45 protein-coding genes (1 of these 45 running past the window's edge) are annotated in these 57,671 nt (G+C 51.3%); 20 read left to right on the top strand and 25 right to left on the bottom strand.

The features are described from left to right. A protein-coding gene (locus IEV97_RS00225) for an alpha-ketoacid dehydrogenase subunit alpha/beta (protein ID WP_188499511.1) crosses the window boundary here: on the bottom strand, positions 1 to 102 show its 5' end (the start). It extends 1,977 nt beyond the left edge of the window; 102 of the gene's 2,079 nt are visible here — the first part of the coding sequence; the start codon lies at positions 100 to 102; its stop codon lies beyond the left edge, outside the window. Positions 103 to 404: 302 nt separating this feature from the next. Between IEV97_RS00225 and hemF the strand changes: the two genes are divergently transcribed. From hemF to IEV97_RS00205, 4 genes are read left to right on the top strand one after another with little or no spacing between them, the layout of a single operon-like run. Next, positions 405 to 1,304: an oxygen-dependent coproporphyrinogen oxidase gene (gene hemF / locus IEV97_RS00220; RefSeq protein ID WP_188499510.1), complete on the top strand. Its 900-nt coding sequence runs from the start codon at positions 405 to 407 to the stop codon at positions 1,302 to 1,304. Positions 1,305 to 1,306: 2 nt separating this feature from the next. Next, the gene (locus IEV97_RS00215; RefSeq protein WP_188499509.1) at positions 1,307 to 1,894 is read left to right on the top strand and encodes a phosphatase PAP2 family protein; all 588 of its coding nucleotides are present in this window, start codon (positions 1,307 to 1,309) and stop codon (positions 1,892 to 1,894) included. 43 nt (positions 1,895 to 1,937) lie between these two features. Then, positions 1,938 to 4,310 carry a TonB-dependent receptor gene (locus tag IEV97_RS00210; RefSeq protein WP_188499508.1) on the top strand — a complete coding sequence of 791 codons (2,373 nt, stop codon included), beginning with the start codon at positions 1,938 to 1,940 and terminating at the stop codon, positions 4,308 to 4,310. 4 nt (positions 4,311 to 4,314) lie between these two features. Beyond that, positions 4,315 to 5,247, top strand: coding sequence for a DUF4249 family protein (locus IEV97_RS00205; protein ID WP_188499507.1), 933 nt, complete (start codon positions 4,315 to 4,317; stop codon positions 5,245 to 5,247). Positions 5,248 to 5,617: 370 nt separating this feature from the next. Here the strand turns inward: IEV97_RS00205 and IEV97_RS00200 are convergent, their stop codons facing one another. Continuing rightward, positions 5,618 to 6,205 (bottom strand): riboflavin synthase, encoded by a 588-nt coding sequence (locus IEV97_RS00200; RefSeq protein ID WP_188500350.1) that lies wholly within the window; start codon positions 6,203 to 6,205, stop codon positions 5,618 to 5,620. Positions 6,206 to 6,444: 239 nt separating this feature from the next. On the opposite strand from IEV97_RS00200, the gene IEV97_RS00195 reads away from it, so the two are divergent. The 3 genes from IEV97_RS00195 to IEV97_RS00185 all read left to right on the top strand — a co-directional run bounded on the left by IEV97_RS00195 (position 6,445) and on the right by IEV97_RS00185 (position 8,380). Then, positions 6,445 to 7,107: a protein-L-isoaspartate(D-aspartate) O-methyltransferase gene (locus IEV97_RS00195; RefSeq protein WP_188499506.1), complete on the top strand. Its 663-nt coding sequence runs from the start codon at positions 6,445 to 6,447 to the stop codon at positions 7,105 to 7,107. 85 nt (positions 7,108 to 7,192) lie between these two features. Continuing rightward, positions 7,193 to 7,723, top strand: coding sequence for an acyl-CoA thioesterase (locus IEV97_RS00190; protein ID WP_188499505.1), 531 nt, complete (start codon positions 7,193 to 7,195; stop codon positions 7,721 to 7,723). Between the two features lie 15 nt (positions 7,724 to 7,738). Further along, a complete protein-coding gene (locus IEV97_RS00185; protein WP_188499504.1) occupies positions 7,739 to 8,380 on the top strand; it encodes a hypothetical protein in 642 nt (213 codons plus the stop codon). Between the two features lie 246 nt (positions 8,381 to 8,626). On the opposite strand, the gene IEV97_RS00180 is transcribed toward IEV97_RS00185, so the two are convergent. The 3 genes from IEV97_RS00180 to alaS all read right to left on the bottom strand — a co-directional run bounded on the left by IEV97_RS00180 (position 8,627) and on the right by alaS (position 14,062). After that, a complete protein-coding gene (locus IEV97_RS00180) occupies positions 8,627 to 9,736 on the bottom strand; it encodes a TlpA disulfide reductase family protein (protein ID WP_188499503.1) in 1,110 nt (369 codons plus the stop codon). Positions 9,737 to 9,902: 166 nt separating this feature from the next. Further along, positions 9,903 to 11,360 (bottom strand): Asp-tRNA(Asn)/Glu-tRNA(Gln) amidotransferase subunit GatB, encoded by a 1,458-nt coding sequence (gatB, locus tag IEV97_RS00175; RefSeq protein WP_188499502.1) that lies wholly within the window; start codon positions 11,358 to 11,360, stop codon positions 9,903 to 9,905. A 65-nt stretch (positions 11,361 to 11,425) separates the two neighbouring features. After that, positions 11,426 to 14,062: an alanine--tRNA ligase gene (gene alaS, locus IEV97_RS00170; RefSeq protein ID WP_188499501.1), complete on the bottom strand. Its 2,637-nt coding sequence runs from the start codon at positions 14,060 to 14,062 to the stop codon at positions 11,426 to 11,428. Between the two features lie 203 nt (positions 14,063 to 14,265). Here alaS and IEV97_RS00165 point away from each other — a divergent pair, with 203 nt between their 5' ends. From IEV97_RS00165 to IEV97_RS00155, 3 genes are all read left to right on the top strand, one after another. Continuing rightward, on the top strand, positions 14,266 to 14,613 hold the full coding sequence (locus tag IEV97_RS00165; protein WP_116544776.1) for a MerR family transcriptional regulator: 348 nt from the start codon (positions 14,266 to 14,268) through the stop codon (positions 14,611 to 14,613). Positions 14,614 to 14,631: 18 nt separating this feature from the next. Continuing rightward, positions 14,632 to 15,753 carry a DNA-processing protein DprA gene (dprA, locus tag IEV97_RS00160; protein ID WP_188499500.1) on the top strand — a complete coding sequence of 374 codons (1,122 nt, stop codon included), beginning with the start codon at positions 14,632 to 14,634 and terminating at the stop codon, positions 15,751 to 15,753. 185 nt (positions 15,754 to 15,938) lie between these two features. Next, complete coding sequence (locus IEV97_RS00155; protein WP_188499499.1) at positions 15,939 to 16,730, top strand: aminotransferase class IV; 792 nt, start codon at positions 15,939 to 15,941, stop codon at positions 16,728 to 16,730. A gap of 38 nt (positions 16,731 to 16,768) precedes the next feature. Here IEV97_RS00155 and IEV97_RS00150 read toward each other — a convergent pair whose 3' ends face one another. Continuing rightward, positions 16,769 to 19,408 carry a SusC/RagA family TonB-linked outer membrane protein gene (locus tag IEV97_RS00150; RefSeq protein WP_188499498.1) on the bottom strand — a complete coding sequence of 880 codons (2,640 nt, stop codon included), beginning with the start codon at positions 19,406 to 19,408 and terminating at the stop codon, positions 16,769 to 16,771. 126 nt (positions 19,409 to 19,534) lie between these two features. Here IEV97_RS00150 and IEV97_RS00145 point away from each other — a divergent pair, with 126 nt between their 5' ends. Beyond that, a complete protein-coding gene (locus IEV97_RS00145) occupies positions 19,535 to 20,599 on the top strand; it encodes an oxidoreductase (protein ID WP_188499497.1) in 1,065 nt (354 codons plus the stop codon). 91 nt (positions 20,600 to 20,690) lie between these two features. Then, entirely contained in the window at positions 20,691 to 21,407 is a 717-nt protein-coding gene (locus IEV97_RS00140) for a 3-ketoacyl-ACP reductase (RefSeq protein WP_188499496.1), read from the top strand. Between the two features lie 60 nt (positions 21,408 to 21,467). Here the strand turns inward: IEV97_RS00140 and IEV97_RS00135 are convergent, their stop codons facing one another. Next, positions 21,468 to 22,262, bottom strand: a complete 795-nt coding sequence (locus tag IEV97_RS00135; protein WP_188499495.1) for a thymidylate synthase — start codon at positions 22,260 to 22,262, stop codon at positions 21,468 to 21,470. Positions 22,263 to 22,476: 214 nt separating this feature from the next. Between IEV97_RS00135 and IEV97_RS00130 the strand changes: the two genes are divergently transcribed. After that, positions 22,477 to 24,471, top strand: a complete 1,995-nt coding sequence (locus IEV97_RS00130; RefSeq protein WP_188499494.1) for a monovalent cation:proton antiporter family protein — start codon at positions 22,477 to 22,479, stop codon at positions 24,469 to 24,471. A gap of 43 nt (positions 24,472 to 24,514) precedes the next feature. Here the strand turns inward: IEV97_RS00130 and IEV97_RS00125 are convergent, their stop codons facing one another. Beyond that, complete coding sequence (locus IEV97_RS00125) at positions 24,515 to 25,123, bottom strand: DUF4136 domain-containing protein (RefSeq protein ID WP_188499493.1); 609 nt, start codon at positions 25,121 to 25,123, stop codon at positions 24,515 to 24,517. Between the two features lie 192 nt (positions 25,124 to 25,315). On the opposite strand from IEV97_RS00125, the gene IEV97_RS00120 reads away from it, so the two are divergent. The 3 genes from IEV97_RS00120 (at position 25,316) to IEV97_RS00110 (ending at position 29,281) form a co-directional block, all read left to right on the top strand. Further along, complete coding sequence (locus tag IEV97_RS00120; RefSeq protein WP_505801478.1) at positions 25,316 to 26,641, top strand: acetyl-CoA hydrolase/transferase family protein; 1,326 nt, start codon at positions 25,316 to 25,318, stop codon at positions 26,639 to 26,641. 59 nt (positions 26,642 to 26,700) lie between these two features. Then, positions 26,701 to 27,546 carry a DUF1206 domain-containing protein gene (locus IEV97_RS00115; protein ID WP_188499491.1) on the top strand — a complete coding sequence of 282 codons (846 nt, stop codon included), beginning with the start codon at positions 26,701 to 26,703 and terminating at the stop codon, positions 27,544 to 27,546. Positions 27,547 to 27,922: 376 nt separating this feature from the next. Next, positions 27,923 to 29,281, top strand: coding sequence for a sigma-54-dependent transcriptional regulator (locus tag IEV97_RS00110; RefSeq protein WP_188499490.1), 1,359 nt, complete (start codon positions 27,923 to 27,925; stop codon positions 29,279 to 29,281). 15 nt (positions 29,282 to 29,296) lie between these two features. On the opposite strand, the gene IEV97_RS00105 is transcribed toward IEV97_RS00110, so the two are convergent. After that, positions 29,297 to 30,394 carry a sensor histidine kinase gene (locus IEV97_RS00105; protein ID WP_188499489.1) on the bottom strand — a complete coding sequence of 366 codons (1,098 nt, stop codon included), beginning with the start codon at positions 30,392 to 30,394 and terminating at the stop codon, positions 29,297 to 29,299. Positions 30,395 to 30,867: 473 nt separating this feature from the next. Between IEV97_RS00105 and IEV97_RS00100 the strand changes: the two genes are divergently transcribed. The 3 genes from IEV97_RS00100 to alr all read left to right on the top strand — a co-directional run bounded on the left by IEV97_RS00100 (position 30,868) and on the right by alr (position 37,285). Further along, positions 30,868 to 34,830, top strand: coding sequence for a PAS domain-containing hybrid sensor histidine kinase/response regulator (locus IEV97_RS00100; RefSeq protein ID WP_188499488.1), 3,963 nt, complete (start codon positions 30,868 to 30,870; stop codon positions 34,828 to 34,830). A gap of 123 nt (positions 34,831 to 34,953) precedes the next feature. After that, the gene (locus tag IEV97_RS00095; RefSeq protein WP_229733719.1) at positions 34,954 to 36,126 is read left to right on the top strand and encodes an amidohydrolase; all 1,173 of its coding nucleotides are present in this window, start codon (positions 34,954 to 34,956) and stop codon (positions 36,124 to 36,126) included. 7 nt (positions 36,127 to 36,133) lie between these two features. Continuing rightward, a complete protein-coding gene (alr, locus tag IEV97_RS00090; protein WP_188499486.1) occupies positions 36,134 to 37,285 on the top strand; it encodes an alanine racemase in 1,152 nt (383 codons plus the stop codon). Between the two features lie 21 nt (positions 37,286 to 37,306). Here alr and IEV97_RS00085 read toward each other — a convergent pair whose 3' ends face one another. From IEV97_RS00085 to IEV97_RS00010, 16 genes are all read right to left on the bottom strand, one after another. Continuing rightward, a complete protein-coding gene (locus tag IEV97_RS00085) occupies positions 37,307 to 38,134 on the bottom strand; it encodes an ion transporter (protein WP_188499485.1) in 828 nt (275 codons plus the stop codon). A gap of 7 nt (positions 38,135 to 38,141) precedes the next feature. Continuing rightward, positions 38,142 to 39,530, bottom strand: a complete 1,389-nt coding sequence (locus IEV97_RS00080) for a TIGR00341 family protein (protein WP_188499484.1) — start codon at positions 39,528 to 39,530, stop codon at positions 38,142 to 38,144. Between the two features lie 53 nt (positions 39,531 to 39,583). Beyond that, positions 39,584 to 40,918: a DUF2254 domain-containing protein gene (locus IEV97_RS00075; protein ID WP_188499483.1), complete on the bottom strand. Its 1,335-nt coding sequence runs from the start codon at positions 40,916 to 40,918 to the stop codon at positions 39,584 to 39,586. 112 nt (positions 40,919 to 41,030) lie between these two features. Further along, positions 41,031 to 41,375, bottom strand: a complete 345-nt coding sequence (locus IEV97_RS00070; protein WP_188499482.1) for a Crp/Fnr family transcriptional regulator — start codon at positions 41,373 to 41,375, stop codon at positions 41,031 to 41,033. Between the two features lie 43 nt (positions 41,376 to 41,418). Beyond that, positions 41,419 to 42,321: a universal stress protein gene (locus IEV97_RS00065; RefSeq protein WP_188499481.1), complete on the bottom strand. Its 903-nt coding sequence runs from the start codon at positions 42,319 to 42,321 to the stop codon at positions 41,419 to 41,421. A 99-nt stretch (positions 42,322 to 42,420) separates the two neighbouring features. Continuing rightward, complete coding sequence (locus tag IEV97_RS00060; RefSeq protein WP_188499480.1) at positions 42,421 to 43,137, bottom strand: sulfite exporter TauE/SafE family protein; 717 nt, start codon at positions 43,135 to 43,137, stop codon at positions 42,421 to 42,423. Between the two features lie 4 nt (positions 43,138 to 43,141). Next, the gene (locus tag IEV97_RS00055; protein ID WP_188499479.1) at positions 43,142 to 43,609 is read right to left on the bottom strand and encodes a FixH family protein; all 468 of its coding nucleotides are present in this window, start codon (positions 43,607 to 43,609) and stop codon (positions 43,142 to 43,144) included. A gap of 41 nt (positions 43,610 to 43,650) precedes the next feature. Next, a complete protein-coding gene (gene ccoG, locus IEV97_RS00050) occupies positions 43,651 to 45,057 on the bottom strand; it encodes a cytochrome c oxidase accessory protein CcoG (RefSeq protein ID WP_188499478.1) in 1,407 nt (468 codons plus the stop codon). A gap of 217 nt (positions 45,058 to 45,274) precedes the next feature. After that, positions 45,275 to 46,471, bottom strand: a complete 1,197-nt coding sequence (locus IEV97_RS00045; protein WP_188499477.1) for a c-type cytochrome — start codon at positions 46,469 to 46,471, stop codon at positions 45,275 to 45,277. After that, on the bottom strand, positions 46,468 to 46,662 hold the full coding sequence (locus IEV97_RS00040; RefSeq protein ID WP_188499476.1) for a hypothetical protein: 195 nt from the start codon (positions 46,660 to 46,662) through the stop codon (positions 46,468 to 46,470). The genes IEV97_RS00045 and IEV97_RS00040 overlap by 4 nt, the downstream gene beginning before the upstream one ends. A 99-nt stretch (positions 46,663 to 46,761) precedes the next feature. Further along, on the bottom strand, positions 46,762 to 48,942 hold the full coding sequence (ccoN, locus tag IEV97_RS00035; protein WP_229733717.1) for a cytochrome-c oxidase, cbb3-type subunit I: 2,181 nt from the start codon (positions 48,940 to 48,942) through the stop codon (positions 46,762 to 46,764). A gap of 144 nt (positions 48,943 to 49,086) precedes the next feature. Beyond that, positions 49,087 to 49,272, bottom strand: a complete 186-nt coding sequence (gene ccoS / locus IEV97_RS00030; protein WP_188499475.1) for a cbb3-type cytochrome oxidase assembly protein CcoS — start codon at positions 49,270 to 49,272, stop codon at positions 49,087 to 49,089. A 140-nt stretch (positions 49,273 to 49,412) separates the two neighbouring features. Then, the gene (locus tag IEV97_RS00025) at positions 49,413 to 51,821 is read right to left on the bottom strand and encodes a heavy metal translocating P-type ATPase (protein WP_188499474.1); all 2,409 of its coding nucleotides are present in this window, start codon (positions 51,819 to 51,821) and stop codon (positions 49,413 to 49,415) included. A 318-nt stretch (positions 51,822 to 52,139) separates the two neighbouring features. Beyond that, a complete protein-coding gene (locus IEV97_RS00020; RefSeq protein WP_188499473.1) occupies positions 52,140 to 52,844 on the bottom strand; it encodes a Crp/Fnr family transcriptional regulator in 705 nt (234 codons plus the stop codon). 169 nt (positions 52,845 to 53,013) lie between these two features. Then, the gene (locus tag IEV97_RS00015; protein WP_188499472.1) at positions 53,014 to 53,547 is read right to left on the bottom strand and encodes a plastocyanin/azurin family copper-binding protein; all 534 of its coding nucleotides are present in this window, start codon (positions 53,545 to 53,547) and stop codon (positions 53,014 to 53,016) included. A 37-nt stretch (positions 53,548 to 53,584) separates the two neighbouring features. Continuing rightward, complete coding sequence (locus IEV97_RS00010) at positions 53,585 to 55,324, bottom strand: L,D-transpeptidase family protein (protein ID WP_188499471.1); 1,740 nt, start codon at positions 55,322 to 55,324, stop codon at positions 53,585 to 53,587. Positions 55,325 to 55,655: 331 nt separating this feature from the next. Here IEV97_RS00010 and IEV97_RS00005 point away from each other — a divergent pair, with 331 nt between their 5' ends. Continuing rightward, a complete protein-coding gene (locus IEV97_RS00005) occupies positions 55,656 to 57,554 on the top strand; it encodes a M1 family metallopeptidase (RefSeq protein WP_229733716.1) in 1,899 nt (632 codons plus the stop codon). Positions 57,555 to 57,671 lie beyond the last annotated feature (117 nt).

The following is a 57,671-nucleotide window of genomic DNA, read 5'->3' as shown; positions in this document are numbered from 1 at the left end:
TTCGTAGGTGTCTGCCATCGTTTTGGCAGTTATCATGAGTCGGTAGGCTTTCTTAAGAATTGCTGTATCGATCTTAAATGCCTCCATCAGTTCTTTTGACATAGGTTGCGCGTAGTTATTGCCCGAAGTTAAGCAAAAAAGCCCTTTTTCTGAAATCCTTACGAATGTTCGGTAGAGCGGGGTTTATTTGGTAATTTTGTGGGTACGTATCACGTATTTCGTATCACGTAGCACGACTTTTTTTTATTGTCGAGGACTTCGTGATAAAGGACAAAAGAATATGGACACCAAGGTATAGCCGTTCCCTATAAGTCTTTTGTACTGTTTTAAATACTCCTTTGTCCCAATAAAGTCGTGCTACGTGATACGTGTGTCGTGATACCAATAATCAAAAAGGAGAAAAAATGTTCAGAGAAGAAGTTAAAGCATTTATGCGCCAGTTCCAGCTGGACTTGGTGCGCGACCTTGAAAACTGCGATGGCGGTGCTACTTTCCAGAAAGACGAGTGGCAGCACGAACAGGGCGGCGGGGGTATTTCCCGCATCATCGAAAACGGCAACGTGCTCGAAAAAGGCGGCGTCAACTTCTCGGCCGTGCAAGGCGAGCTTTCCCCCCAATTCCTGAAAATGCTGCAGATGCCGGACCCGAAGTTCTTTGCGACGGGCGTTTCGGTGGTGATGCACCCGCACAGCCCGATGGTGCCGATCACGCACATGAACGTGCGCTATTTTGAGGCGGGCGACGGTACAGCCTGGTTCGGGGGCGGCATCGACCTGACGCCAATTTATGTGGATGTGAAGCAGGCGCGGGAGTTCCACCAGGCCATGAAGGAGGTATGCGACAAGCACCACCCATCCTACTACCCGGAGTTCAAGAAATGGGCCGACGATTACTTCTACAACAAGCACCGCAGAGAAACACGCGGCGTGGGCGGCATTTTCTTCGACCGTCTGATGGCCACTGATGAGATCAGTATGGCAGAGCGCTTCGCCTTTGTGCGCGACGTTGCCTATGCCTTTGCGCCCTTCTATACCAAGATCATTAATGAAAACCGAAATCTGCCTTTCGGGGAGCGTGAGAAACAGTGGCAACTGATCCGTCGGGGACGCTATGTGGAGTTCAACTTGGTATATGATCGCGGCACTAAGTTCGGTCTCGCCACAAACGGACGCATTGAGTCTATCCTGATGAGTCTGCCGCTGCATGCCTCCTGGGTATACAACCACCAACCGGAGGCGGGTGGACCGGAAGAGAAGACACTGGGCTATCTCAAAAAAGACATCGACTGGATCAACGTTCAATAAGCATGCTGGATCGATTGGAGAAGCTGGACCAGGAACTGTTCCTATACCTGAACGAGCAGCAGAGTCCGTTCTGGGACACGGTGATGGTCACGGTTTCCAACAAATACTTCTGGATTCCCTTTTACCTGTTGCTGATCGGCTACATTATCTGGCGCTACAAAATGCAGAGCATCCCAATGCTGCTGATGGCTGTGGCAGGTATAGGGTTGGCTGATTATGTAGCCTCTGGTATCTTCAAACCCTATTTTGCGCGTCTACGCCCCTGCCACGATCCGGAGCTTTCGGCCATGGTAAACCTGGTGCGCGGCTGCGGCGGAAAATTCGGCTTTCTCTCTTCCCATGCTTCCACAGGCTTTGCGCTGGCCGTCTTTTTTAACCTGATCCTCTCCGACCGTTACCTTATCTTCAAGATCGTACTGGTCATCTGGGCCGTGGTTGTTTCTTACAGCCGCATCTACCTGGGCGTGCATTATCCGGGCGACATTATTGGCGGGGCTTTGGTTGGCGCCGGTACAGCCATGCTGGCGGTGGTGGGCTACCGGTTGTGGCTCCGGAAATATACCCGCTTTCAGCACAAACCTTTGGCATAATCCGCTGTTTCTGTCGTATTGTTAGAACAGTTGATTACCGGACTTGCAACAACGATATTTCTTATACCTGTTTCTGCCGCTTTTACTCTTGTCCATGCTCCCCGCATGGGCGCAGGACAGCTTTGTGCTGCGCGGTCGGGTGCTCGATGCGAACACAGCCGAACCGCTGGCAGGCGCCTCCATCAGCCTGAAGGAACGCCCCTCCATTGGCACCGTTTCCGAGCCCGACGGCAGGTATAGCCTGAGTGCCCCGCCCGGCAGCTATACCTTGCTGATCCGCTACATTGGCTACCAGAACCAGGAAACGCAGCTGCAGCTTTTCCGCAACGAAACGCTCGACCTGCGACTCACACCAGCCACCTACAGCACACGGGAAGTGGAAGTGATTGGTACGCGTCTCAAACCTATCACCCAAACCGCCACGATGGGCGAACTCGACATCCCGATGAAGTCAGTGAAGACGCTGCCGGTGCTGTTTGGGGAAACGGACATCATGAAAACGGTACAGTTGATGCCGGGCATACAATCTGGTGGCGAGGGCAACACGGGCTTTTATGTGCGCGGCGGCGGGGCCGATCAGAACCTGATTCAGCTCGATCAGGCGGTGGTTTACAATCCCGGTCACCTGCTCAATTTCTTCTCCGTCTTCAACAGCGATGCCATCGGCAGTGCCACCATGATCAAAGGGAACATGCCGGCCAGGTATGGCGGACGCCTCTCTTCGGTGCTGGACGTGGAGTTGCGCGAAGGCAGCGCTGACAGTCTGCAGGCCGAGGGCGGTATTGGGCTTATCGCTTCCCGCCTGACAGTGCAGGGGCCATTGGTAAAAGACAAGGCTGCATTTATCTTTTCGGCCCGTCGCACCTATGTGGATGTCGTATTTGGTCCTTTCCTGCGAAACACCGAGCAGGGCGGCGTGCCCTTCTATTTCTATGATTTCAATGGGAAAGTCTCCTATACCCTGTCGCCCAAAGACAAACTATACCTGAGCGGTTATTATGGCAAGGATGTGGGCTCGCTCACGCTTTCTTCCGGCCGTTTCGTGGCCGATTTTCAGTGGGGAAACGCTGCGGCCACTGCCCGATGGAATCACCGGTTTTCGGACAGGCACTCCGTGGATGTTTCTGGTATTCTGAGCGACTATGCTTTTGACTTCACCTGGGATTTCGGCGATATCACCACAGGTGTAGAGACGGGCATTCGGGATTATACGGTTAAGACAGACTTTGCCTATACCCCCTCAGCCCAGCATCAGATAGAATATGGCCTGCAGTACACCCACCATACCCTGCGCCCCCGCACAGGCAGTGCCGAAACTGCCGAAGGCGATGTCTTCTCTACGGATCGGGTCCTTTCCAAAACGGCCCATCAGGCGGCCCTCTACCTGTCCGATGATTGGAACGTAACGGATCGGCTCTTGCTGAGTCTGGGTATACGGGGCAGTTATTTTGCGCAGACGGGGCCTTTTACACTCTATGAATTCGACCAAAACCAACGAGCCATTGATTCGGTGGCATATGCCGATGGAGCGCGCGTGAAAACCTTTCAGACACTGGAACCGCGATTTTCGGCACGCTATACCTTGAGCGCGAACTCGTCTGTGAAGGCCAGTTACACCCGATCGGCGCAGTACCTGCATCTGGTTTCCAACGCCTATACCACCCTGCCACTGGATGTCTGGGTGCCAAGCTCAGCGATCGTGGAGCCACAGCGGGCGACCCAATATGCTGTCGGGTACTTCCGAAGCTTCAGCCAGAACATGTACGAAGGCTCCTTGGAGTTCTATTACAAAACCATGGAAAACCAGTTGGAGTACCGGGAGGGTTTTGTGGCCGGTCCGAGCAACCGCGATCTGGAGTACGAGTTTGTGCGGGGCAATGGGGAGTCCTACGGGGCGGAGCTTTTCCTGCGCAAGAACTACGGCGACCTGCAGGGTTGGCTCGGCTATACCTTGTCGCGCACCGACCGCACCTTCCCCGACATCAACCAGGGCCGCACCTTCCCAGCCCGCTTCGACCGCCGGCACGATGTATCGTTAGTAGCCACCTATACCTACAATCCGCGCTGGACCTTCGGGGGAAGCTTCGTTTACGGCACGGGCCAGGCAACCACCATGCCCGAGCGGCGCTACCTGATCGAGGGGACGGTCAATTACCAGTACGGTGACCGCAACAGTTTCCGGATGGAGCCCTTTCACCGGCTGGATCTGTCCGCCACGCTGGAGGGAAAAGCCCGACAAAGGCTGCAGTCGAGCTGGACGTTTGCGATCTACAATGTGTACGGCCGCCGCAATCCGTTTCTGTACTTTATTGACAGCGAAGGGACACCCTACGGCACGGATACAAAAGTGCAGGCCAAGAAGGTGTCGCTGATTCCTTTCCCGCTGCCCTCTGTCACCTGGAACTTTAAATGGTAAAACGATGCGACTGAGATATTTTCTGCTTTTGCTACTGCTTTCATCCCTTGTCGCCTGCGAAGAGGACCTGACCATTGACATACCTGCCGGACAGGAACAATTGGTAGTGGAAGGGCATATAGAGCAGGGCGCTCCGCCAGTGGTGGTCCTTACGCGCAGCAGGCCTGTTTTCGCGGGCTTTTCTCCTGCCGATATCGAGGCCAGTTTTGTGCACGGAGCGCAGGTGGTTGTGAGCTCTGGCGGAAAAAGCTATACCTTAAAAGAAGTGCCCGCCGCCGCCTTTTGGCCGGGGTTAAGGCGGGTGGTTTCGGAGCAGTTCGCTATACCTGAGGCGCAGTTGACGGGCAACAGCAGTTTTATTTTCTATGTCTATACCTCCGAGGAATTGTTAGGCGAGGTAGGCAAAAGCTACCAGTTACGAATTAGTTATGAAGGGCGGGAATTGACTTCTTCTACTACCATCCCTAACCTGAACCCGCTGCAGGAGCTTTTTTTGCAACCCCACCCTGACCCTGAGCAGGACAGTCTGTTTATACTTTTTTACCGCTACCAGGATCCCGACACACTGGGAAATAGCGTGCGTTACTTTACAAAGCGCAACAGCGAACCCTTCTATCCCGGCTACTTTGCTTCCGTTTTCAATGATGAGCTGATCAATGGTGTGCGGAACCTGAGTTTCCCGCTGGACCGGGGCGAGTCTCTTGGTCAAGAGGTTGACCTGGACACTTACAGTTATTTCGGGAAGGGAGACACGATTGTGGTGCGCTGGGCTGCGGTTGACATCGAGCACTACCGCTTCTGGTATACCCTGGAGAACGAGCGCAACAACAACGGCAGTCCCATCGGCTCACCGAATACAACACGATCCAATATAAACGGCGGGTTGGGGGTTTGGGGTGGTTATGGGGTTACTTATCACCGGATTGTGGTGGAGTAAGGGTCAGGGTTTGATTAAAGTATAGGCAGGAAGTTCGTGCACGATTAACATCCCCTTGCCCCCTTCGAAGGGGGACTTTTCAGCCACTACCCATTCAAGGTATAAGCGTTGTAGTTTCTATCATATACCACACGCACCACTGGCAGGTGTAGCAAGACTAACTTGCACCGGAGCGATGAAACAGATCGCTTCGCCAGGTGCGCGAACGACGATTTTTTGTTTGAGCGGTCAGCGAGTTCAAAATCGTCTTGACTTTTTTGCTTACTTTTTGTGTCAAGACAAAAAGTGAGTGCCCGCCGCACAGGCGAAGCTATAGAACAATATCATTTGCTATACTTGAAAAGTTCTGTCACTCCTGTAAAAGCTTAAATCAAGCTTTCCCTAACAACCTCGCAACATACTTGCCAATAATATCAAACTCCAGGTTGACGGTACTGCCCGGCTTGACCTGGTGCAGGTTGGTATGCTCGTAGGTATAAGGAATGATCGCCACAGAAAACCGGTCTTCCTGCGAATTGACAACTGTCAGACTGATGCCGTTTACCGTCACAGATCCCTTCTCCACCGTTACATTGCCCAGGCTTGGGTCATAGCAGAATGTGAACACCCAGCTGCCGTTCTGGTCCTCCACGGATTCGCAAACCGCCACCTGGTCCACGTGCCCCTGCACGATATGCCCGTCGAAGCGGCCGTTGGCGCTCATGCAGCGCTCCAGATTCACCTTGTCGCCCACCTGCAGGCTGTTCAGGTTCGTTTTCTGAAGCGTTTCGTCGATGGCCGTTACGGTATAATCAGTTTCCGTGATGTTTACCACCGTCAGGCAGATGCCGTTGTGGGCCACACTCTGGTCGATCTGTAGCTCGTGCGTGAAAGGAGACGACAGGGTGAATTGCTTGTTGGTGCCCTCTTCCCGGATGACCTGCACCTGGCCCATGCCTTCAATTATACCTGTGAACATGTTTTTATGAATGGTTGTCTGCATACAAAATTAACCATGATTTCGCTCATATGCACGGGTGCTTCCTGTTATTCCGCTTGGAGGCAAGATTAAATTACGATCCGGTTAGGTAACTGTGGGCAGGTATGCTTATTTTCGCAATACACGAGTTTCAGGCCGAGTTCAGACAAGGTATAGCGGGATCCCTATACCTGAAATTGCTCAGCTTGATTTTTTAAATTTTACAGATTCAGAGGGAAATGCAGACAGATTTGTACAAGCACAAAGGCATGCGCCGCGCCTTGGTAAAACAGTTGAGAGACAAAGGTATACGCGATGAACGGGTGTTGGCGGCAATCGAAACGGTACCCCGGCATTTCTTTTTCGAAAAAGCTTTTCTTGAGCAAGCCTACCAAGACAAAGCCTTCCCGATTGGCGAGGGCCAGACCATTTCGCAGCCCTATACCGTGGCCTTCCAGACGGAGCTTTTGCGGTTGCAGCCAACTGATAAGGTGTTGGAGATCGGGACCGGATCTGGTTACCAGTGCTGTGTGCTGCTGCAGCTCACGCCCAAGGTATACACCATTGAATACAACAAGCCGCTCTACGACAAGGCAGTGAAGTTCTTCAGGACCTACGGATTATTCCCGCATACCTTCCACGGCGATGGCTCCCTGGGCCTTCCAGCGCACGCGCCTTTTGATAAGATCATCGTGACGGCCGGCGCGCCCGGTATACCAAAAACGCTGGTGAGTCAGCTGAACATCGGCGGCATTCTGGTCATACCTGTCGGGGGTGAAACGAGCCAGAAAATGCTACGCATTACCCGCACCAGCGAAAATGAATTTGCGCAGGAAGTCTTCACTGACTTCAAATTCGTGCCGTTGCTCGGTAAGTCCGGTTGGGACAAGCCTTCTTTTTAAGCATAAGTAGACTATCTTAATTTATACCCGGCTTTTTGTTTGGACCTTCGTCCCCTATCTTTGCGGCAGAATTTATAGAACTGACATGCGTAAACAGAAAAAAGTAAGCGAATCCTACGTGATCATGACCGAGTTGGTGTTGCCTAACGATACCAATACCCTGCACAACCTGATGGGTGGCAAAATGATGCACTGGATGGACATTGTGTCGGCCATTGCCGCCCAGCGCCACTCCAACCGCATTGTGGTAACGGCTTCGGTGGACAACGTGTCTTTTGCTGAAAGTATAAAACTGGGCAACGTGGTAACCCTCGAGGCCAAAGTGACCCGCGCTTTCTCTTCTTCTATGGAAGTGCACATCGTGGTGTATGCCGAAGACATTCCTTCCGGAAGAAAAGTGATGTCGAACCAGGCTTTCTTCACGTTTGTGGCTGTAGACCAATCCGGCAAAGCGATCGATGTGCCGGAGGCTATACCTGAAACAGAAGAAGAGATCAAGCTTTATGACGGTGCCCTGCGTCGTCGCCAACTGCGCCTGGTGCTGGCGGGCCGTATGAAGCCGAGTGAGGCTAACGAACTGCGCTCTATTTTTGATCTAAAGGAAGATCAGAAGTAATTTATACCTAATCCGATGACAGCACTGACGCCAGATCAACTTAACAGTGAGTTCCTCCGACATTTTATGCCGGAAACGCTATACTGGCTCCCTGAAGAGCAGGTAGCTGAAGTCAGTGCGCCTGCAGTAGAAGAGGCAGCTATACCTGTTGTGTCAGAAAAAGCAGAGCCAAAGGCTATACCTACTGGCCCGACAGCTCCTGTTCCAACAACTCCGCCAGCGGCTATACCTAAATTACTGAAAGTAGAGAAAGCGGAACTGCCGAAGTCCTTTGAGGTGATTGGCGAAAACCGGAAGGGCCTGGTTGTTTTGGTGACCCTGCCCGATCCGGAATTTAGGGCCCTACCGCAATCTGATTTCCTGATCAAGATACTGGCGGCGATCGGCTTTGGCCCTGCTGATGTTGCTTTTGTAAACAATGTGTCCGGTGCCACAACCAAGTTTGAGGCCCTCTGTGATACCCTGCAGACCAACTACATCCTCAGCTTCGCCAGTCGCCTTGACACCGACCTGCCACATGATAAATTCACGCTTTACAATCCGGTAGTGGTTGGCCGTGTGCCGGTTGTTTTTTCGCAGTCCTTGGCTGTGCTCGATGGTGACCAGGAGCAGAAAAAGCTGCTTTGGGGAGCGCTGCAACGCGTGTTCAAGAAGTAATCTCGGGGTATGGTTTTTCCGAGGAATAAGTTGCTTGAGGAAACTCGTTGTTGACGTGAGCGTCCCATTGAACAGCATCGACAAAAATACTCCACGTTGCAAATGGCAAGCGAGAAGCAGTAAACGAACTGCGCTATACCTTGAGCTCGTTCCTTGTGATTTTTAAACAGTATTATTCTTTATAAACAAGAAAAGCCCCTCCAGTGCGGAAGGGCTTTTCTTGTTTTGAGGTATGGCTATACCTTCTTACTGCACAAGCGAAGCGATTTTCGCTTCCAGTTCCTCGCCTCTCAATCCTTTGGCAATGATCTTACCTTCTTTGTCGAGCAAGATGGTTTGCGGGATGGCGTCTACCTGATAAAGTTGTGCCGCTGCACTTTCCCATCCTTTCAGATCCGAAACCTGTGGCCAGGTCAGCTTGTCATCGGCAATCGCCTTCAGCCATTTTTCACGCGACTGATCGAGCGACACACCAAAGATCTCGAAGCCCTGGTCTTTGTACTTGTTGTACATCTTCACCACGTTCGGGTTTTCTTTGCGGCATGGGGCGCACCAGCTGGCCCAGAAGTCGATCAGCACGTACTTGCCTCTGAGTGAGGACAGCGCTATTTCGCCACCTTCAGGCGTTGGAAGCTTAAAATCGGGTGCAACAGAGCCAACGGCCGTTGTGCGCATGCTGGCAAGGCGTTCCGTCAGTGTCTTCGTATACTTCGACTCCGGTATGTGCTGGGTATAGAGCGTCAGCATGCTATCGGCAAAAGCGAAATCCAACTGCGGGTTAACGAGGCTCAGCATACCAAAAGCCGATACAATGGAGTTAGGGTGCTTGGCAATGAAGTTTTTGACATCCTTTTGCAACGTAAGGTACTGCTGGCGATATCCTTCTGCTTCTTCTGTTTTACCTTCCGACATGGCACGGTTAAACTGCTCGCTCAGCGCCATTTCTTTCTGACGGTTTTCACTCACCATCTTGTTCAGCTGCTGAAAAAGCTCCGAGTCTTCGGAGTTCTCAAACTTGGCCGTATTGTTCAGGTCGCGGGCATCTGCTTCCACCTTTATGGCTTTGTTTTCCAGCACCATCATCATAGCATTCTGCTGATCAAGGCCGAGGCGATACAAGGTGGGCTCTTTCACCTCCCCCTGAAAAGTAAAGGTACCGTCCTGACTAATATCAGCTGTGTCGCGGGCAATAAACTGCTGCTCCCCCAATTCGAACAGAAAAATCTGACCCGGTGTGGCGTTCTGCAGTTTGCCTTCAATCGTGTAGGCACTGCTGTTCGTGGCCGTTTTATTCCCCTGACAACTGGCTATTAATGCAGCCGAGGCGGCCAGTACGACATAGTTTCTTAGGTTCATATTTTTATATTTTGACAGTTTGACAAAAGACTATTTGACAAAGGATCATGTATTCAGGTAGGTTTTCCTACAAAAATCTAAAGGCCTTTTATTTTGACATCTTCGGATGGAGCTTTAAGAAAGAGCATCCTTTGTCTTTTGTCAAAACTTCCTTTGTCTGATATAGTTAAGCGTTAAGTCCTTCCTGCAGCAATTGGTTTGCCACCTTCGGGTCGGCTTTGCCTTTGGTCTTTTTCATGATCTCGCCCATGAACATACCGACCAGCGATTTTTTACCGGCCTTGTACTCCTCCACTTTCTGCGGATTGGCGGCCAGCACTTCCGCCACAATGGCTTTAAGTGAGTCCGAATCAGACTCCTGCAGCAGGTTCTGCTCCTCGGCTACCTGGTGTGCAGGTATACCTGGGTTTTCCAGCATGTAAGGGAAGATCTTCTTGGCAGCTACCGAGTGGCTCACCTTGTTCTCGTCCACCAGGGCAATGATCTCGGCAATGGCGTGCGGCTGCAGCGGGAAGTCCTTGATGTGCAGTTGCAGCTCGTTCAGATAGGACTTTACCGGACCCGTCACCCAGTTAGCAGCGCCCTTGTAGTTATTGGTATGCTTGCAAAGCTCCTCGTAGTACAGCGCAATCTCTTTTGCATCAGTCAATACTCCTGCGTCATAGTCAGACAGGCCAAACTCCTCTGTGAAGCGCTTGTACAGCTCTTGCGGTAGGCTCGGCATGGTTTCTTTGATGCGCTCCAGCCACTCCTGTTCAATCACCAACGGCGGCAGGTCTGGCTCCGGGAAGTAACGGTAGTCGTTCAGCGTTTCCTTGGAGCGCATGGCCGTGGTCGTGCCGGTGTTGGCGTCGAAGTTGCGTGTTTCGGAATCGATCTTTCCGCCATTTTCTATCACCATGATCTGGCGCTCGATCTCGTGCTCGATGGCGCGCTGCACGTTGCGGAAGGAGTTCATGTTCTTCACCTCCACCTTGGTACCCCAAAGCGGCGAGTCTTTCAGCATCACCGAAATGTTGGCGTCGCAACGCAGCGAGCCTTCTTCCATGTTGCCATCGCAGATCTCGAGGTAGCGCACCAAGCGGCGGATTTCCGTCAGGTAGTTGTAGGCTTCCTCTGAGTCACGGATATCCGGCTCGGACACAATCTCGATCAACGGTACACCCGCACGGTTCAGGTCGATGAGTGTTTCCGTTTCGCCCGGCAAGTGCATGGATTTACCGGCATCTTCCTCCATGTGAATACGCGTGATGCCGATGCGCTTGTCATTGCCCTCAGCATCTTTTACATCCAGATAACCAGCCGTACAGACAGGCGTTTTGTCCTGCGTGATCTGGTAGCCTTTCGGAAGATCCGGATAGAAATAGTTTTTGCGGGCGTAGATGTTGTAGCGCGTGATGTCGCAGTTAGTCGCCAAACCCATTTTCACAGCCATCTCCACCACACGTTTGTTAATGCGCGGCAAAGTGCCCGGGTGACCCAGCGTGATCACGCTCAGGTTGGTATTCGGCATCACGCCATACTCTGTCGAGTCAGACGAATAGGCCTTGCTTTCCGTAAGCAGCTGGGCGTGCACCTCCAGACCGATGATCGCCTGGTATTTGTCTCTTATTGCTTTATCCATTTTACAAGTATAAATACTAAAAGCCTTACTTGTTTTGTCTCAAAGTTGGCTTCCAATACTTTATATTAAGCATTAATCAATGTTTTAACCAGTTCTTCTGCTTTCGCAGGTATAGCCTGCAGACCGGAAGTGTCCTTGCCTCCAGCCGTGGCATAGAATGGCTGTCCGCCGCCGCCGCCTTTGATCTCTTTCGCGAGTTCACGCACCATCTGGCTGGCGTTCAGCTTACGGTCCGAAACCAGGTTGTCTGACAGCATCACCGCAATCTGTGGCTTCCCGTCGATTTCAGCGGCCAGCACCAGCACCAGATTGTCCACGGCCTGACGCATGTCAAAAGCCAGTTTTTTCAGGTAATCGGCAGTGCTTACATCTACTTTCTCCGCTACGAAGTTCACACCGTCAATAGACTGTGCTTTCTGCACCAGGCTTTCTTTCAGGCTGGTCAGTTGCTTCAGTTCGAATTGCTCGAGTTGCTTTTGCAGGACTTTGTTGTCTTCCTGCAGTTTCTGCACGGCGCCCGAAATATTGCTGTGCGTACCGAGCACTTCGCGCACGGCGTTCAGCTCGTTCAACTGCTGCTGCATGTACTCTTCGGCCGATGCAGCGGTGGTTGCTTCGATACGACGCACACCAGCCGCTACAGAACTCTCAGAAAGAATCTTGAAATAGCCAATCTCACCAGTGTTGTACACGTGCGTACCGCCGCAAAGCTCTACCGAGTGGTCACGGTCGAAAGCGATCACGCGCACAGACTCGCCATACTTTTCTCCAAAGAGCGCCATGGCACCCATTTCTTTGGCTTGGGCAATTGGTACGTTACGCTGCTCTTCCAAAGGGATCGCCTGGCGCACCCGCTCGTTCACGATCGTCTCTACCTCGCGCAGTTGCTCGTCGGTTACCTTGGCAAAGTGAGAGAAGTCAAACCGCAGTACTTTTTCATTTACCAGAGAGCCTTTCTGTTGCACGTGCTCACCTAAAACTTTACGTAAAGCAGCGTGCAGTAAGTGCGTAGCAGAGTGGTTCTTACGAATCAGGTTGCGGCGCTCAAAGTCTACTTCACTCCTAAATGTGGCTTCGATGTTCTGCGGCAGCTGCGAGGTGATATGCAGGATCAGGTCATTCTCCTTCTTCGTATCCAGCACCTCAATTTGCTCGGTGGCCGAAATCAGGTAACCGGTGTCACCTACCTGTCCGCCGCTCTCGGCATAGAACGGCGTGCGGTCCAGCACAACGTGGTACTCGCTTTTGTTTTTGGTCTTCACCTGTCGGTAGCGCACGATGTGTGAATCTGCCACGTCATGCTCGTAACCCAAAAACTCTGTCTCCACATCCGGTTGAATGATCACCCAGTCGCTTTGCTCCTGTGCTGAAGCATTGCGGGAACGGTTTTTCTGCTGCTCCATCTCCACACTGAAGCCAGACTCGTCCACTTTCAGGCCTTTTTCACGGGCGATCAGGGCAGTCAGGTCCAGCGGGAAGCCAAAGGTATCGTACAGTTCGAAGGCGGTCTTGCCGTCGATGGTATTGTTATTCTCTTTGAATTTAGACTCCAGTGCATCCAGGCGCTTCAGACCGTTTTCGAGAGTGCGCAAGAAAGCGTTCTCCTCTTCCTCGATCACGCGCTGCACGAAGCTCAACTGTTGTTTCAGCTCCGGGAATACGTTTTCCATCTGGTCGGCCAGCACGGCTGCCAGTTTGTATAGGAAAGGCTTTTTGAAATCCAGGAAGGTGAAGCTATACCTGACCGCACGGCGCAGGATACGACGGATTACATAACCGGCCTTGTTGTTGGATGGCAGCTGTCCGTCCGATATCGCAAAAGCAATGGCCCGGATGTGGTCGGCCATCACGCGGATGGCAATGCCTATTTGCTCGTTTTCTCCATAAACAACACCGGCTTCTTTGGCGATGAACTGGATCAGCGGCTGGAAAACGTCGGTATCGTAGTTAGAACGTTTGCCCTGAATGGCCATACACAGACGCTCGAAGCCCATACCTGTATCGACGTGCTGCGCAGGCAGTTTTACCAGCGAGCCATCGGCCAGTCGGTTGAACTCCATGAATACGTTGTTCCAGATTTCGACAACTTGCGGATGGTCAGCGTTGACGAGTGTCTTGCCGTCCACCTGCGCACGCTCCTCGTCGGTGCGCAAGTCCACGTGAATCTCCGAGCACGGACCGCAAGGACCAGTGTCGCCCATCTCCCAGAAGTTGTCCTTCTTATTGCCCATCAGAATGCGGTCTTCCGCAATCATAGACTTCCAGATATCAAACGCCTCCTGGTCCATCGGCAGGTTCTCGGAGTCATCACCCTGGAAAACCGACACATACAGTCTGGCTTTCGGCAGTTGGTATACCTCTGTCAAAAGCTCCCAGGACCAGGCCAGTGCCTCTTTCTTGAAATAGTCGCCGAAAGACCAGTTGCCCAGCATCTCGAACATGGTATGGTGGTAGGTATCGTAGCCTACTTCCTCCAGGTCGTTGTGCTTGCCCGATACGCGAAGGCATTTCTGGGTGTCGGCAATGCGCTTGGACGGGGCGGGTTTGTTGCCCAGGAAGTAGTCCTTGAAGGGCGCCATACCTGAGTTGATAAACATCAGGGTGGGGTCATCTTTCACCACAAGGGGTGCTGACGGCACGATCTGATGCTGCCGTTGTGCAAAGAAGTCAAGAAACTTTTGTCTAATCTCAGCTGAGTTCATCTATGATTATTAAGCCTTTAGATACAATCTGCTATACTTGTTGTTTAATAACAAAAAATATAGAATTTTTGCCTTATAGAAACAGCCCTTTCGGGCAATGCTTACACGGGCCTGCATTAGGGCAAAAGTAGCAATTTTAGCCGTAATTCTGCGTGCCATACCCGAAAATTAGTGCTGCTGCCCTATACCTTGAAACCGACACTATGCCTTATAAAGAAAAAGAAATCGAAAAGCAGTACTACACCATCGGTGAAGTAGCTGCCCAATTTGACGTCGCCCCTTCCCTGATCCGCTTCTGGGAGACTGAGTTTGACCAGCTCAAGCCGAAGAAAAACAAGAAAGGCAACCGCCAGTACACTGCCAAGGACATTGAAGAATTGCGAGCGGTTTACCACCTGGTAAAAGAGCGCGGCTTCACGATACAGGGCGCCAAAGAAGTGCTGAAGAACAAGTCGGTGCAGACAAAGGACAAGATCGAGATCATCAATTCGCTGGAGAAAGTGCGTTCTTTCCTGGTGGGAATCAAGGAACAGCTGAACACCAAAAGCTAAGCCTGCGTACCTTGGTGCATGTCACAGGAAGCCCAGTTTGAAGTAGCCCTTTCGTTTTTGCCCCACGTTGGCGACCAGCTGACGAAGGTGCTGGTAAGCTATTGCGGCTCTGCCAAAGCCGTGTTTGACACGCCTGTTGCCAAGCTGTTGAAGGTGCCGGGCGTGGGTGAACGTGTAGCGAAGAGCATTCGCGACAACGGTCGTCAGGCCTTATTGGAAGCGGAAGATGTGCTAAAAAAGGCTGCAGACAAGCATGTGCAATTGCTGTTCTATACCTCACCGAAGTACCCGAACCGGCTGAAGCAACTGCCCGACGCCCCGCCCCTCCTCTATTTTAGGGGAAATACGGACTTAAACCATCGACGCATCATCAGCATTGTAGGTACCCGTAAACCAACCAGTTATGGGCAGGCTGTGACCGAGCGGATTGTTGATGAACTGAAGCCTTATAATGTGATGGTCGTGAGCGGTCTGGCCTACGGCATTGACATTGCTGCGCACCGGGCCGCACTGCAGGCCGGACTTCCGACCATCGGCGTGATGGCCTCCGGGCCCGACACTATTTACCCGGGCGTGCACAAGAAGTACGCCGAGAAAATGCTTGAACAAGGCGGCGTAATCACGGAGAACACCTTCGGCACCAAACCCGACGCACCCCGCTTTCCGGCCCGTAACCGCATCATCGCCGGTATGTCGGACTGCACCATCGTCATCGAAGCAGCATTCAAGAGCGGCACGCTGATCACTGCCGACATTGCCCACAGCTATGACAAGGAAGTGATGGCGGTGCCGGGCAACATTAACTCGCCTATGTCGGAGGGCACCAACTGGCTGATCAAATCGCACAAAGCCGCTTTGCTGACCTCGACCCAAGACCTGATCGAGCTGCTGAACTGGGATGTGGAGGACAATCTGGCCGCAAAACGTGCTAAGTCTATACCTGCGCTCGACCCAGCCGACTTCACACCGGAGGAAATGCAGGTGCTGCAGGTGCTGATCCAATCCGGCGAAGAGCAAATGGATAACCTGGGCTGGAAATCGCAGGTTCCCGTTAATCAGCTAGCCTCCGTGCTGTTAGGGCTGGAATTTAAAGGGATGGTCAAGGCCATGCCAGGGAAACGGTTTGCATTGATCCGATAGAACTAATTGAATGCGAGAATAATAATGTGATCCCATTTGTCATTCTGTAAGAATCTTTGTTGCCAGCTCCGAAATCCTTAGCTGCTTGCTGCTAAGTTCTTTGCAAGATGACAACAGGTATGAAGTTTCTAAATTTTAACTTTCTAACTTTCTAACTCAATTTGCTCCTCTACAACAACCACTTCTTGCCGCTGCAAGATCTGAAGCTACCGATCACGAACCGGGCCTTTCAATACAGTGATGGTTTTTTTGAGACGATCATGGTAGTGGATGGTCAGATCCGTTTTTGGCGGGATCATCAGGATCGGATACGGGAAGCCGCCGCTGCGCTGCAGTTGGCTATACCTACGTATTTCTGGGATGGGGAACTGGAGGAGAATCTGTTGCAATTGGTCAAGCAGCGCAAGGCTATTGAGTATGGTCGCATCAAATTGAAGGTATGGCGTGCCGGGGAGGGTTTGTATACTCCGCTGTCAAATGATATAGAGTGGCTGGCGAATGCAGAAGTTGCCCACCCTATACCTGATTCAGGTATACAGATCGGTATTTGTCAGTCAGTGAGAACTTTGTTTTCCCCCCTCTCCCATTTCAAAGGACCTCAAGCACCGCTCTATGTGTTGGCTGGTATGGAGAAGAAAGCCAGTGGTTTTGATGATATGCTGCTGCTGGATGCAAAAGGCAACGTCGCGGAGCTGATCTCTTCCAATATTTTCTGGCTGAAGGATGGTGCGCTCTATACCCCCGCTTTGGAGACAGGCTGTGTGAATGGGATTCTGCGCCGCAATATCCTGCGTTGGTGCCTTCAGCAAGGTATAGCAGTACGTCAGGTGCTGGCTATACCGGAAGAGTTGGTTCAAGCTGATTGCGTGTTCGGGACCAATATAACAGGTATACGAGGTATAGAGAAACTGGAGGATTCTTGCCTGCGGATCAATCATGATTGGTTGCAGGGTATGAAAGCAGGCTTACAGGTATAGAAAAGGCTTCCTATACCTTGGGGCAGCCTTTTCACCTCTCATATACTCAGATTTAATCCTAACGAGAACGTGCGCGGTTGTGGATAGAGACCTCTGTCTATACCATTGGCCACTTCCGGGTCCTGTCCATTATACTTGGTTAATACAAAAGCATTCTGTACAGTGACATTGACTTTCATGTCAACTTTACTGCCTAGCAATTTCCCAACATTGTAGCCCAGTTGCAAATATTCCAGGCGCAAAAAAGAGGCATCCTCTAGAAAATGGCTGGACTCCCGATGTGGGCTTATAAAGCCAGTCTCAAGGTAACTGCGGTTCGCGTTGGAAACGTACCAATCATCATAATTAGCATTCAGCCAGCTGCGCTGAGCATTAGCTTGATGGAATACCTCATGCCCTGCAGCACCTCGCATTAGAAAAGATATTTCCCAATTTCTGTAACCGCCGCTAGAACTCAGGTCGAAGTAGGTGTTGGGTAGGTTCGTTCCCATCGGCTTTCTTTCGAAATAGCCAAGTTTGTTTTTTTCATATTCTCCCTGAATTGGTTTCCCGTCTTTATCATATAATTGATTCAAAAGATTGAATACCTGTGCAGGTTCTCCAACGGCTAACCTGAGGCCATAATCATTTTCAGAGAAAGTATACACTTGTAATTCTCCCAGACTTGTTAACCGGTTTTTCACAACAGTGGCATGCATGCCCAGCTTTAAGTAGGCGCCCTCTTTCTGAATAACAGTATAATGCATTGCCATTTCTAATCCGGACACGCTTAGGCTTCCCAAACTTACAAACCTCACTGAGCCACTTCCAACTGGAGGTCTGTAAGGTATAAGCAGGTCACTTGACTTATTTTGAAAGTAACCGAGGGTTCCCGTAAGTCTGTTCTGCATTAGTCCGAACTCAAGTCCTAGACTCTTTACTAATGTCTTCTCTGTATCAACTTCAACTCGAGAACCAATAAATCCATAGTCAAATGGGTTGCCTTGCACGGGTGCCCACACCACCGTCCTGAACCTGTTGGGCTCATCCAGCCGGCTGAAACTACCCACATCAGCCCTGATCTTCAGATGAGAGATGAATTCCGCGTTAGTCAGAAATGCCTCTTTCCTGAGGTCCCAGCCTATACCTACTGCAATTGACTGTTGCCGGAATGCATCCTCCTTAGAATTCAAATCAGACAGGTTTCGGAAAGAACCCTTTAAGGTATAGCGGTCATGCAAGGTATAGCCAAGGCTGCCATAGTAGCTCAGGTTCTCATGCGTAGCCCCGTAGTTTCTGCCTCTTGAGTGAATTAGGTCGTCTCTATTATTTTCTGTTGATTTTGATACGGTTTCCCGGGTTGTTTTCAGTGCACCCGCAATTAGGCTCAGCTTGCTGCTTAAGCCGGGTATAGCTTGGTCCAGCGCAAAGAATGCTTCTGAATGCACGATCTTTGATTCCAGGTCATGTGTAATGAAATTAATCGGACTGTACGCGCGGGAAGCCATGTCAGCGGAAATGTTACTTCTGTAATCACCCTCGGACTTGAAGTATGCATACCTGTAATTGGCTGTCAGAGCAGGTAGAAAGTGAAGCTTGTACTTTACGTGTGCCTGTCCAGAAAGTGTTCTGATGCTCTCTAGGTTCTCCTTCTGCTCCAGTAGACTCAGCGGGTTGACATTGTAATTTAAGACATAGCCATCTGGACGCATATGGGTGAAATAGCCACCGTACATGTTATCAGCATATACGGGCTGAGTAGGGTCAAAAGCCATGGCGGCAGGTATGGCCCGCTCATCTGCCAGCCGCAATTCCTGGCGGGTGTTATGCAGAGAAAGATTGAAAGTCAGATGCTTCTGAAAAAGGCTGGGTTGGAGATTGACGGCCAGCGTGTTGCGCTTATACCCGGAGGTTTTCAGAATTCCGTCTTGCTTTAGCTGTCCAACAGACACCCGATACGGTACTGGCCCCATTGCGCCACTCACATTTAGATTGTTGGCCAATCCGAAACCCGTACGGTAGATCTCATCTTGCCAGTCGGTATTGTATTCGCCCAGGAGATGCTGCTGGTTAGGATATCGCTCTCGAATCAGACTTCTGAATTCATCCGCAGAAAAAATATCAGCCCTTTTGCGCAGGCTTGAAACTGCGCCTGTCGCATTGTATTGCAGCCGGATTTTGTCGCCCGCGTTTCCTGATTTCGTTGTGATCACCAGGACTCCGTTTGCAGCGGCACCTCCATAAAGGGCGGTTGCAGAGGCATCTTTCAGCAGCGAAACCGCGGCAATATCATCGGGATTCAGCCAGCTCAGGTTGCTTGCATGAAGCGAGTGGCTGAAAGCATCGAGCAAAACACCATCAATCACCACCAGGGGGCTGTTGTTTCCAAATAAAGAAGTACCCGACCGCAGCACCATCTCTGCTCCTGCACCGGGTGCACCTCCGCCGGGCACCACCCGCAAGCCCGCAAACCTGCCGATGATAGCCGGTTCCACAGAGCTGACAAGCCCTTTGTTAAAATCTGCTGCACTTAATTCGTAAGGCTTGTATGTGACCTGCACCGTATCGGCGGCAAACCTGGTAGAGTCGGCAAATGGCTGATTCTGGCCTAAACTAGCAACAGAGGTTGTAATGAATAAGCCAAAAGCGACACAGCTATACCTTAAAAATTTAATTGGTTGGGGTAAAATTTGTTTCAAATTGCAGGTATGGTTGGTGGAAGAAAGGACTAAATATAGGAGATTCTTTATTATTATGCAGCAAATGAATTAGCTTGACGTAAGCATTTGAAGGCGGCAAATGATGAAATTTTATAATTACCTCTAATGACGAGTAAACCAATTAACATAGCCCTTCTAGGCTTCGGCACTGCCGGACGGGTTTTTCATGCACCGATCGCTTCCGCTGTGGAGGGCTTGAAACTCAGCAAAATCAAGGCTAACCGACCCGAAAGCATTGCGCTTGCCAGACAGTTATACCCCGATGCAGCAGTTGTATCCGAAACCACGAGCGTTTTGGAGGACGAAGCCATTGACCTGGTGATCGTAGCTACTACCAACGACACACATTACAGCCTGGCCAAAGCAGCGTTAGAAGCGGGCAAGCATGTGGTGGTCGAGAAGCCCTTTACCGTTACTTCGGAGGAGGCGAACGAACTGATTGAGTTGGGAAGACAAAAAGGGAAATTGCTGACCGTTTATCAGAACCGCCGCTGGGACAGTGATTTTAAAACGGTGAAGAAGCTTATTGAGAGTGCAATGCTGGGGCGCTTGGTGGAGTACGAGGCCCATTTCGATCGGTTCAGGCCTATACCTGCTGCGGAGACCTGGAAAGAGAAAGAACTGCCGGGTTCGGGCATTCTCTATGATCTTGGTGCGCACCTCATCGACCAGGCACTCGTGCTTTTCGGGACCCCGCACGAAATATACGCCGATTTGCGCACGCAACGGAGTGGCGGGAAAATAACCGATAGCTTTGACCTGACGCTCTACTATGCCAATGGTCTGAAAGCGATTTTGAAAGCAGGTATGCTGGTGAAGCAGCCGGGACCCCACTTCATCCTGTCAGGTGATAAAGGATCTTTTGTGAAGTACGGGCTGGATGTGCAGGAAGCGGCCCTGAAAGCGGGTCTCTCACCTACAGGGGCCAATTGGGGCGTTGAGCCTGAAGAGATCTGGGGCAAACTGGATACAGAAGTGCAGGGACAAAGGATCGTGGGCAAGGTTCAGAGTGAAGCGGGCGATTACCGCGCTTTTTATGATAATGTGCGGGATGCCATCTTAGGTATAGCGGAGCTCGAGGTGAAACCAGAACAGGCCCGAAATACCATCCGCATCATCGAGCTGGCCATGCAGAGCAGCAAAGAAAAGAGAGCAGTGGCTTACCATTGAGTCCTTCTTTTGGTCTTACCTCTTTCAAATGCGTAAACTTTCATGCGCTTCTGTTGTATATTTGTAGCTACAAACATTAATTGCTTACAACATGGAATCATTAAAAGGAAAAAGTGCCCTGATTACGGGCGCTGGCAAAGGTATAGGCAAGGCCATCGCGATCGCTCTGGCCAAAGAGGGTGTCAACGTGGGCTTGCTGGCTCGCACCAAGGCACAATTGGAAGAGGTTGCCATTGAGCTGAAAGCACATGGTGTAAAAGCGGCGGTTGCGCCAGCTGATGTGACGGATATAAACTCAGTAAACGAAGCGGTGAAGCAGATTGGCGCCGAGCTCGGCCCGATTGATATCCTGATCAATAACGCAGGTATAGGTAAGTTTGGCAAGTTCCTGGAACTGGAGCCGGCTGAGTGGGAAAACATCATCCGGGTGAACCTGATGGGTGCATACTACGTGACCCGCGCGGTGTTGCCGGAAATGATCGAGCGTCAGACAGGTGACATCATCAACATCTCCTCTACGGCTGGACAAAGAGGCGCTGCGGTGACCAGTGCTTATAGTGCCTCCAAGTTTGCGCTTATTGGCCTTTCGGAGTCGCTCATGCAGGAGGTGCGCAAGCACAATATCCGCGTGAGCACCCTCACACCTAGCACCGTGGCCACCGACATGGCTATCGATCTGAAGCTGACGGATGGTAATCCGGATCGCGTGATGCAGCCTGAGGACTTTGCCGAGTTGATCGTGGCACAGCTCAAACTAAACCGGCGCGTGTTCATTAAGGAAGCCGGCATCTGGTCTACCAACCCCTAACGAAAAATGCCCGAAGCTATACTTCGGGCATTTTGGTTTATAGGCTTATACCTTAATAACTTATACAGCAACAGGCGCCTTTATACCTGGGTGCGAAACATAATTCTCTAGTTTGAAGTCTTCGAATGTAAAGTCGAAAATATCCTTCACGTCAGGGTTCAAACGCATGGTAGGCAGTGTGTGCGGTTCACGTGTCAGTTGCAGCTCTGCCTGCTCCAGGTGATTCAGGTATAGGTGTGTATCGCCACCCGTCCAGATAAATTCTCCCGGTTCCAGACCGGTCACCTGCGCCATCATCAGCACCAGCAAGGCGTACGAGGCAATATTGAAGGGTACGCCCAGGAACACATCGGCGGATCGCTGGTATAACTGGCAGCTCAGTTTGCCCTCGGCTACATAAAACTGGTAGAAGGCATGGCAAGGCGGCAGCTTCATGTTTTCGATTTCGGCCACGTTCCAGGCACTCACAATAATGCGTCTTGAGTCAGGGTTGTGTTTGAGTTGATTCACCACCTGGGTGATCTGGTCAATATGGCGGCCATCGGGTGTGGGCCAGCTGCGCCACTGCGAACCGTATACCGGACCCAGATTTCCATTTTCATCCGCCCACTCGTCCCAGATCGTCACGCCGTTTTCCTTGAGGTAGGCGATGTTGGTGTCCCCTTTCAAAAACCACAGCAGTTCGTGGATGATGGACTTCAGGTGTACCTTTTTGGTCGTCACCAGCGGAAAGCCTTCTGACAGATCGAAACGCATCTGGTAACCAAATACGCTCAGGGTACCGGTGCCGGTACGGTCTTCTTTTTTCACGCCCTTGTCAAGGATGTGTTGCATGAGGTCCAGGTACTGCTTCATAAGGGATTGTAATCTGAATGGTTTTGAACCTTAAATATAGTGCAAAAATTATCCGGCAAAAAACCTGCTGCCTGTTTTATGGAAACATTTATTTATTGTGCCTGCCCTTCTTTTGTTGTATGCTATTCCTCTTAAATCTTTTATTATTTTTCACCAAAATTCAACTTAGAATACTCAAACTCGAATAACAAAAACCTTTAGGATATAAAATCGAATGGAAGTTCCTTTCCTGTCTGATGTCGTTATTATCCTGGGACTGGCCGTAGTTGTGATTTTGCTGTTTCAGCGCTTCAGGTTACCTACCATCCTGGGCTTCCTCATAACTGGTGTGATCGCCGGTCCCTATGGCATGAGCCTGGTCAAAGATGTACACGACATCGAGATACTGGCCGAAATCGGGGTGATACTGCTCCTGTTTATCATCGGAATGGAGTTTTCGCTGCGCAACCTGGCCCTGATCAAGCGTACCGTACTGCTGGGTGGCGCTACCCAGGTACTTGTTACAATAGTGCTGGTCGGCCTTGTCCTGATGATGTTCGACTTTTCGGCAGCCGAAGGTTTCTTTGTCGGTTTCCTGATTTCGCTCAGCAGTACCGCCATAGTGCTAAAACTGTTGCAAGACAATGGGGAGATCAGCACCCCGCACGGTAAAATAGCACTCGGTATTCTGATTTTTCAGGATATTGTGGTCGTGCCCATGATGCTGGTGGTGCCGCTCATGGCGGGCGGGGCTGAGAACATCGTGGTCGAGTTACTGCTCATGGTGCTGAAAGGCGCCTTTGTCATTGTCTTTGTATTGATCAGCGCCCGCTACCTGGTACCTAAGCTCCTGTTTGTAGTGGCACGGACGAAGAGCAGAGAGCTCTTCATTCTTAGTATTGTCGTCATCTGTTTTGCGGTGGCCTGGCTGACACAGAGCATCGGCCTGTCTTTGGCGCTGGGCGCTTTTCTGGCCGGCTTAATTATCTCCGAGTCACAGTACAGCTACCAGGCCACCAGTAACGTCCTTCCATTTCGCGAGATTTTCACCAGCTTCTTCTTCGTTTCGATCGGGATGCTTCTTGATATTGGTTTCATGCTGCAGCACCTGCCGCTGATCCTGTTGCTGACTGCCTGCACTTTTCTCCTGAAGGCAGTGATCGCGGCCCTGGCTGCCCGAATTTTGCAATACCCGTTACGAACGTCCATACTGGTCGGGCTTTCCCTTTTTCAGGTGGGTGAGTTCGCTTTCATTCTTTCCAAAACAGGTATAAAGAGTGGTCTGCTTTCGCTGGAAGTATACCAGTACTTTCTCTCCGTATCGCTGCTCACCATCTCGATCACACCTTTTGTGATCGGTTCTTTCCATACCATTGCCAATAAACTGAGTGCTCTTTGGGTGTCTGACAACAACCATTTACCCAATGCTCCGGCCAACTTTGAGCCATTGGACGATATGCACCGTCTGGAAGACCATATCGTCATTGTGGGCTACGGCATAAATGGGCGCAATGTGGCCAAAGCGGCACGCCATGCCAGCATACCTTACGTGATCGTGGAGCTCAATGCAGTGACTGTAAGAGAGGAACAGTCGCGAGGAGAAAACATCATTTTCGGTGACGCGGTGCACGGTGTCATTTTGTCGCACGTAAACATACACAAGGCACGGGTGGTGGTCATCGCCATTTCAGACCAGGAGGCGACCAACCGAATCATCTCCAGCATCAGAGAGGTAAGCGATAAAGTTCACATTATCGTCAGGACCCGCTTTGTGAAGGAAATGGAAGAGAGTTACCGACTAGGAGCCGATGAGGTGATACCCGAGGAGTTTGAGACGTCGATAGAGATTTTCACGCGCGTGCTTTCCAAATACCTGATGCCACGCGATGAGATCGATAATTTTACTTTCAGTATCCGGGCTGACAACTATGAGATGCTCCGCAGCATGACGGGCAGCAAAACCAAGGGCGGCAATATTTCGGCAGACTTGCCTGATATAGAAGTGGCTGCCTTTCGAATCTTTACAAAAGATGACACGCTGGTAGGTAAATCGCTGGTAGAAGCCGATGTGCGCAATCGCTTCGGCATAACAGTGGTAGCTATCAAGCGGGAGGGCGCAACATTGCTTGAGATCAACGCGCAGACACGATTGAAGCGGGGCGATGTAGTTTATGTGGTTGGCAAACCCTCCGACGTAATGCGCTTCAATAATCTCGTCAGGGCTGATTGAGTATAAAAAAAAGAAACCCCGCTTTTCAGGCGGAGTCTTCTTATTAAGGCTGTGTAGCGTTCGGCATCCGGTTTACGATCCGCTGTACCTGGCTTTTCACGGTGCCATGGCCTGCGCCGAAGTCCTTGATCGCTCCTTCGGTCCAGCCGCGCCAGAGCAGCTGTTTGGTTTTCGGGTCGATCACGTCTAAAATCAGGGTACCCTGCTTGAAAAGATCCACCGCGCGGTAACCGGGCAGCTCCGCGTTGCCATAGTTATACCTGTAGCCACTCATATAGGCGTAGCTATACCCGAAGCCTGGCCCATAAAGCTCCGGTTTGTCCATGGCGTCCGGCACCGACACGCTCACATCATAGGCAACCAGCATATCCGGGTTCACAGTAGTTTTGGTGAAGCCTTTGCGCTCCAGTTCTTCTTCTATCGCTTTGAGCAGGTGCTTGTGCAGGTCGGCATCAAAGCCCGGGCCGTAGGCTGGCTGCGCGGCCGGTGTAGGCTGATACCAGGCATATGTGTTTTTTTTGCCTAGAACCCCTTCTGATGAACTGATCGTGTTGGTGTGGTCGATGCCCGAAGTGGCCACGCATGAACTGAGGAAAATAGCGCACAGAAAGAGGTATAGCGCTGAAGACAGTTGATTTTTAAAGCTTTTCATAGATGCAGTTGGTGTATTGTCGGCGGAGGCAGGGGGCTTCTCTCCTCCCCTCCTTACGCGTGCTTATTTTTAAGGGTGACATTTATCATCGCTTGCTGTCAAATTTATATATTCTTTTGCGAATAAATAAATAGTCTGCCCCGATTTCGGAGGCATTTCAAACCGAGTGTATGACAAGCCGTAAGTTAAGCGATACGCCCAAAGCTTACACTCAAAAACCAAGAAACCATGAATCAAGCCCAATTGAAGTACACCTCAGCCGAAGACGCCCTTTCTGTTATCAAATCCGGAGATCGTGTGTTTGTGCATGGCAGTGCTGCCACACCACAGTATCTGCTGCATAAACTGGCCGAGCGCGCTGACGAACTTCGAAATGTGGAGCTGGTGAGTATCTCCACTTTTGGCGACATGCCCTGCGCCGATGAACGCTGCAGCGACGCTTTCTATATCAATTCCCTTTTCGTATCCGCCAACGTGCGCGAGGCGGTCAATAGCGGCCGCGGCGACTATGTGCCTATTTTCCTGAGTGAAATCCCGAACCTGTTTCGTTCCGGCATCATGCCGCTCGATGTGGCGATTGTGCATGTGTCGCCTCCCGACCGCCACGGTTTCTGCTCGCTGGGAGTCTCTGTGGACATTGCCCGCCAGGCGGTTATCAGCGCGAAGCACGTCATCGCGCAGGTAAACCCCCAGATGCCCCGCACTCACGGCGATGCCCTGATCAATATCCGTCGTTTTGATGCGCTGGTGGAGGTGAACGAGCCGCTTCCGGAAGTGGATTATGGACCGCGCATCACCCAAACAGAGGAAACCATCGGACGCTACATCGCCGAGATGGTAGAGGACGGCGCCACCCTGCAAATGGGCATAGGCGGTATACCGGATGCCACGCTCAGAAGCCTGACCAATCACAAAGGTCTTGGTATTCACACGGAAATGTTCTCTAACGGGGTACTGCCGCTGGTGGAGAAAGGGATCATAACGAACGAGTTCAAGAAGAAGCACCGGGGCCGGATCGCGACGGGCTTTATCGTAGGCAACCGCGAGCTGTATGATTTCGTGGATGATAACCCGCTGATCATGATGCTCAGCTCCGACTATGTGAACGATGTGACCGTCATCCGCTCCAACCCGAAAGTGACCGCCATCAACAGCGCCATCGAGATTGACCTGACCGGTCAGGTAGTGTCAGATTCCATTGGCACGTACCAGTTCTCAGGTATAGGCGGCCAGATGGACTTTATCCGGGGTGCAGCCCTCTCCGATGGTGGGAAGCCGATCATTGCACTGCCGTCCGTAACGAATAAAGGTATATCGCGGATCACGCCCTACATCAACCAGGGTGCGGGCGTGGTGACAACGCGCGCCCACGTGCATTATGTGGTGACCGAATACGGAGTTGCCTACCTGTACGGGAAGAACCTGCGGCAGCGCGCCAAGGCTTTGATCGAGATTGCGCACCCGGACCACCGGGCCCGACTCGAGGAAGAGGCACATAAGCGGTTCAAAAACTTATAGCCAAGATACCAAACTTTAGCTGCGGGTTTTCGTGTATGGGAAGGTTAAATACTCACTATATGGATATTTCTATTTCACCTTCCCGTATACCTACCCCCCGTCCGGAATGGGTCGTGCGCTTTGCCCGCGTAGGCCTGATCGCTAAAGGAATCGTGTATTGCCTGGTTGGGGCGCTCGCCTTTATGGCGGCCTTCGAGCTGGGCGGTCAGAGCACAGAAGAGGCCGGCAAGACCGGTGTATTTCAGTTCATCCTGGAGCAGCCCTATGGCAAAGTGCTATTGGGCATTGTGACGGCAGGTATGCTGTGCTATACCTTGTGGCGCTTCATACAGGCCTTCCGCGATACCGAGGAGAAAGGCACTGATGCAAAAGGTATAGGAAAGCGCATCGGCTACGCCTTTAGCGGTGCCGTTTACGGTGTGCTTGCCTTTACAGCTGCGCAGCTTCTTTTAGGCAACGGTGGAGGAGGAAATGGCTCAGACTCGCGTCAGACGCTGGCGCGTGAGCTCTTGTCTCAGCCTTTCGGGCAGTGGTTGCTGGGCGCTGTGGCGGTTGGCACCATGATCATGGGAATTTATCAGTTTTACCGCGCCTATTCCGGCAAGTACATGAGCAAAGTGCAGGCGCAGCAGCTGAAGCCGGAACTCCGCACCTCGCTCGTGCGGGCCGGCATGGTAGGTTACATAGCCCGTGGCGTAGTCTGGCTGATCATCGGCTATCTGCTCCTGCGTGCCGCCCTGACCTCGAATTCCCGTGAGGCAGGCAGTAGTTCTGAGGCCTTCCAATTCATGGAGGAGGCGTCCTATGGTTCCTACCTGCTGGGAATACTGGCTTTAGGTCTCATCTGCTACGGCGTTTTCATGTTTGTGCGCGCCAAGTGTGAAGTGATCAGCACGAAGGTATAGGCCGCTTCAACTTCCTGATGTGCCTTCTATACCTGTGATTAGGTGTGCCAACAGCTTCCCGTTGATACGCTTGTAGTCTGTTGGCTATACCTGTCAGGGCGTCAACTTGTGATGCGTCTCCCCTGCCGGATGCGTTTTCAAAACTAACTACCTTAACTAGGATTCCGATCCCACTTTCCTTGTTTCGAATTGAAGTAGCTATGAGAACAGACGCGTATATCTACTTAGGTTAAAGTACTGAACCGTGGCGAATTATAACATTATTTTGAAATATTAATTAAGCCCTGCCCGTAAACCAAAATTGGGCCGGGAACTGTTATCTGGATATAACTTTTCAGTTATATTTGACCCGAACTTTGCAATTACCCGACGCCTGATGACAAACGGTTCTTTTAAAATATTTATACTGGATGATGACGTCTGGTATAGCGAACTGCTCGAATACCACCTTTCCCTGAATCCGGACTACGAAATCCGTAAGTTTCATTCTGCCAACGATTGCCTTGCCAACATGCACCTGCGCCCCAATGTGGTGACGCTAGACTATTCGCTTCCAGACAAAAACGGCTCCGAGGTACTCAAGCGCATCAAAGAACAGAACCCGGATGTGCAGGTGGTGGTGATTTCAGGTCAGGAAGATGTGGCAACGGCCGTGGATCTGCTCAAACTGGGTGCCTATGACTATATCGTAAAGGACGAAGACACTCCGGAGCGGCTCTGGAACACGATCAACAAGATACGGGAGAATGTGTCCCTGCGCGAGGAGATAGACCACCTCAAAGAGGAGATCGGGCAGAAGTACGACTTCAGCAAAGTGATCATTGGCAACAGCGATGCCATCAAAAAGGTGTTCAACCTGATGGATAAAGCCACCAAAACCAACATCACCGTTTCCATTCACGGCGAGACAGGTACAGGCAAAGAATTGGTGGCCAAAGCGATCCATTACAACAGCACCCGCAAAAAAGCCCCCTATGTGGCGGTAAACGTGGCGGCTATACCTCGTGAACTGATCGAGAGCGAATTGTTCGGGCATGAAAAAGGTGCCTTTACCGGAGCCGTCTCACGCCGCCTGGGCAAGTTTGAAGAAGCAAACAAGGGCACCATCTTTCTGGACGAGATCGGCGAACTGGACATAAGTCTGCAGTCTAAACTATTGCGCGTGCTCCAGGAAAAGGAAATTACGCGGGTAGGCGGCAATGCCGTGGTTCCTGTGGATGTGCGCATCATCGTGGCCACGCATAAAAACTTGGCTGAGGAAGTAAAAAAAGGGCGTTTCAGAGAGGACTTGTATTATCGCCTGTTGGGTTTGCCTATCCAGTTGCCTCCCCTGCGCGAAAGAGGCAGCGACATTCTGGTGCTGGCGAAGTTTTTTATTGATGCCTTTGCCAAAGAGAACGGCCTCGGACGAAAACATTTGTCACCGGCTGCGCAGCAGAAGCTCCTCTCCTATGCTTTTCCGGGTAACGTGCGCGAACTGAAGGCGCTGGCGGAACTGGCCGTCGTGCTGGCGGATGAGGATACGATACAGGAGCAGGATATTAATTTTTCCGCCAGTCACAATGAAAAGGACTTTCTGGCCGAAGAGCGCAGCTTAAAGGAATATACGACTGCCATCATCCAGCGCTTCCTCGACCGGTATGATTACAACGTGCTGCTGGTAGCTGACAAACTCGACATCGGCAAATCCACGATCTACCGCATGATCCAGAGCCACGAGCTGACGGTGAAGTAAGGTATAGCTACAGGATTAATTCGTAGGCAGTATGATCGTGAACGTGGCCCCTTTATCGACCTCACTTTCGACTCTGATCTGCCCGCCCATCAACCTGACTTGCTGGTTCACGATGTACAAACCCAGTCCGTTTCCCTCCGCTACCTTTGGGGCAAATCGCCGGTGCATCTGAAACATCTCCGGACCGATCTTGACCAGGTCCATACCGATGCCGTTGTCAGCTACTTGGATGGTGATGAGCTCATGCTGCATGCTTGCCGATAACCTGATGACTGGTTTGCGGTTCGGGTTGCGGTACTTCAGCGCATTGGAGATCAGATTGCGGAGGATGCTGTTGAAATAGGCCTTAATGGTATGCATCCGGGTATTTTCTGCAATGTCGATCTCCAGGACCGCCCCCGCCTGCCTGATCTCTTCCTGAAAGAAGTTGACCAAACGCTTTAATGTTTTGTTGACGTCAATCTCTTCCTTGCTTTCCTTGCCAGTCGACTGCAACGCGATCAGTTCGTTGAGATCGCGCAGCATCACATCAACAGACTCTACGGTATGCAGTAAGTAGCGCTTCACCTCGTTTTCTTTGCTTTCAGAGAGCTTTTTTTGCAGGAGCCGAGCAAAGCCGAGTGCGTTGGCAACGGGCTTGCGCATATCATGGGCCAGTATTTTCCTGAATATCTCCAACTCGTCGTTGTGAACCTTCAATAGCGCTGTGTACTGTTCAAGCTCTGTCTCTTTCCGTTTCTTGTCGGTGATGTCTTTGGCAATACCGAAAATTGCCAGGAGGCGGGTGTCGTTTTTGAGCGGGAAATTGGTGACATCCAGGTGCGCGATACCGCTTTTGGTGACAATGGCGGTTTCGTAGCGCTGTGGAATGTCCTGCTTCGATTCCAGAAAGCGCTCCCTTGTAAAGGCTCTGTTACTTTCCTCAATGAGTGGCTCAAAACTCCGGCCGATCAGTGTGTCCCGATCAAGCCCGGTCATTCGGCACAATTCTTCGTTTACCATCATGAATTTCCCCTCCAGATCCAGTAGAAAGATGGCATCCGGATGATTGAGAAAGAGCGTCTGGGTAAGTTTTTCGAACTGAAACAATTCTAGTTCTTTGTTTACATCCATTGGAAATGGGCTATCTGCAGTAGTTAAGGGGCGCCTTCTTTAATGTACGTCTGCTATCAGGAATTGTCGTATTTTAGATGGTTCGTCTGCACTTTTTCTCATCAGTGCGCTTTCGGATCCAAGTTTTCGGATTCCCAGTGTTATGCTCTGTGTGTGTCTCATAGCATCCCTGATTTTGTATGGCATTGAATTAAAATTTAGCGCATCTGCTCGGCAGGTCGCCATGGGTTTTACTGTATGATAACATAAGGTGTTAGTTCCAAAAAAGTATCATACGCATAACAAAGCTGGGTCAATAGATGTTTAGATTCGGAGCGCCTGTAGATCCAGGTAGGTATACATGTTGCGAAGTCTTGTGAAAGAAAATATTCGATTTCGCATAAAATTATCTGCCTCATTGGATTGTTAACTCACTGAAAAGAGATAATTTGCAAGGAAATCCGCTTCTCTTTTACTCGGGTTTTATTGATTGCATGATGGAAACTTCATACGAGCTGCAGGTACTGCAACAGGAGCTCGAAAAAGAAAGAAAAGCACGCCAGGAGGCCGAGCAAAAGGCCGAAACACTTGCCTGCGAGCTACAGCTACTCCGAACAAATCAGTCTGATACGACGGCAGAGCTTGTGCAGAACGTCATGCACATGGTGCCGAGCATCATCTACATCTACGATCTGGATCAAAACAAAAGCATCTACCTGAACAACTGCATTAAAACAATTCTGGGATATTCGCAGCAGGAACTGGATGCGATGGATGGGCACTTTTTTATGTCAGTTGTAGATGACGCAGACAAGCCCCTCCTGCTGCAGCATACCTCCGGCATGTTAAGTGCCCAGGATGGCGAGATACGGAAAATCACATATAGTGTGCGTGCCAGTGATGGTTCCAACAGAATCCTGTTTTGCAGAGAGGCCGTCTATAAACGCAATGCCGATGGCAGCGTAAGTCAGATCATCGGTTCGGCTGAAGACGTTACCAGGCTGCGCCAGAAGAACCAGGAGCTAGCAGAGCAGAAGGAGTTTTACGAGGCCATCCTGAATAATCTCCCCTCCGACGTGGCCGTTTACGACAGCAAGCTTCGCTACATTTTCGTTAACCCGGCCGCCGTGTCAGATCCTCACCTGCGGGAATGGATCATTAACAAAACGAATGAGGAGTACTGCGCCTACCGCAATGTGCCGCTGCACCGCATCGAAAACCGCGGCAAGTATTTGACGAAGGCCTTAGTGGAGCGCCGCCAGGTATCGTTTGAGGAAAAGCTCGTTGATAAACAGGGCCATGCCAGTTACCATATTCGCAAGCTGAACCCGGTGCTCGACGAACAGGGCGAAGTAAGGCTCGTGATCGGGCATGGCCTCAATATTACCGACCTGCACCACGCACAGCAGGAGATCAGCAACAGAGAAGCCAAAATACGGGCTATCCTGGATGCCATACCTGACCTGATGTTCATCATCGATAAACAGGGCGTATACCTGGAGATGCACAACGAGCACTCTCAGCACGAAGTGATAGAAGCCTCTGAGGTAATAGGCAAAACACTCTTCGACACGCTCCCATTACCCCTGAGCCAGAAAGCCTTTAACCTCATACAGGATGTGCTGGCAAAGGGCCAGATGCAGTCGATCGATTATGAATTAAATGAGCGCTACTTCGAAGGAAGAATTGTAAAGTACAATGACGAGGAGGTGCTCACCATAGTGCGCGACGTAACCGAAGAGCGCATGGCTGCATTTGAGGTTAAAGAGAAAAATGACTTTATCAGACTGGTGCTCAACACAAGTCCTTCGCTCATTTATGTGAAGGACGGGGAAGGCAACTTCAAACTTGCCAACCAGGAGTTTGCTGCCCTGTTCGGCCTTACACCAGATGATGTGATAGAGCAGAACAACCGCGATCTGCATGAGGTGGAGCAGGAACTGCATCATTTCAACCGTATCGATCAGTTAGTGATTGAGACAGGTCAGGAGCTACGCGTGCAGGAGAAGTTTACCCTTCCCGATGGCCGTGTGGAGTGGTTCAACACCATTAAAAAGCCACTCATCACAAAAGACGGGGAAGTACATGTGCTCGGTATTTCCGACAATGTGACGGAGCAATACAACGCTAACAAAAGACTGGAGGAAAGTGAGGAACTGCACAGGCTGCTGTCAGAAAACTCACGCGATCTGGTGTGTCTGTATGATGAGGAGGGCCATTACACCTATGTGTCGAATGCCGCGGAAGAAATGCTCGGCTACAAGCCCGAGGAGCTGATCGGTGTTTTTGCCTCTGATCTAATTCACCCCGAGGATATCCTCAAGGTACAGGGCATGGGCCAGCAGGTTTCCCTGAAACAGCGAAACAACATCACGGTGCAGCACCGCCAAAGGCACCGTGATGGCTATTATATCTGGGTGGAAACCAGTATTAAGCCCATTACAGACAGTGCCGGCAAGGTCATCAAGTTTCAGTCCTCCTCGCGCGATATCACGGAGCGTCGCCTGGCTGATGAAGCGCTCAGGAAGAGTGAAAAGAAATACCGCGACCTGATCAAGTACAGTCAGGCTTATATGTGCACGCACGATATGGAGGGTGTTATTCTCTCTGTCAACCCATACCTGATTGAAATGCTGGGCTATAAAGAAGAGGAGATTCTGGGCAAATCCCTGAAGCAGTTCTTCCCGCTACTGCACCGCCAGAATTTCCCGGATTACCTGAAGCAGTTTGAGAACCAGACCGTGGTAAAAGGGGTGCTGAGCGTGCTGCGCAAAGACAAGGAAGAGCGATTCCTCAGCTACCAGAATTATAAGGTAAGTGAAGATGGACAGGAGCCGTATGTGATTGGTTTTGCGCAGGATGTGAGCGACCGCATCCAGACCGAGCGCGAACTTAAAAACGCGAAAGAGGCGGCAGAAGAATCAGCCCGAGTGAAGGAGAACTTCCTGGCCAACATGAGCCACGAGATCAGAACACCACTCAACGGTATACTGGGCATGAGTGGCCTGCTGCACAAAACCCAGCTGGACGAAACGCAACTCAATTATCTCAAGATCATCAATCAGTCGGCTGACAACCTGCTGGTAGTCATCAACGATATTCTGGACGTGGCGAAGATAGAAGCCGGCAAACTGGAGCTCGAATCCATACCGTTCAGAATCGAAGAAACGGTGCAAACTGCTTTCCAGACATTGAAGTACAAGGCTGAAGAAAAGGAGATTGCCTTTCAGTTGGGCGAACTGGACCTGCCGCATACCCTGCTGCAGGGTGATCCGTACCGCCTAAACCAGATCCTGCTGAACCTGCTAAACAATGCCATCAAGTTTACAGAAGAAGGAAGCGTTGTCCTGAACGGCAGAACACTGGAAGAAACGCCTACTACCCTCACCATCGAGATTTCGGTGGTGGATACAGGTATAGGCGTGCCGGTCGATAAAAAAGATATTATTTTCGAAGGCTTCACGCAGGCTTACTCCAGTATTACGCGCAAATATGGAGGCACCGGACTCGGGCTCAGCATCTGCAAAAACCTGGTGGAGCGTCAGGGAGGCGATATCTGGGTGGAAAACAATCCGGAGGGAGGAAGCATTTTCCACTTTATGATCACCTACCCAAAAAGCGATGAAGTGTATTTGATCGAAAATGAATCTGTTGCCGTTGATTTCAGCAGCCTGGGCGCCGTGAAGGTGTTGCTGGCTGAGGACAATGAAGTAAACGTCTTCCTGGCGCAGGCGATCATGGAGGAATGGGGCTTTCAGCTGGACGTAGCCTACAACGGCCTCGAAGCTGTCGAAATGGTGAAGCAATCGGACTATGATCTCGTCTTGATGGACATCCAGATGCCGGAACTGAGCGGAATAGATGCGACGATGCAGATCAGGGCTATGAGCGACCCGCAAAAAGCTTCTATTCCGATCATTGCCCTGACCGCAAACGCCCTGAAAGGTGATGCCGAAAAATACCTGAGCGCAGGTATGAATGATTATCTCTCGAAGCCTTTTGAAGCGGAAGTTCTGTATACCAAAATCTCCAGCCTGGTACCTAAGAAGCAAAGCGATGGCGTGGAAATGGACAGGACTACAGCAAATCAGGCGCAGGAACAGAAAGTAGTGGCCGCTCCGCTTTATAGCATGGAGGTCATTCAGAAAATGTCGCACAACAACGAGGCATTTATGAACCGTGCCCGCCAGCTTTTTGCTGACACCATACCTGTTACCGTGCGCGAAATGCAAAAAGCCATGGAGCTGGGAGACTGGAAAATGGTCAGCGCCATGGCGCATAAGGTAAAGTCCACCATCGACACCATGAAGATCGAGTCCATAAAAGAAGTGGTGCGCTTTGTAGAGCTGAATGCCAGACAGGAGACCAACCTGGAGGAAGTGCGCAACGGCGTCCATAAGTTAGGGCAAGTGCTGCTACAGGTAGTAGATGAGATTTGTGCTGAGTTCACTTCGTAAATATCCGTTTGTATAAGAGGACAGCCTGCCCTGCTGACATAAAGATGTTGCGGGGCAGGCATTTTTGTAAAGTTTTAGTTCAATCAACCGTAAGCCTTATTGACAGCTATGCTAACTCCATCTATGTCCCCTTCCCTATCCACTGTTTCTATACCTGATCCGGATGCGATCATCGCGCTGCGCCAACAATTGCACCAGCACCCCGAACTCTCCGGGCATGAGTATGAGACAAGCCATACCCTTCAGAACTTTCTGCAGCGGTATCAGCCTGCTGAAATTGTGAAAGAGCTGGGCGGCACCGGCTTCGCGGCCATCTTCCATGGGAAAGAGTCAACCGTCGGGCCTACCGTGCTGTTCCGCGCAGAACTGGATGCCCTCCCGATAGTGGAGCAAAACGAACTGCCCTATACCTCCATTCAGAAAGGTGTCAGCCATAAGTGCGGTCACGACGGGCACATAGCCACTTTAGTCGGACTTGCCAGTATGTTGCACCATTATCCTTTGGCGCATGGCCGGGTGGTTTTGCTGTTTCAGCCCGCAGAGGAAACCGGCGCTGGTGCCTGGGCAGTGCTCCAAACACCTGCCTTCCAGGAGATAGCGCCTGATCATGTGTTTGCGCTGCACAATCTTCCCGGTTTGCCAATGGGGCAGGTTGTAGTACGCCCCGATATTTTCGCGGCGGCTTCAGTCGGTTTTGAAGTGAAGCTTTATGGCAGAGAGTCGCATGCAGCGGAGCCGGAGAATGGCCTGAACCCGGGCGAAGGTATGAGCGAACTGATACAGGCCTTTAATGCCCTGGTGCGTGATCAGCAAAACTTTCATGACCTGACACTGCTGACCGTTGTGCATGCGCGCCTGGGTGAAATGTCCTTTGGCACCAACCCCGGTTTCGCAACGGTGATGGCCACGCTCCGTGCATTTGAACAGGAAGATTTCAACCAGTTGAAGGCGCTTGCCATAGAGGCTGTTAAGTTGGTTTCGCTCAAGTACGGTTTGAAGTATGAGTTAGATTGGTTGGAAGAATTTCCTGCCACACGCAATAACGCTGAAGCAGTAAAGTTAGTAGAACAGGCAGTGCGGTATCTGAGCATGGAGGTGAAAGAGGCAGCTGCGCCAATGCGCTGGTCCGAGGACTTCGGGCACTTCACCAACAACTTCAATGGTGCCCTGTTTGGATTGGGATCCGGTACGGACCAACCGCAGCTACATCACGCCGACTACGACTTCCCTGACGAACTTATACCTGTAGGGGCCGCTTTGTTTTACCGCATCGCAGCATCTATTCTAAACCCCTAGCCATTTCATGTTTTACAGCTCCTCTATCGAAATAAGCCGTTCCGCTTTAGCACATAATATCCGGTTTCTTAAAGCGCAACTCAAACCAGGCACCCGTTTTTCTTCGGTGATAAAAGGGAACGCTTATGGGCACGGCATAGAGGAGTTCGGGCAGTTGGCCTATACCTGCGGAGTTGATCATTTCTCGGTCTTCAGTGCTGACGAAGCCCATCGCCTGCACCAGGTACTGGCAAACAAGGCCACCATCATGATCATGGGTTACCTTGACGACGACGAGCTGTCCTGGGCCTTAGCCCACGATATTGAGTTCTATGTTTTCTCAATCGAACGGCTGGAGCAGGCAGCAAAGGTCGCCCGTTCTTTACAGAAACCAGCCCGGGTCCATCTAGATCTGGAAACAGGTATGAACCGCATTGGGTTAGAAGCAAAAGAGGTAGCATACGCCACCGAGCTGATTCTGAACCAACCCGGTGCGTTTGAGGTGATGGGCGTTTCCACACACTTTGCAGGCGCTGAGAGCAGCGAAAACCATGACCGGGTAACTGCCCAGTTAGACCGCTACCGCCGGACCGTGCGCTCGCTGCAGCAAAAAGGACTCCAGATTAAATCGCTGCACACGGCCTGTTCAGCCGCTGTGATGGCATACCCTGAAACACACCTGGATATGGTGCGTGTTGGGATCATGCAGTATGGTTTCTGGCCGAGCCCGGAGATTTACCAGCGCTATATGGGCGTGAGTACCGATCGCACCGATCCGTTGAAGCGGCTGATCAACTGGAAGAGCCACGTGATGAGCCTGAAGCTTGTACCGGCGGGTGAGTTTATTGGGTATGGCAAAAGCTTTCAGGCCAGCAGTGACATGCTGATCGCCGCTATACCTGTGGGGTATGCCTGGGGGTATAGCCGAAGCCTGAGCAACCAGGGCCAGGTACTGGTCAGATCGCACCGGGCGCCGGTGGTGGGCATCGTGAACATGAATGTGCTGATGGTGGACGTGACAGGTATACCGGATGTTTCGCTCAAAGATGAGGTGATACTGCTTGGCAAACAGGGAAACGAACATATCACGGTAGCCTCCTTCTCCGAACTCAGCACGCAGCTTAACTACGAGCTGCTGACGAGACTCCCGATGAACATTCCCAGGATTATCGTCGACTGATTGCCACGCTCCTTTTTGTTACTATGTATTTCCTCTTAGTGGATAGGCGCAGTTATCGCAGTATTTGGCGTCGGAACTGTGCCCTTCCTTGTGGCAGTTCGGGCAGACACGAGACGTGGCATCCAGCTTATCAGCCCTGGACAGCTCCACTGATACGATGCCGGTAGGTACTGCAATGATGCCATAACCCATGATCATCAGGCAACTGGCCAGCAACTGGCCCAACGGTGTGGTAGGTGTAATGTCGCCAAAACCCACTGTCGTGAGTGTCACGATGGCCCAGTAAATGCTGATGGGAATGCTGGTATAGCCGCTTTGTCTACCCTCAATAACATACATCAGGGTGCCCACAACAATCACCATCATCACCACCACACCCAAAAACACGGTGATCTTGGTAAGGCTGGCACTCAAGGCTTTGGATAGCACCTTGCCTTCATTAACAAATCGGGTGAGGCGGAATATCCTGGCAATACGAAGCAAGCGAAAAACCCGGATCACCAGAAGGTATTGGGAGCCCACCACAAATAAGCTTAAGTAAGTCGGAATGATAGCCAGAAAGTCAATTATCCCAAAAAAAGAGAATACGTACTTGAGTGGTTTCTGGGAACTGTAGATGCGAAGGAAATATTCTATTGTGAAAAGGATAGTAAAAGTCCACTCAAGTGCCTGAAATAGGTGCAGGTGATCCCTTCTCAGAGAAACAACACTCTCCAGCGAAACCACAACGACACTGGCCACGATAATGATGAGCAGGAGGATGTCGAAGGTCCTGCCTGCCGGTGTTTCAGCTTCAAAAATGATGCTATAGAGCTTATGTTTCAAAGAGCCATTTTTCTGACTTGCCATACTATATTTATAAGGAAGATGAAACTCTCACTGAATCGCGGCGGAAGCGGCTGGCCATGTATTGCTTTATACGTTGCTCGTATTCTGGTATCTTGGCCGGGTCCACGAACACAGCATTTTTACTTTTGGCCGGATTGGCAGCCTGGGGCTTTTTCCATCCGATCACAACCAGCATAACTGTATCCAGCTTCGCTTTGTTTTCAGCAACCGAAACGATCTCTCCTACTTCCACTTTCTCTATTTCGGGGAAAATCAACTTGAGTTCACGGCTGGCACTGACGGGCGTGTAGGAGTTGGCAAGTCGCATCATACTATCGGCACGCTGGCTTTGCAGCTTCTGGATCTCGATCGTTCTCAGAAAGTCCTGCGTCAGGTTGTTGGTCAGATCAGAGGCCATGCGGCGCACATCCTCAGCGGACACATCGAGCTGCACCAGCTTTACCTGGTGTTTGGGAAGCGAGTTGTTGGCGAGCAGTGTGTTGTAGTGCGCGATGAGGGTGTCATTCACAGGATTTCCGACGCTGTAGATCTTGATCGTACTGAGCGTATCGGTATCAGTCACCTCCCACTTTATGATTTCATTGTTCCGGTTAGCGAAGTCGCGCACGACCAGGTTCTCGATTTTCTTTTTGGTCTGTACGCTCTGGTAAATGTTGTAGAGGAAATAGGCGCTCGGCGAAACCACGATGAATAGCACGAGCGCCATGATACGCGCCACACGCCGTTCAGTGAATTTGTCAACGTAATGCTTGGTGTCAAACTTCAGGTACTTTACGATCAGGAAAGTGGCCAGACTGATAAAGACCGCGTTGATAAAGAAGAGGTAGAATCCACCGAAGAAAAAATCAAAACGCCCCAGTGCGAGTCCGTAGCCCGCCGTGCACAGCGGTGGCATCAGCGCGGTGGCAATGGCCACGCCAGGTATAGCGTTCGACTTGTCTGACCTTGAAATAGAGACGATACCGGCCACACCACCGAAAAAAGCCACCATCACGTCCAGCAAGGTAGGTTTGGTTCGGGCCAGCAGTTCGTTCGTGGGCTCACCCAACGGTGTAATCATAAAATAAAATGTGCTCACGATAAGGCCCGCCGCTGCTGCAATGGACAGGTTTTTGACGGATGCCCACAACATTTCGCGGTCATTTATACCCACCGCCAACCCAAGTCCCAGAATAGGTGACATGAGTGGCGAAATAAGCATGGCTCCGATAATGACGGCTCCGGAGCCCGTGTCCAGACCGATGGAGGCCAGCATGGCAGAGCAGATCAGCATCCAGGTATTGTTGCCGCGCACCGGAATCTTATCATAGATCTCGCGTATTGTACCCGGCTCATCGGTCTCATGGATGATGTTGAACACACTGCCCAGAACCCTCTTAATCGAATCAAAAATCATAAACAGCAATTAGCAATTCCTGTAAAAATAACTTTTCCAGCTTAAGTCCCCAATTATAAGCTGAGCTTCGGCAGTGATCGGGGCAGCAAGTTACTATTGTTTAGAGCATCTATCATATGGTTGATCTTCTCCCGATCTCCCAGATTTTGCACGGAATCATCTGCATCCGCTACAATCAGTAGTGCCTCCGAAGCGATCGGCCCCAGCCTTTCAGGATGTGCTATGGCCGTCAGGCACAGGTTTTTGAGCAGGTTCAGCAGACGCAGTACAATAACGGGATCCTTCCTGCCATAGACCCGAATTGGGCCTAGACACTGATTGAGAAGTTCCGGATAGCTCACCTCGTCCAGCCGGAGCCGAAGCACATCCTCCTTGTCATGAAATATTTTCTCATCGGTGAGCCGCATCCGCACGATCAGGAGATCTGTCAGGTAATCTATTGCTTTTATGGCGGTGCCCGGGTCGTTTATGCCGGGGCTAAGCGCCTTGACCGCACTTTCAGTGATCTGTTTAAATCCGTAGAGGTAATTTATTTCCGCCAGTTCTTCCTGATAGTAGCTTACCTGGGTGTTCAACTCATCGCAGAAAGCATCTTTGTCTTTCAACTGCCCAGCTACCCTGGCAAAGGGTAGTCCTTTGATCACGAAATGCCCGAGAGGTTGCAAAAACTCCAGCACCACATCATGCTCCCTGCAAAGCTCTATCACAGCATTCTTGTCAACTTTTTGCATGTATCCGCTGTGGCTGCTGTCGAGAAGTTGCCATTTTGCGTTATCAAACAGGGCGGGGAGTTCTTTCCCCTCATCCTGCTCCAGTTCCTGGCGCAGCTTATGCAGTGTCAGCTTGTAAATACTTTCCAGGATGCTGCCAATTTGGATAGCGGTTGAGATGGAATGAATAAAATACACAAAAAAGGCCAGGCAGAGGATTGTGAAGCACATAGCCATAAACACGGCTAACCCGGGCAAATCCGTATCATAGTGCTCAGAGCGAACATTCACCATCACCACCAGGGTATAAATCAGGGTCCCCAGGAATAAGCCCAGTACTTTCTGGTTGGATTTGGAAGTTATAAGACCCGGAATTACCCGCGGCGAGAAGTTGGCACTGGCCTGGTTGAGCACCAGCATCACCATCGTAAAACTGAAAACGATCAATGAGAATACACCTGTTGCAATCGAGCTGAGGATCATATTGGCCGTTTCGCCATGACTGATGATGAAAAACGGGAGTTCGTCTTCGAGTGCTTTGCTGATGCCCCTGGTCTCGAAATAGATCATTAAAACTGCAATTCCGAAAAAGAGCAGAGAGATCAAGGTCGGGTAAAAGCCAATGCTGGCATAGATGAACTGAATGACAAGCTTCAGCCGGCTTATGATTCTCTTCATAAAATGTGGCGTGATCAAACTGCTTCTGTTTACTACCAGCTTTAGGTATAAGTTGTAAAAACAAAGAGCCGGCAGCTATCGGCTACCGGCTCCTGTACATAAAAGGGTTGGTTTATTCGTATATTGTCTTGGTGAGGCTTGCTTCCCAGCTCATCATCTTAAGCAGGTATAGGCGCAGCATCGGGTTCTCCTGTAGTGCTTTTTGTACGGCATCCCTTTCTATCCTGATCAGCTCTGTGTGCTCCAAGGTATAGGCCGTGAAACTGTAGGTTTCATGAAGCAGGTCAGTGATTCCAAGTAAAAAGTCTGGTGGGGCAACTACCTGCTCGTCTATACCTGTTGTATAGCCTGCAAGCGCCACGCTGCCCTGTGTAACAAGGTATAAGAACGAGGCCTGATCTCCTTTTCTGAAGATGCAGTTTCCACGCTCCAGGGTTTCTGTTTCCCCTTCAATCATACCCTTTTTTATGAAATCCCTGACTGCCATAGTGGAAGCGCGTTTACTGAATGGTTGCTTGAAGTTGCGCTTGTTTGCTTTTGCAGTTCGCACAGCAGCCGGAGCAAGGCTTTTTCTTATGCTGTCGGTAGGTCAGCAGCGGGATGCGGGTGTGGAAGGCCATGGTTTTCATGTAGTTCGTGCTGAAGAGGCGCTCCATCAGGTAATTATCCTGGGTGGCCAGTATGAGCAAGTCAGCCGAATCCTCTTCAGCAAACTCACTGATGCCCTCCAACACGTCTTCTTCCTCCAGCAACCTGAACGCTACTTTACGGCCTTTCAGCTGCTTTTCAAGTTCCATCATGGCTGCTTTGTAGGTGCACAGTTGGGAGCGCTCCTCTTCGCTGTATACCTGCACGAGCGTTAACTTAGCTTTTAGCTGCTGGGCAAGGTCGGCTATCCGGAAGAGGACCCGCTGGTCCTGGTCGGTAAAGTCGGTGGCAAAAATCAGGTTTTTGAGCTTCCTATACCTGACAGAGGCCGGAAGCACCATGACCGGGCAGTACACCAGGTCCATGATGGCTGCAGTTAGTTCTGCCGCTTCACCCGTAATGCCTTTGTTCGCACGTGCTCCTGCGTCCATCAGTACCAGATCAATCTGATAGTCCTGTACGACGGCCTGTATGCTGTCGCGAATTTGCCCGGGGCGCACCACACAGTCAAAAGGGGCGGCAACTTTGGCGGCATTGAACTCTCGGCTGAAAACACGCTCGGCAAACGAGCGCAGCTTTTGAATGCAGCTGCTTTGTTGCGTGAAAGTCATGTCAGCCGTTTTGCAGGCATGGAACAGGTATAGCTCCGCCCCCAGCGCATGTGCCAATTGCCCGGCATAGTACAACAGGTCCTCCCCCGTTTCGTTTAGGTCCAGCGGAACCAGAATGCGTTTGGTCTGCGATAGCGTCATCATAGTAGTATAGGTTATTAGTGTAAAGGTATAGGTAGTCCGTTTCGGCTGCAGTGAGTTGCGTCATCCGAAAAAGTGACTTTTAACAGTATTGGCTTTAAATTATTTTGGCTTTGAGCAACAGCTCATTTCAGTGGTGTGCTGCGCCGTCTGCACTACTTCGGGGCTCAGGTAAGGTATACCGAGGCCAAGTCCGCGCACAATGAACAGCACGGCCAGTACCATGCCCACATAAGGGACAGCCCGGTTAAACATGCCCCGCACCTTCAGGCTGATGAGTTTGCCTGACAGCGAGACGATGTACATGAGCGGGAAAGTGCCCAACCCAAAGAGCGCCATGTAGAGCATGGCACCGCCTATACCTGGGGCGCTGATGGCGCCAGCCAGGGCAATGTAAACGAATCCACAGGGAAGCAGACCGTTGAGCATCCCCACCATAAAAAGGGATCCCAGTGAGTTTTTCTGGAAATAAAAACCGAGCTTTTTACGTACCCAAACCATCACTTTGTCTGTTCCCAGCACGTTGGAAGCCCTGCCCTTGAAAGCAGCCGGCAAAACCAGCAACAATAAGATCAGCACACCGGAAACTATGGAAACGGTTTGCTGAAGGCCCGCCATCTCGAGTGACTGACCAAAGGCGCCTGCGAGCGCGCCCAACGATGCGTAGGTAACGATGCGACCACCATTGTACAGGAGCCGGCCGACGTAGTAACGCCAGCCGGAGCTCCCGACAAATGGTAGCGCCATTGCTATAGGGCCGCACATCCCGACACAATGGAAACTGCCTAGTAAACCAAATAGAAATCCTGCCCAGATCATGGCTTTATTTTATTTGGATGGTTTTTTCTGAATAATACGCCTCTGCCCCGTCACTGAAATTGACGCGAACTTTCCACAGTCCTTTCTCAAGGTCGCCCACCTCAATGAGCTGGCTTTTGTCACGGCCAAGCTGCAAAGGAAGCTCCTTGTCCAGCTTGTCATCCGACGGGCGGAACAGCGTGATCGTGCCGCTCAACTTTTTGTCCTGGTAGGTAGCCGGTACCTGCAGCAGGATGTTGCCTGCCTCTTCGTTGTACTGCAGCATCACATCGCCCAAAGCCTGCGTGCGGCGTACCCGGTCTATCTGGTCCTGGTAGGCGATCTCCTGGGCGTAGTAGTCTTTGCTCACCAGGTCTACATCCTGGTTCATGGCCTGTATCACAAAGTAGATGATGTACCCCATAAAGGATACCAACCCAATGACGATGGCATAAGGCCAGAAAGTGAATTTTTTATTATTATCAGTTGTCATGATGAATGCGCTTGAATGGTTGCTCTTAATTAAAGCTGTCTTTATTTAGCTGGGGCCAGAAACTTGGTGTCCTGTGTGGTGATGAGGTCACCACCGTGGTACACTCCAATCTCGATCTTGGCGTTCATGCCTGTCAGCTGATCTTGTGGGATCTCAGCGAAGAACACCCCATCCGCCTTGCCCTGTGCCGGTAGTACCAGTTCGCTGCCTACCATCTGGATCGTGCCGTCCGTGTTGTGCAGTTTCAGGGTCAGCGGCATGTCAAAATTCGTTTTGTTGATCACGGAGATGTTATACAGATTCTTCACCGTGCCCTGCTCTGTTTTCTGGTATAGCTGACCTGGCGTACGCAGTATCGTGGCCTGGGCATCGTCGCGGGTCAGCAACAGTGTCGTGAGCACCACCATAAGTAACATCAGCACGGCACTGTAGCCCATCACGCGTGGCGTAAAGAGTTTCCACTGGCGACCTTCAGCTATGGCTTCTTCAGAATCATAACGGATCAGGCCTTCCGGCTTGTCGATCATGCGCATGATGTCGTTGCAGGCATCGATGCAGGCGGTACAGTTAATGCACTCCAGCTGCTGTGCTCCGTTGCGAATGTCTATACCTGTCGGGCATACCTGCACGCACTGGTGGCAGTCAATGCAATCACCATCGGTGCGCTCCTGCCCTTTGCGCAGCTTGCCGCGCGGCTCACCCCGCCCGTAGTCGTAAGCAACTGTCAGACTTTTCTTGTCGAGCATCACCCCTTGCAGACGGCCGTACGGACAAACGATGGTACATACCTGCTCGCGGAAGTATGCGAACACCCAGTAAAACACGCCCGTGAAAGCCAGTAGAGAGCCAAAGCCAGCCATATGGTTGAGGGGGCCTTCTACTATCACTTTCTTCAGTTCATCTATACCTATTATATAGGCCAGGAACAAGTTGGAGATCACAAAGGAGATCAACAGGAAAATAGCGGTCTTGGAGCTCTTCTTCAGGATCTTCTCCGTGTTCCAGGGCATCTTGTTCAGGGCGCGCTGCTTGGTGTAGTCGCCCTCGATCAGGTACTCGATGCGGCGGAAAACCATTTCGAGGAAGATGGTCTGCGGGCAGACCCAGCCACAGAACAAACGGCCGTAAACTACCGTGAACAGGATGATGAACACCACCAGGGCCAGGAAGGCCAGCACCAGGATAAAGAAATCCTGGGGCCAGAAGAGGACGCCGAAGATCACGAACTTGCGCTCTACGATGTTGAGCATCAGCAGCGGCAGTCCGTTTATCTTGATGAAAGGCCCAATGAACAGAAGCGTCAGCAAGCCGTAGCTCACCCACTTCCTGTAGTCATAAAGTTTGCCTTTGGGTTTTTTAGGGTACACCCATACCCTTTTTCCATGCTCGTCTACTGTCGAGATGTGGTCCCGGAATTCGTCCGGGGCGGTGTGCGATTTAATTGCCATGGCAGTTTAATTTGTGCGGATATTAATCCTGCCTGTTGAAAGTTATACTGGTAGCCAGCTACAGCCTTGTGCTGCTCTTTGCTGACACAAAATTCCAGATTTGCGGTCTGTAAAAAGATGACCAATGTCATTCTTCCAGGTGATTGTCATCAGTAATCCCCTCAAACGCAAAAGGCAGGCACCCTTTCGAATGCCTGCCTCTCACACAAGGGTTGGTTTATTCTTTTTCGCCTTGCGCCTCTTTGGCATTTGGCGGGTTGCTGCCCTGCAGAGACAGGATATAGCTGCTCACTTCCAGCATCTGGTCTTTGGTCAGTTTGCCCTGCCAAGGCACCATGCCCTTGCTTGGCACACCGAACTTCACGGTCTTGAAGATATCGTTCACATCGCCTCCGTGTAGCCAGTATTCATCCGTCAGGTTAGGGCCTACCGTTCCTTCACCGGCCTGGCCGTGGCAGGCGGCGCAGTTCTGGATGTAGAGGGCCTTGCCGGACTCCAGGGCTGCAGCGTCTGTCAGCACTTCAAAGTTGGTGACCGCGTTCGGGTCTTCCACGTTCTGGGCGGTAATCAGGGCTGCCTGCGCCATTTCTGTCTCATACTCCTCTATCTGAAGCGCTCCGGTGCGGAACACGTGGTAGTGCAGCATGTAACCCACAGCAAACACGATGGTCACGTAGAACAGGTACTTCCACCAGGGCGGCAGGTCGTTGTCATACTCCTGTATACCGTCAAAATCGTGGGTGGAGTGAATTACGTCCTTTGCCTTGCCTGTCATGACGGTGGCATCACCGCTCAGCAGGGCGTATACACGTCCAGAGAATGTAGTCTGAAACTCCTCGTCTTTCAGAGAGTCGCCCATCATTGGCACGATCAGTCGGAAGAGCGTAAATAGCACTACGATAATAAGGAGGATGATCAGACCAACCAGGCCGTAGATAAAGTGAACGATTGGAGGCAGATCCATGAAGGCAACTTCCTGCACGGCAGCCGGGGCTGCCGCTTCAGCGGTTGTCGTGGCTGCCGGCTCTTCTGCCACGGCAGGAGCAGCAGCGCTGGCCTCTTTTATGTAAGCGATCACATGGCTGATGTCGTCTTCTGTGAGGGAGCTCCCGAAAGCCGGCATCGGCATTTTGTTGAACTTCTCGTAAACGGCTACGGCATCCGCATCACCTGATTGAATCAGTTCCTGCGAGTTGCTAATAAATTTGTGTAACCATTCGTCACCACGGCGCTCGTGCACGTCTTTCAGGGCTGGTCCTACCACGTCAGCATCCATGCTGTGGCAGGCGGCGCAGTTCCCTTCAAATATTTTCTTGCCTTGCACTGCATCCTGCGCAAAAGCTGTTGCACCCGTCAGCAGGACAAAACCGGCCGCCAGGGCCAGCTGTCTCAGTTTAATTATGGGAGATTTCATTGTATGTTCCCTCCTATTGTTTGTTCTTCCTCATCGTCGCCACAGGCGAAGCTGCTCATGTTGCTCACATACTTCTTGTCCATCAAAGCCACGTAAACCAGCAGCCCCAGGAAGAACAAAAAGAAGATCGTAAATGAAATGAGCGGGTATATTTCAATGCCTTCTATGGCTTGTAACACGTTCTTGTACATTGTTTTCGGCTATTTGGACACTCGTATCACGTATCTCGAATCAAGTATCACGACTTATGATGATCGTGTGTCGTGATACGTGATACTTGTGTCGTTTTATTACTCCTGTGTTTCCTTTACCTTAATGTCCGTGCCCAGTCGTTGCAGGTAAGCAATCAGGGCCACAATTTCCGTCTCAGGCCGTACTTCCAGTCCTTCTTTGGCCAGGTCGGCGGTGATGGCTCGGGCTTGCTTCATCAGCTCCTCGTTTGCGTTGGCGATGTACTCGTCTTCGTAAGGAACACCCAGTTGCTTCAGCACTTCGAGTTTCTTCTGCGTGGTGGTCAGGTCCACATCCTGCTCAAACAGCCACGGGTAGGCCGGCATAATGGAGCCCGGTGACATGGAAGTCGGGTCGAGCATGTGGTGGTAGTGCCAGCTGTGCGGATACTTGCCACCCACTCTGTGCAGATCCGGACCGGTACGCTTGGAGCCCCACAGGAAGTTGTGGTCGTACACGAACTCGCCTGCTTTAGAGTACTCGCCGTAGCGTTCGGTCTCTGATCTGAATGGACGCACCATTTGCGTGTGGCAGTTCACGCAGCCCTCTTTGATGTAGAGGTCACGGCCTTGTAGCTCCAGTGAGGTATAAGGCTTCACGCTGGCGATGGTCGGCACGTTCGACTTGATCACGAAGGCCGGTATAAACTCTACCAGACCACCGATCAGGATCGCTACGGTCGCCCAGATCGCCATTTGCATTGGTCGTTTCTCGATCCAGCTGTGCCAGTGACCGGCGTTGTGGCTCACTTCTTTCACAATCGGAGGAGCTACTGCCGCCTCGTTTGCTTCCAGCGCACCAGACTTAGCCGTCTTGTACAGGTTATAGATCATCAGGAAAACACCGCTTAGGTATAGCACGCCGCCGATACCACGCAGGTAGTACATTGGTACGATCTGCAGCACAGTCTCCAGGAAGTTAGAGTACTGCAGGGTGCCTTCCGGCGTGAACTGTTTCCACATCAGGCCCTGGGTGAAACCTGCCCAATACATTGGGATGGCGTAGAACAGGATACCCAGTGTACCCAGCCAGAAGTGCGCGTTGGCCAGCTTCTTAGAGTGTAGTTGCGTTTTGTACAGGCGTGGGAATAACCAGTACAGCATCGCGAAGGTCAGGAAGCCGTTCCAGCCCAGCGCACCTACGTGCACGTGTGCTACGATCCAGTCAGTAAAGTGCGCGATGGCGTTTACGTTCTTCAGCGACAGCATCGGTCCTTCGAAAGTAGCCATACCGTAAGCGGTGATCGCCACAACCATAAACTTCAGTACCGGCTCTTCACGCACCTTGTCCCAGGCGCCACGCAGGGTAAGCAGACCGTTGATCATACCACCCCAGCTTGGAGCGATCAGCATCACCGAGAAAACTACGCCCAGTGACTGAGCCCAGTCAGGCAGTGAGGTATACAGCAAGTGGTGCGGACCAGCCCAGATGTAGATGAAGATCAGCGACCAAAAGTGGATGATGGAAAGTCTGTATGAGTATACCGGACGATTCGCCGCCTTTGGCAGGAAGTAGTACATCAGGCCCAGGAACGGCGTGGTCAGGAAGAACGCCACCGCGTTGTGGCCATACCACCACTGCACCAACGCATCCTGTACCCCGGCATAGCCAGAGTAGCTTTTCCAGAAGGTAACAGGCAGTTCGTAAGAGTTTACAATGTGCAGCACCGCTACCGTCAGGAACGTGGCAATATAGAACCAGATGGCTACGTACATGTGCTTTTCGCGACGCTTGGCAATGGTGCCGAACATGTTCCAACCGAATACCACCCATACCAGTGTAATGGCGATGTCGATTGGCCACTCCAACTCGGCATACTCTTTAGAAGTCGTGATACCCAACGGAAGTGTGATCAGAGCGGCTACAATGATCAGCTGCCAGCCCCAGAAGTTCAGTTTACTGAGTTTGTCGCTGTACATGCGCGACTTACAGAGGCGCTGCAGCGAGTAGTACACCCCCATAAAGATGGCGTTGCCCACGAAGGCAAAGATCACCGCATTGGTGTGAAGCGGCCTGATACGGCCAAAAGTCGTGTACTGGTTGCCCATGTTCACGTCGGGGTTTGCGAGCTGGAACGCGATCAGCGTACCGATGATCATACCGGCTACGCCCCAGAATACGGTGGCGATACCAAAGTCGCGAACAATCTTGTTGTCGTAGAAAAAGGATTCTATCCCCCCTGAATCCTGACCTACCCGTTTCGGGTTCGGTTCTAAGGTGGTTCCTACATTAGTTGACATGTGCGGTGTCCTCCATTGGTTAAGGTGTGTTGTGAAATACTGTTTATTTGCTTGATATTGATGTGCAAAATTGAGAAATCGGCCTCTCCGAAAAGATGACTAATGTCATTCTTCCAGGTGATTGTCATCAGTAATCAGTGTGGCTTACTGCTGTTTCTGGCCTGCCTTATCGGTTTTAGGCCCTCCGCCCACCTCGTTCTCGAAAAGCATGCGGACGGCTGGCGTATAGTCATCGTCGTACTGCCCGGACCGAACGGCCCACAGGAAAGCGCCCAGAAAGGCGGCTGCTACAAGTATACTGATGGCAATAAGAATGAATATGATATACATGGCGGATTTTGAGTTAGTGGTTGAGTGATTGAGTGAATTGGTGATGGAGTGAATGAGTGATTGAGTTCTGATTAAATGAATTCAATTTGTGTTAACAATTTAACAATCACTCATTCACTCCATCACTCATTCACAAATTATTACAGTCCCGCTTTTTTGGCGGCGTATTTTACGGAGAGTGTGGCAAAGGTCATCACGCTGAGCGTGCTGATCGGCATCAGGATGGCGGATACGATCGGCGTGAACAGTCCCATCACGGCCACCGTCAGTCCGACCACGTTGTAGACCAGCGACACCGCGAAGGTCAGCAGGATCAGCTTCATGGTCTTCCTGGAGAAGTTCAGGAAAGTGCTCAGTTTGTCGAACGACTCAGCATCCAGGATGGCGTCGCAGGACGGTGAGAAGTTGGTGACGCTGTTGCTCAGGGCTATACCGGCATCGCTCTGCTTCAGGGCGCCGGCGTCGTTCAGTCCGTCTCCCACCATCAGTACCTTGTGTTGGCCTTGCTCTTTCAGCTTCTGAATGTACTCCAGCTTCTGAACCGGCGACTGGTTGAAGTTCAACTCTGCCTCAGTGCCAAGCAGTTCCCGCAGTCGTGCCGACTCGTGGTCGTTGTCGCCGGAGAGCACCGCGATCTTCTTGTCTTTCAAGTCACCCAGTACTTTTTTCAGTCCGTCGCGGTACACGTTAAAGAAGGTATAGTAACCCAGCACCACCCCGTCTATGGAGACATACACGGAAGTCTTAAGCGTGTCTTTTTGCTTATCGACGGGAACACCCAGGTATGCCGCCGAGCCTACACGTACCAGCATGCCGTTCACTTCGCCTGCCAGCCCCTTGCCGGTGTATTCCTGAAAGCCCGTAACAGGAGCCGTACTGCCTTTCATGGTCTCGCTGATTCGTTGGCTGAGCGGGTGCGTAGAGTGACGCAGCACTGAAAGTATCGCTTGTGACTGATCCGTTGAAAGGGCTTTGCCTGTGTAAGTTACCTCCGCTTCGCTGGGCTCTGTGAGCGTACCGGTCTTGTCGAACACCACGGTATCAATCTTGGCCAGACGCTCTACTACGCCGGTATTTTTGAGGTAGAACTTGTTGCGCCCGAACACCCGCATGGTATGGCCGTGCACAAAAGGCGTTGCCAGTGACAGGGCGCAGGGACAGGCGATGATGAGCACAGAGGTGAAGGCCTTCATGGCGATGTCCATGTCGCGCGGCACCCAGTAGATGAGCGCTCCGGCGGCCACCAGCAGGGTGACGATGATAAACCACTTGCCAGCTATATTAGAATAGGTATGCAGGTACTGCGCTTCATTCTTAGAGAAGACGGTGTCGTTCCAAAGTTGCGTCAGGTAACCCTGCGACACCTCCTTCACAACTTCCATCTCAATACTCTCACCCACCTGGCGACCACCGGCATAAATCACTTCGCCTACCACCTTCTCCACCGGCTCCGACTCACCGGATACGAAACTGTAGTCGATCATGGCACGGCCGCGCAGCAGGATGGCGTCGGCAGGTATAAGTTCCTGGTTACGAATACGGATACGATCTCCTACCTGAAGGTTTCGTACAGCTGTGGAGCTTTCCTCGCCGTTCTCTTTCAGCACCGTGATCGACACCGGGAAATACGAGGTATAGTCACGGTCGAAGGACAGCGTGTCGTAGGTGCGCTGCTGGAAGTACTTGCCGATCAGCATGAAAAACACCAGGCCCGTGAACGAGTCGAGGTAGCCAGGTCCGCGGCCGGTGAAGATGTCGAAGAGGGAAACAAAAAAGAGCGCGAGCAGACCGGTAGAAATCGGCAGGTCGATGTTGACCATCCGCTGCTTGATGCCTTCCCAGGCCGATGTGAAGAAACCACGGGCACTGTAGAAGAACACAGGTATAGACAGCAGGATGCTCAGGTACCCGAAGAAAGAGCCAAAGTTATTTTGAAGCTCCTTGGTAAAGTCCAGGTAATCCGGGAAAGCCAGCAGCATGACGTTACCAAAAGCAAAACCGGCTATACCCAACTTGTAAATGATGGTGCGGCTTTTCTTGGTCGTTTTCTTTCCGTCTGTGTCGGCCAGTGTAATGGCGGGCTCATACCCGATGCGGGTGAGCAGTTCCACCACTTCACGCAACGAGGTCTTTTCGTGGAGGTACGTGAGGGCCACTTCCTTGCGCATGAAGTTCACCGTTGTTTCGGCTATTCCTGGGTTCAGCTTAAAGAGGTTCTCCAGCAGCCAGATACATGAGCTGCAGTGCATCTGCGGAATGTAGAAGGTAAGTTTGCAGATCTTATCACTGCGGAAATTGATCAGCTGGGCCTCTACGCCCGGATCGTCCAGATAAGCGAAACGCGCCTCTGAGACAGGCTTTTTGCCAGTCAGGCCCGGACTTTCCTCCAGGTTATAGTACGTACAGAGATTGTTTTCTTCGAGAAGTTCATAAACGGCTTTGCACCCGTCGCAGCAAAAGGCTTTTTCGTGCGCCACAATGGGTTCGTCACCGCAGGAATCCCCGCAGTGGTAGCAGTTCTGAATATTGGTTTGGAGTGCGGCTTCCATCACAATTATCCTTTATTAATGTCTGAGACAAAGGTAATTGGATGGTTAAGCCTAAAAGATGATGTATGTCATTTTCTGAACTGACATACCTCAGTGCATAGTCCGGCAGGATGCCCGACATTTGTAACATCAAGAATGACAAAAAAGGCAGATGCAGGAGAGCTGCAAGCCTTTCAAGATAATGTTTTGTGATTAAAGTTTAGTGTTTAGTATAAGGTGATTTTTAGCTTAGAGGAGAGACTGAGCTACAATAACGGCAGGCGTCATACGGCTGCCGTTTTTTATTGCCCCTACCCTATACCTTGCGCCAGCGCGCGTTTAGTCGTACATGTGGCTGATTTTGTACAGCCGCTCGTGATCCAGAATGGTAATGGAACTGCCCTTGGCGGTGATCAATCCCTCGTCCTTAAACTCGGAAAGCAGGCGGATGGTGGTTTCCTTGGCAGTACCGACAATAGAGGCCAGGTCTTCGCGGGAAATCGAAATGGTAAATTTATCTCCTTCTTCGCGCTCCTGGTAGGTTTTCTGGAGCAGCAGGAGCGCCTCGGCCAAGCGCTCGCGCACCGGCTTGTAGGCCATCTGCACCATGCGTTCTTCCGCTTCCCCCAGTGCGTTGGAGATGAGTTTCATCAGGCCACCCGCAAACTCCACGTTCTGACTGATCAGTTCCAGGAACTGGGATCGGGGTATAAAGCAGATCACGGCATCCTCGAGTGCTACGGCTGAGGCGGAATAATTGGTGTCGGCCATCAGGGCGCGGTAGCCGATCAGGTCGCCGGGTTTGGCCAGGCGCACAATCTGCTCTTTGCCGTCGCTGCCAAGCTTGGCAATTTTGATCTTGCCGGTGTTGATGCAATAAAGGCCTGATGGCTTGCCTCCCTCATGAAAGATCAGTTGCCCTTTCTTGTAGGTGAAACACGATTTTGTTTCAGAAAGGTGCGCCAGCTCAGATGCTCTGCAGCAGCTTAGCAGGGAGTGCGCTCGGCTAGAACAGTTCAGACAGTCGGGGTTGGTGAATTTCATAAGCTTTCAGGATATTGCAAAAGTATGCATTCCCTCTAATATCGTCAGCTTTCTAACATGGTTTTTTTGCAATTCGTTCTCGGGCTATACCTGTTAAGTGATTAAAAATCAAAAAGAAAGCCCCTGCAAACATGCAGGGGCTTTCTTGAATGATATCTAAAATCAGGGTTTATTCCTTGATAATCAGCTTTCCTTTCATCAAAGGTGTTTCGCTCGGGTAGGTGTTCACGAACTCGAATACGGCGCTTGTGTCAGGTGCCGTAAACTCCAGTGTTACAGACTGGCCGGGCAAAGCAAGGGGCGACGCAGCGAGTAGCAGGGTGCTATCAGGCAGGTAGTTGCCAGATGCACCCGCCTTTCCTCCCATATGGGCGGCCTGCGCCGAATAGCCCTCTTTTGTAAACACGATGTTGTAGATCATCTTCGGGTCCTTCCCTTCGTTTGTGAAGGTCAGCTTTATGAGCGTGCCGGCCTTCACCTCGATGGTATCCTGGTCAAATGTCATACTTTCCAGTTCCTCACCACCGGTGGCACGAATACTTATTTCCGCCACATGTTGAAGCGTGGTATCCGGCTCCGCTTCCTGTGGGGTCATGGGCTCGTCTGTTATTTTTCCCGGCCTTTCACCCGTATCCTGCTCCCCACCACATGAGGCGAATAACAGGAGTCCGGAAAGCAGGCCTACTATACCTATCTGTTTCATAGCGCAAGTGATATACTTCCATCCTTATACCTTTGGATTAGCTGAAAAGCTCCTGCTCCAACCGCTTATCGTGGCCGTAGATATCATCGCGGAAGTGTACGTTTCCATCTTCGTCTACCCAACTGGTGAAGTATACCAGGTATACCTGAATTTTTTTCGGTAACGTGATCCACTCCTCTTCGCCTCCATTGATGGTTTCCTGTATGCGGCTTTCATTCCACTCAGGCATGTCTTTCAGCACGTATTTCGCCAGGTCCATGGGACGTTCCAGTCTGACACAGCCATGGCTGAAACCGCGCTGGGTCTGGCTGAACAATGACCCTGATGGTGTGTCGTGCAGGTATACGGCGTGCTCGTTCGGAAACAGGAATTTCATGGTGCCGAGCGAGTTTTTAGGGCCCGGACGCTGGCGTACCATATAGGGGAAGTTTTTTTCGGTGACAGACGACCAGTCGATGGACGACGGGTCTATCTGCTTCGGGTTGCGCTCTTTGGTCACCACTTCCATGTTCTGTCTTTCCAGGTAACCGGGTTCGCGCAGTATACCTGGCGCAATCTCTTTCTCCACAATGCTATTAGGCACATTCCAGTAAGGGGCCAACACCACATATTCCATTCTGTCACTAAAAATGGGAGTCGAGTGCATGGTTTTGCCCACGATCACGTTCATCTCCATGGTCTTTTTGTAGTCGCGCTCTGCCTCGGGGCTGTTGCTTGGGTCTTCATACACATAGAGCTTATACTCGGGTATGTTCACCCAGATGTACTTCTGGTCCAGACTCTTGGGTACCAGGCGCTTGGGTATCCAGCGCCAGCGCTCCATGTTCATCATGATCTGCTGGATGCGGTCCTCCACCGGAACATTCATCGTGCGCAGCGTGTTGCCGCCCACTTTGCCATCCGGCACAATGCCGTGCAGCTCCTGGAAAGCTTTTACCTGCGCTTCCAGTTTGTCGTCAAACTTGCGCATGGCCGGGTCGTTGGCGTTGATCTGTTTGCCTGGGTTCAGGCGCTGGCGCAGCGAAACGACCGCAGCGGCAGTATCCCCTTTCACCAGCATCTTTTTGTTGCCCAACTCTACTTTGGCCCAGCCTCCTTTCTCTTCCAGTTCGCGGTACTTCTGCAGGGCATCGCGCAGGTCGGTATAGCCTTTGTGCAGTGCTTCAAACTCATAGTACGGGTAGGTGCTCTCTCGCTCCCTTAAAATGGTCTGCAGCGCTTTGTGCAGCTTTATTTTGTTGTTGCGTACGCCCCACTGCACCTGTTTTACATTGCGAGGGTCGATGCGGCCCTTGTAAAAGTCAGAGGCATAGTTAAAGTAAGTGGCGGTCAGGGCAATATCGATCTGCTGCTGCAATTCCAAACGGGCGGAGTCCTTCCGGCCCAATTCGTTGTACTGGCTGATCATCTCGTCGATGGCGACCACTTTATACTCTTTGGGGTCCAGGCCTTCCTGTGCGGCATTGTTGAGGGTGGTCAGCAGTTTCTCTGACTCCGGTACCAGGTCGGAGCCCTTGAACCAGCCCAGACGATACTCGCGGTCGCCGTAAAACTGGTAGATCAGGTCCTCGTGTTCTTTAAATTGCTTGTGCTGCCCAATGTAGTCTTTGATGTAGAGGCTGTCGGTTTCGGTGGCGGCCACGGTGTTGAGGCCGAGCATTTCTTTTACGCCGCCTTCTTCTTTTTTATCGCCGCTTTTATTGCAGGAGGCCAGGGTGAACAGGCAAAAGACGACCAGGCCGATTGGTTTAAATTTCTGTAGGATGAAAGGGTTCATGGTTGTTGGTTTAATGGCTTAGGCGAGAGGCGGGTTAGACGCGAATAATAAATATGCGCTTAAAATTGTGCTATTTCTCTGCTTTGGTGCCTTTTCACTTCGATTTTGCTTTGTTTACTTTAAACAGGTATAAAATGTTCTATATATGCCAGCAAAGCATACCTGCTGCATTGGTACGAAACTTGAGCTGGAGTGGCTTCGCACCTGTAACTAATACAAATACCTCTATAACATAGTACGCACCCCATGCGCGTGCCGATGCATTTAGACGACGGTACTTTACAGTTCATGGCAAAAAATGTATCTTTCCACCCCATAACCAAAGTATACAATGACTCCATACCGTAAATTTTTACTCGGACTGGGTTTGGCCGGTAGTCTGCAGTTAGGCGCCTGCTCTACCCAAACCACTACTAACGATGAAACTATGACAGCAGAACAGCTAGGCATGGCACAGGCACCTGCCGACGTACACAGCTTCGCCAGGCCTGCCGAGGCCGTGGCCCGCCACCTGGACCTGGACATTGCCGTGAACTTTGATGAAAAGGTGATCTCCGGAAAAGCCTCTTACCAGATCGAGAACGTGGCGAAAGGCAACGAAATTATTTTCGATACACGCGGCCTGGAAATTGAGCAGGTATACCTGGGCAAAGAGCAGACCCCTACCACGTTCAGACTAGGCGATGAAAAAGAATTTCTGGGTCGGCCGCTGATTATTGCGATACAGCCTGAAACGGATTACGTGACCATCCAGTACCGTACCACCGCTAACGCGGATGCGCTGCAGTGGCTCAATCCGCAGCAGACGGCCGGTAAGAAGTACCCCTTCCTGTTCACGCAGTCGCAGGCGATCCTGGCCCGCACCTGGATTCCGATACAGGACAGCCCAGGTATACGCATTACCTACAGCGCCAAAGTACAGGTGCCAAATGAGCTGATGGCGGTGATGAGCGCCGAAAACCCACAGCAGAAAAACAACACGGGTAGCTATACTTTCGAAATGCGCCAGGCTATACCTTCTTACCTGATGGCCCTCTCGGTGGGTGATATGGTGTTCAAGCCGATCGGGCAGCAGACGGGTATTTATGCCGAGCCTGCTACGATTGATGCCGCCGTTTACGAGTTTGCCGAAATGGACAAGATGCTGGTGGCTGCCGAAAAACTATATGGCAAGTACCGCTGGGACCGTTACGATTTGCTGGTGCTCCCTCCTTCCTTCCCCTTCGGAGGTATGGAAAACCCACGCCTCACTTTTGTAACGCCTACTGTGCTGGCCAAAGACCGCTCCCTCACGAGCCTGATCGCGCATGAGCTGGCGCACAGCTGGAGCGGCAACCTGGTGACCAACGGCACCTGGGACGACTTCTGGTTGAACGAAGGCTTTACCGTATACTTCGAGCGCCGCATCATGGAGGAGATCTACGGGAAGGACTATGCCGACATGCTGAATGTGCTGGGCTACCAGGATCTGCAAAATACCCTGGAAGAACTGGGCCCGAACAGTGATGATACCCGCCTCAAGCTGGATCTGGAAGGCCGCGATCCGGACGAAGGTCTGACGGATATTGCTTACGAGAAGGGAAACTTTTTCTTACAGAACATGGAGCGTGTTGTGGGCCGTGAGCGCTTCGACCAGTTCTTGAACAAATACTTCCAAACATTCGCTTTCCAGAGTACGAACACCGACCTCTTCCTGGATTTCCTGCGCAAAGAACTGATACAGGGCGATGCGAAAGTAGCCGAGCAGATCAACATCGAAGGCTGGGTGTATACGCCTGGGCTTCCGGAAGATCATTTGAAGCCGATCTCCAAGCGATTCGCACAGGTAGAGGAATCATTCAAGGCCTGGCAGGGTGGTAAACCGGCCAGTCAGCTGCAGACCAAAGACTGGTCGAGCCACGAATGGCTGCACTTCATCCGCATGCTGCCTGAGCAGATGAGCCAGCAGCAGATAACTGACCTGGACAAAGCCTTTGGCTTCACCAATTCGGGTAACTCCGAGGTACTGGCAGCCTGGTTCATCCACACCATCCGCAACAACTACACGGCAGCTGACAAGGCACTCGACAACTTCCTGACCAATGTAGGACGACGCAAATTCCTGGTACCGATCTACAAAGCACTTGCTGCAACGCCCGAAGGCAAGAAAAAGGCACAGGAAATCTACATCAGAGCCAAGCCGAATTACCATGCCGTATCCACCAACACACTGGATGCCATGCTGAAATAGGTATAGCCGACAAAGAAAAAAGCCCTGCAGTAATGCAGGGCTTTTTTAATGAGAATAGTGTACCGTCCTGAAATGAGTTGACACAAAAGTTGACTTATATGCAAGAGACGAGCAAGA

This window comes from Pontibacter amylolyticus (assembly GCF_014638845.1).
GTDB lineage: Bacteria > Bacteroidota > Bacteroidia > Cytophagales > Hymenobacteraceae > Pontibacter > Pontibacter amylolyticus.
The sequence above is the reverse complement of the archived record's forward strand: the minus strand, read 5'-3'. Positions and strand labels throughout refer to the sequence as shown.

What these genes read in the sequence shown, in the direction of transcription:
- IEV97_RS00185 (WP_188499504.1), top strand. Translation starts at nt 7,739, where the DNA reads ATGACAGCACTGACGCCAGATCAACTTAACAGTGAGTTCCTCCGACAT.
- dprA (WP_188499500.1), top strand. Translation starts at nt 14,632, where the DNA reads ATGTCACAGGAAGCCCAGTTTGAAGTAGCCCTTTCGTTTTTGCCCCAC.
- IEV97_RS00010 (WP_188499471.1), bottom strand. Translation starts at nt 55,324, where the DNA reads ATGAACCCTTTCATCCTACAGAAATTTAAACCAATCGGCCTGGTCGTC.
- IEV97_RS00165 (WP_116544776.1), top strand. Translation starts at nt 14,266, where the DNA reads ATGCCTTATAAAGAAAAAGAAATCGAAAAGCAGTACTACACCATCGGT.
- IEV97_RS00075 (WP_188499483.1), bottom strand. Translation starts at nt 40,918, where the DNA reads ATGAAGAGAATCATAAGCCGGCTGAAGCTTGTCATTCAGTTCATCTAT.
- alr (WP_188499486.1), top strand. Translation starts at nt 36,134, where the DNA reads ATGTTTTACAGCTCCTCTATCGAAATAAGCCGTTCCGCTTTAGCACAT.
- IEV97_RS00080 (WP_188499484.1), bottom strand. Translation starts at nt 39,530, where the DNA reads ATGATTTTTGATTCGATTAAGAGGGTTCTGGGCAGTGTGTTCAACATC.
- IEV97_RS00085 (WP_188499485.1), bottom strand. Translation starts at nt 38,134, where the DNA reads ATGGCAAGTCAGAAAAATGGCTCTTTGAAACATAAGCTCTATAGCATC.
- IEV97_RS00005 (WP_229733716.1), top strand. Translation starts at nt 55,656, where the DNA reads ATGACTCCATACCGTAAATTTTTACTCGGACTGGGTTTGGCCGGTAGT.
- IEV97_RS00055 (WP_188499479.1), bottom strand. Translation starts at nt 43,609, where the DNA reads ATGACAACTGATAATAATAAAAAATTCACTTTCTGGCCTTATGCCATC.
- IEV97_RS00025 (WP_188499474.1), bottom strand. Translation starts at nt 51,821, where the DNA reads ATGGAAGCCGCACTCCAAACCAATATTCAGAACTGCTACCACTGCGGG.
- IEV97_RS00135 (WP_188499495.1), bottom strand. Translation starts at nt 22,262, where the DNA reads ATGAAGCAGTACCTGGACCTCATGCAACACATCCTTGACAAGGGCGTG.
- IEV97_RS00045 (WP_188499477.1), bottom strand. Translation starts at nt 46,471, where the DNA reads ATGAAATCTCCCATAATTAAACTGAGACAGCTGGCCCTGGCGGCCGGT.
- IEV97_RS00190 (WP_188499505.1), top strand. Translation starts at nt 7,193, where the DNA reads ATGCGTAAACAGAAAAAAGTAAGCGAATCCTACGTGATCATGACCGAG.
- IEV97_RS00100 (WP_188499488.1), top strand. Translation starts at nt 30,868, where the DNA reads ATGATGGAAACTTCATACGAGCTGCAGGTACTGCAACAGGAGCTCGAA.
- IEV97_RS00145 (WP_188499497.1), top strand. Translation starts at nt 19,535, where the DNA reads ATGACGAGTAAACCAATTAACATAGCCCTTCTAGGCTTCGGCACTGCC.
- IEV97_RS00060 (WP_188499480.1), bottom strand. Translation starts at nt 43,137, where the DNA reads ATGATCTGGGCAGGATTTCTATTTGGTTTACTAGGCAGTTTCCATTGT.
- ccoG (WP_188499478.1), bottom strand. Translation starts at nt 45,057, where the DNA reads ATGGCAATTAAATCGCACACCGCCCCGGACGAATTCCGGGACCACATC.
- IEV97_RS00105 (WP_188499489.1), bottom strand. Translation starts at nt 30,394, where the DNA reads ATGGATGTAAACAAAGAACTAGAATTGTTTCAGTTCGAAAAACTTACC.
- IEV97_RS00215 (WP_188499509.1), top strand. Translation starts at nt 1,307, where the DNA reads ATGCTGGATCGATTGGAGAAGCTGGACCAGGAACTGTTCCTATACCTG.
- IEV97_RS00195 (WP_188499506.1), top strand. Translation starts at nt 6,445, where the DNA reads ATGCAGACAGATTTGTACAAGCACAAAGGCATGCGCCGCGCCTTGGTA.
- IEV97_RS00180 (WP_188499503.1), bottom strand. Translation starts at nt 9,736, where the DNA reads ATGAACCTAAGAAACTATGTCGTACTGGCCGCCTCGGCTGCATTAATA.
- IEV97_RS00205 (WP_188499507.1), top strand. Translation starts at nt 4,315, where the DNA reads ATGCGACTGAGATATTTTCTGCTTTTGCTACTGCTTTCATCCCTTGTC.
- IEV97_RS00015 (WP_188499472.1), bottom strand. Translation starts at nt 53,547, where the DNA reads ATGAAACAGATAGGTATAGTAGGCCTGCTTTCCGGACTCCTGTTATTC.
- IEV97_RS00200 (WP_188500350.1), bottom strand. Translation starts at nt 6,205, where the DNA reads ATGTTCACAGGTATAATTGAAGGCATGGGCCAGGTGCAGGTCATCCGG.
- IEV97_RS00065 (WP_188499481.1), bottom strand. Translation starts at nt 42,321, where the DNA reads ATGATGACGCTATCGCAGACCAAACGCATTCTGGTTCCGCTGGACCTA.
- IEV97_RS00115 (WP_188499491.1), top strand. Translation starts at nt 26,701, where the DNA reads ATGGATATTTCTATTTCACCTTCCCGTATACCTACCCCCCGTCCGGAA.
- IEV97_RS00095 (WP_229733719.1), top strand. Translation starts at nt 34,954, where the DNA reads ATGTCCCCTTCCCTATCCACTGTTTCTATACCTGATCCGGATGCGATC.
- IEV97_RS00070 (WP_188499482.1), bottom strand. Translation starts at nt 41,375, where the DNA reads ATGATTGAAGGGGAAACAGAAACCCTGGAGCGTGGAAACTGCATCTTC.
- IEV97_RS00125 (WP_188499493.1), bottom strand. Translation starts at nt 25,123, where the DNA reads ATGAAAAGCTTTAAAAATCAACTGTCTTCAGCGCTATACCTCTTTCTG.
- IEV97_RS00040 (WP_188499476.1), bottom strand. Translation starts at nt 46,662, where the DNA reads ATGTACAAGAACGTGTTACAAGCCATAGAAGGCATTGAAATATACCCG.
- IEV97_RS00130 (WP_188499494.1), top strand. Translation starts at nt 22,477, where the DNA reads ATGGAAGTTCCTTTCCTGTCTGATGTCGTTATTATCCTGGGACTGGCC.
- gatB (WP_188499502.1), bottom strand. Translation starts at nt 11,360, where the DNA reads ATGGATAAAGCAATAAGAGACAAATACCAGGCGATCATCGGTCTGGAG.
- IEV97_RS00020 (WP_188499473.1), bottom strand. Translation starts at nt 52,844, where the DNA reads ATGAAATTCACCAACCCCGACTGTCTGAACTGTTCTAGCCGAGCGCAC.
- ccoS (WP_188499475.1), bottom strand. Translation starts at nt 49,272, where the DNA reads ATGTATATCATATTCATTCTTATTGCCATCAGTATACTTGTAGCAGCC.
- alaS (WP_188499501.1), bottom strand. Translation starts at nt 14,062, where the DNA reads ATGAACTCAGCTGAGATTAGACAAAAGTTTCTTGACTTCTTTGCACAA.
- hemF (WP_188499510.1), top strand. Translation starts at nt 405, where the DNA reads ATGTTCAGAGAAGAAGTTAAAGCATTTATGCGCCAGTTCCAGCTGGAC.
- ccoN (WP_229733717.1), bottom strand. Translation starts at nt 48,942, where the DNA reads ATGTCAACTAATGTAGGAACCACCTTAGAACCGAACCCGAAACGGGTA.
- IEV97_RS00140 (WP_188499496.1), top strand. Translation starts at nt 20,691, where the DNA reads ATGGAATCATTAAAAGGAAAAAGTGCCCTGATTACGGGCGCTGGCAAA.
- IEV97_RS00110 (WP_188499490.1), top strand. Translation starts at nt 27,923, where the DNA reads ATGACAAACGGTTCTTTTAAAATATTTATACTGGATGATGACGTCTGG.